Raw genomic sequence first — 50,943 nt, 5'->3', positions numbered from 1 at the left:
CTGTACCCCCGACCGGATTCGAACCGGCGCTACCGCCTTGAGAGGGCGGCGTGCTAGGCCGCTACACAACGGGGGCAAAGCACTGCGTTACTGCTGCACTGCGCTGGGCTACCAGGACTCGAACCTAGAATAAGGGAACCAGAAACCCTCGTGTTGCCAATTACACTATAGCCCATAGTGGTCTAGACCAAGCTAGACATAGTACCCCCGACCGGATTCGAACCGGCGCTACCGCCTTGAGAGGGCGGCGTGCTAGGCCGCTACACAACGGGGGCCCTAGCGATCCTGCATCAAGACGTCCGGGAGCTACCCGATGGAGGTCTTGCGGGAAGGATCTGTACCCCCGACCGGATTCGAACCGGCGCTACCGCCTTGAGAGGGCGGCGTGCTAGGCCGCTACACAACGGGGGCAAAGCACTGCGTTACTGCTGCACTGCGCTGGGCTACCAGGACTCGAACCTAGAATAAGGGAACCAGAAACCCTCGTGTTGCCAATTACACTATAGCCCACCAAAACGCAAGCCCCTGGGGGACTTTCATTTGGTTAGCGCCTCCGTCCGGCCTTTCGGCCCGCTCGGGCGGCGCAGAAAGAACATTACCGGATGCCTGACCGTGCTCCAAAACGGGTATCTGCGGCCACCAGCGCGGGGAGCTGGGCAAGACCGGAGATCCGGTGCACTCCCTCGGGCGTCGGTCCGGGCGCGCCGTACCGGTCGAGCCACACGGCCGTGAGGCCCGCGTCCCGGGCCCCGCGGGCGTCGATCTCCGGCTGGTCGCCGACGTAGGCCACCGCCTCCGGCGGTAGCCCGAGCGCGTCGCAGGCCCGCAGGAAGGCGGCCGGGTCCGGCTTGCTGACGCCCAGTTCGGCGGCGCAGAGCAGCACCTCGAAGCGGTCGCGCAGGCCGAGTCGACGCAGCTTGACGTCCTGGTTGGCCATGGAGGAGTTGGAGAGCACCCCGTGCCGGTAGTCGGCGGCCAGGGCGTCCAGTACCGGCACCACGTCCGGGAAGAGCGCCCAGGCCGCTTCGTAGTGCACGACGTACCGGTCGAACCAGGTGTCGGCCTCGGTATCGGTCATCCCGGGGGCGGCGAGGAAGTCCCGCACCCGGTCGCGGCGCTGCGCGCGGTAGGTCGTCTCACCGGCGGCGAAGCGCGCCCAGTGGCGTTCGGTCGCGGCGCGCCACAGGGCGAGGGCGGACGCCGGGGTCCCGTACCGCTCGGCCAGTCCGTCGTCGGCCAGATGCCGCCCGAGCCCGGCGGTGTCGGCCCCGGTGTAGTCGAACAGGGTGTCGTCGACGTCCCACAAAAACGCACGGATCGGCATGCCGCCGAGGCTACTGGTCTCCCTCCCCCGGCGGGGGCCCGTCGAGGAAGTCCGTCGCGAAACGGGTGGGGCCGCCGTGACCGGGGACGCCGAAGGGGCGGCCGCCGGGAAGGCGGCCGCCCCTTCGGGGGTGCGTACGGGTCAGGCGGTGAGCTTCGCCAGGGCCGCGTCGATGCGGGCCAGGGAGCGCTCCTTGCCCAGGATCTGGAGGGACTCGAAGAGCGGCAGACCGACGGTGCGCCCGGTGACGGCGACACGGACCGGGGCCTGGGCCTTGCCCAGCTTGAGGCCGTGGGCCTCGCCGGCCGTCAGGACGGCCTGCTTGAGGGCCTCCGGGTCGTTCCAGTCGGCCGTCTCCAGGTGGGCGCGGACGGTGGTGAGCAACGCCGCGGGCTCGCCCTTCATCGCCTTGTCCCAGGACGCCTGGTCCTCGACGGGCTCCTTGCGGAAGAGGAAGTCGACGTTCGCGGTGATGTCCGACAGGACGGTCACCCGCGTCTGGGCGTACGGCGCGATGGCCTCCCACGCCCGCTCGTCGAAGTCCTCCGGCGCCCAGTTGGCGTGCGGCGCGCGCAGCCAAGGCCGGCACGCGTCGGCGAACGCCTTGGGGTCCATCCGGCGGATGTGGTCGGCGTTGATCGCCTCGGCCTTCTTCAGGTCGAAGCGGGCCGGGTTGGCGTTCACGTCCGGGATGTCGAACTTCGCCACCATCTCCTCGACGGTGAAGATGTCCTGGTCCTTGGAGAACGACCAGCCGAGGAGGGAGAGGTAGTTCAGCAGGCCCTCGGGGAGGAAGCCGCGCTCGCGGTACAGGTTGAGCGAGGCCTCCGGGTCGCGCTTGGAGAGCTTCTTGTTCCCCTCGCCCATGACGTACGGCAGGTGGCCGAACTCCGGGATGCCGGTGGCGATGCCGAGTTCCATCAGCGCCCTGTACAGGGCGATCTGGCGGGGCGTGGAGGACAGCAGGTCCTCGCCGCGCAGCACGTGCGTGATCTGCATCAGCGCGTCGTCGACCGGGTTTACGAGCGTGTACAGCGGAGCGCCGTTGGCCCGCAGGATGCCGAAGTCCGGGACGTTCTCCGGGGTGAAGGTCAGCTCGCCGCGGACCAGGTCGGTGAAGGTGATCGGCTCGTCGGGCATCCGGAAGCGGACGATGGAGAGACGGCCCTCGGCCCGGTAGGCGGCCACCTGCTCGGCGGTCAGGTCGCGGCAGTGGCCGTCGTAGCCGGAGGGCCTGCCGGCCGCGCGGGCGGCGTTGCGGCGCTCTTCGAGCTCCTCGGTCGTGCAGTAGCAGTCGTAGGCGTAGCCGCCGTCCCGCAGGCGCTGGGCGACGTCCGCGTAGACGTCCATCCGCTGGGACTGGCGGTACGGGGCGTGCGGGCCGCCGACCTCCGGGCCCTCGTCCCAGGTGAAGCCCAGCCAGCGCAGCGAGTCGAGCAACTGGTGGTAGGACTCCTCGGAGTCGCGGGCCGCGTCGGTGTCCTCGATGCGGAAGACGAACGTACCGCCGTGGTGGCGGGCGAACGCCCAGTTGAAAAGAGCGGTCCGGACCAGGCCCACGTGGGGGTTGCCGGTCGGGGAGGGACAGAAACGTACGCGGACGGGTCCGTTAGCCACGCTTGATCACCTTGTTGGTGAGAGTGCCGATGCCTTCGATGGTGACGGCGACCTCGTCGCCGACGTTGAGGGGGCCGACTCCGGCCGGGGTCCCCGTGAGGATGACGTCGCCCGGGAGCAGCGTCATGGCCTCGGTGATGTGCACGATCAGGTCCTCGATCGAACGGACCATGTCACTGGTGCGGCCGAGCTGGCGCTGTTCGCCGTTGACGGTGCACTGGATGGTCAGGTCGCGCGGGTCGAGATCGGTCTCGATCCAGGGGCCCAGGGGGCAGGAGCTGTCGAAGCCCTTGGCGCGGGCCCACTGCTTCTCGCGCTGCTGGACGTCGCGCGCGGTGACGTCGTTGGCGCAGGTGTAGCCGAGGATCACGTCCTTGACGCGCTCCCTGGGGACCTCGCGGCACATCCGGCCGATGACCACGGCCAGCTCCGCCTCGTGGTGGAGGTCTTGGGAGAAGGAGGGGTACGTGATGGGGTCGCCCGGGCCGACCACCGAGGTGGAGGGCTTGAAGAAGGTGATGGGCGTCTCCGGGACCGCGTTGCCGAGCTCCGCCGCGTGCTCCGCGTAGTTGCGGCCGATGGCCACGACCTTGTTCGGGAGCACGGGCGGCAGCAGTCGGACCTTGTCCAGGGGGACCTTGGTGCCCGAGAGCTCGAAGTCCGCGAACGGGATGCCCTTGATGATGTCGAGGACGAGCTCACCTTCGGCGCCGGGGGCAGTGCTGCCCTCGACCGCGCCGAACGCGACGTTGCCGTCGATCGAGAACCTGGCGATGCGCACCGGTTGCGTCTGCCCCTCTGTATTTCCGCTGGCTGGAGTCTGCGGACTCCAGGCTAACGCGGTGGGAGGGGACGCTTCGCGCCTTGTCCGGCGGGTCTACTGCGCGGCGGCGGCGACCGGCGCGTCCATCAGCACGGTGCGGCGGGGGTTCGCCGTCTGCGTGGGCAGCTCGACGGAGTGCTCCGGGGCCAGGGGGGACTGCAGTTCCTCGGCGTCCTTGAGGTGCGCCAGGGTGGTGCGGCGGGGGTTGGCTATGTTGCGGAACATCAGCGTCGTCTTCTGGGGGTTCTGCGGATTCATCGGAGTTCGGGCCCCTGGCTCGCTCGTCGTGTCGTGGTGGTCGGATGCGCCAACCCTGCAAAGGGAAAGGCTAAACATCCGAATCCCCCACCGAACCGGGAAGTAATGGCCACGGCTGTGTGAGTTTCCTCACCAGTGACCCGGCATTGCGGGCATAACGGACAGTCAAATGAGGGCCCCGAAACGGACATTGCGCCACTGAACGCGTTATTCCGCTCCTGATCATCTCGACTGGGACACCTTGACAGCCACGGTATTTGGTCGGCGTAAGTCCGGTTCATCCCGAAAGGGCTTCCACGTCGCGTAGCCCTCCTGTCACAAGCCGTGACGGGTGCGCCGGGGAGAGTCGCGCACCTTGTTGGAGATCCCCCACTGTGCTGGAATTCGCGGGACCGCCGCGGGAATCAGCCGGCGCGCAAGTGGCGCGACTCAGCGCCGAGCGCGGTGGCAAGGAGAGGGAGACGCGCCGGTCACCGACGACCACCATGGGGCCGTCAGTGCCCCACGACTCGACACCGTCCCACCGCTCCACCGGCGGGACGCCTGGTCCAGAGGTTGCGACGCTAGTGCAGGGACGATTCAAGAGGGATGGCAAGGGTTCTCCCCAGGCCCACGAGGGCCGAGGGGAAGCTGCGTCGGAGCAGGAGCCGCGCGGCGGGACCGACCGTGGCTCCTCGCCCCAGCACGCCCAGAACCGAGGGCCGGCTGTCGAAGGAGCGGGACCCGATGCCGCCAACCCCGTGAAGGGGAAGGCCAAGGGCCGCGCCAAGCCGAAGGGCGCGGCGCGGGCCAAGGGCAAGGGCGAACCTGCTCCCGAGCAGGACGTGGCGATACCGAAGGCCCCCAGCGGGCCCGGTTCACGCATGGCCATGCAGAACTGGCGCATCAGCACGCGCCTGGTGTCGCTGCTGACCCTGCCGGTCGTCGCCGCCACCACGCTCGGTGGTTTCCGCATCAACGACTCGCTCAACGACATCGCGCAGCTGGAGCACATGCAGCTGCTGACGACGATGACCCGGCAGGCCACCAACCTGGCCGCCGCGCTCCAGGAGGAGCGCGACAAGTCCGCGGGTCCTCTGTCGGTCGACAAGTCCGGCAAGCCGAACTCCCTCGTCCAGGGTGTCCGCGACCAGACCAACACCGCCATCGAGGCGTTCGGTGTCGCGACCGACAAGGTCGACAGCACGCAGGACAAGGACGACACCCTCAAGTCGATCCGCAACAACATCCTGCAGATCGGCCGCCAGCTCACCGGCATCGAGGACATCCGCAAGAAGGCGTACCAGAGCGGCGCCCAGCAGACGGTCACCGAGTACAACGCGCTCATCGTCTCGCTGCTCTCCCTCTCGCAGGACATGGCCCAGGCCACCTCCAACCCCGAGATGATCAAGCGCACGCGCGCCCTGGCGGCCTTCTCCTCCGCCAAGGAGTACGCGTCCATCCAGCGCGCGATCATCGCCGCCTCGCTCCCCGAGAGCGGCGACAAGCCGGGCAACCTGAGCGAGAACGACCGCCTGTACGCGCTGTCCGCGCTGCGCGGCGAGAGCCAGGCGAAGAAGACCTTCGAACTCGTCTACCAGGGCAAGTCCGAGGAGCTCCTCGCCAGTCTCGGCGACGGCAACGCGGAGATCAGCAAGGCCGACCACTACACCCGTCGCGTCCTGTCCACGCAGGGCCAGTTCGGCAAGGAGCAGGCGTACCACTCCTGGATGGACTGGTACGACGCCGACGGCACCAAGCTCACGGCGATGAAGGTCATCGAGCTCACCCTCCTGGAGGACATGGAGCAGAAGGCCCGCGAGCTGAAGAGCGAGTCGCAGCAGGACGCCATCATCAACGGTGCCCTGATCCTGCTCGTCCTCGGTGTCTCCCTCGTCGGCGCCTTCGTCATGGCCCGCTCCATGATCCGCTCGCTGCGCCGCCTCCAGGACACGGCGACCCGCGTCGCCCAGGACCGCCTGCCCGAGCTCGTCAAGCAGCTGTCCGAGACCGACCCGCAGGACGTCGACACCACGGTGGAGTCGGTCGGTCTGCACACCCGCGACGAGATCGGCCAGGTGGCCGCGGCCTTCGACGACGTGCACCGCGAGGCCGTCCGCCTCGCCGCCGAGCAGGCCCTGCTGCGGGGCAACGTCAACGCGATGTTCACCAACCTCTCGCGTCGCTCGCAGGGTCTGATCCAGCGCCAGCTCTCGCTCATCTCCGAGCTGGAGTCGCGCGAGGCCGACCCGGACCAGCTGTCCTCGCTCTTCAAGCTCGACCACCTCGCGACCCGTATGCGCCGTAACGGCGAAAACCTCCTCGTCCTCGCGGGCGAGGAGCCGGGCCGCCGGTGGACCCGCCCCGTCCCGCTCGTCGACGTGCTCCGCGCCGCGGCGTCCGAGGTGGAGCAGTACGAGCGCATCGAACTCGCTTCGGTGCCCGGCACCGACGTCGCCGGCCGCGTCGTCAACGACCTCGTGCACCTGCTGGCCGAGCTGCTGGAGAACGCCACCTCGTTCTCCTCCCCGCAGACGAAGGTCAAGGTCACCGGCCACGCCCTGCCGGACGGCCGCGTCCTCGTCGAGATCCACGACACCGGCATCGGCCTCTCCCCGGAGGACCTCGCCGCGATCAACGAGCGACTCGCGTCGCCGCCGACGGTGGACGTCTCAGTCTCCCGTCGCATGGGTCTGTTCGTGGTCGGCCGCCTGTCCCTGCGACACGGCATCCGCATCCAGCTGCGCCCCTCCGACTCGGGCGGCACCACCGCGCTCGTCATGCTGCCGGTCGATGTCGCCCAGGGCGGCAAGAAGCCCGCGCCGATGCCCGGCCAGGGCGGACCGGGCGGTCCCGGTTCCGGTGCCCCGCAGGTCGGCACGGGCGGTCCGGGCGGTTCCGCGGGACAGGGCCCCGGCGGCGGTGGGGGCCCGCGTCCCCCCGTGGGCGTCGGTCCGCAGCGCGGTCAGGTCTCCGCCGCCGGGCAGCGTGCCGCGCTCCCCGGGCGGGACGGTTCGGCGGGCGCGCAGCAGCGGCCCCAGGGCCAGGGCCCCGGCCCGCAGGGCGGTCCGGGTGGCCGGCCCCAGCAGCAGGGCGGCCCGATGGCCCGTCCGCAGGCGGGTCCGGGTGCCCCCACGGGTCCGGGCGCGGGCGGTTTCACGGCCCCGCTCCCGGCCCGGGGTCCGGTCGGTGGTCCGGCCGGCGGCGCTCTCGGCGGTCCCGTCGGCGGTGCGCAGTCCCGGCCCGGTACCGGTCCCTCCGCCTTCCCGCAGGGCAACGGCTTCGAGCGTCCGCAGCAGCAGCCCGCCCAGGCCGGTGCCCAGGCCGGCCAGGGTCAGCCCCCGGCCCCCGTCCAGCGCAAGCGGCCGCAGCTGCCGCCGCGCGGCGGCGCCCCGCGTCCGGAGCTCCCGGGTGCGGGCACCGCTGCCCCGCAGAGCACCAGCTGGGGCGCCGGGCAGGGCGGTCACGAGGTTCCGCGCGGGCACGACGAGCTGTCGGGCCCCGGTGCGACGGCCGAGTTCCCCCGCCCCGACTTCAACGCACCGGCCCCGTACGCCGGCGGCGGCACCACCGGACAGTTCGAGCGCCCCGACGTACGCGGTCCCCTGGACCCGTCCGCCACCGGGCAGTTCGAGCGCCCGGGGGACCTCCAGGCACCCCGCGGCGGCGGTCCCGGCGTGGGCGGCTACAACGCCGGCCGGCCCCAGGCCCCGCAGTCCGGCGGCTACACCCCGGCGCCGCGTCAGCAGACGCAGCCCGAGGCACTGCCGCCTTCCCCGGGTCCCGGTGAGGCGCGCAGCCCGATCTTCGATACGCTCGAGTCGAACTGGGTCCGCCAAGACAGCGGTCCCTCGGTACCCCAGCAGCCGCAGCAGTACCAGCAGACTCCCGCCGCGCCGGCTCACCAGCAGCCGCTCCCCCAGCGCGGACAGGAGCTCTCGGCCGACCAGACGGCGACCGGCGCGGTGCCGACCGTCAGTTGGCGGTCCTCGCCGAACGACGAGCTGATGCGGCAGGCCGAGCGCGTGCGCCAGCCCGCCGCCGGCGGCATCACGACCTCGGGCCTGCCCAAGCGGGTACCGCGGGCGAACCTCGTGGCCGGTACCGCACAGCAGCAGGCCGATACCCCGGCGGGTCCGCAGGTCTCACGCGCCCCGGACGACGTCCGCGGCCGCCTCACCAACCTCCGACGCGGTATCCAGCAGGGGCGCCAAGCCGGCACCGCCGGCCCCGCGACCGGCAGCTACCAGATCGACCCCACTTACCAGCAGGAGCGATAGTTGAGTTCGATGAGCCAGGCGGCACAGAACCTGAACTGGTTGATCACCAACTTCGTGGACAACACCCCCGGGGTGTCCCACACCGTGGTGGTCTCCGCCGACGGACTCCTTCTGGCGATGTCGGAAGGCTTCCCCCGTGACCGGGCCGATCAGCTGGCGGCCGTGGCCTCCGGCCTGACCTCGCTGACCGCCGGGGCCTCCCGCATCTTCGAGGGTGGCGCCGTCAACCAGACCGTGGTGGAGATGGACCGGGGATTCCTGTTCCTCATGTCCGTCTCCGACGGTTCCTCGCTGGCCGTACTGGCGCACCCGGAGTGCGACATCGGCCTCGTGGGCTACGAGATGGCCCTCCTCGTGGACCGGGCCGGCAGCGTCCTCACCCCGGAACTGCGCTCGGAACTCCAGGGCAGCCTCCTCGGCTGACCGCGAACCTCCCGGCCGGACGGTACTTCCGGCCGGGGGGCCGGGGCACCCGCCCCGCACCCAAGTACCACCGCCAGGCCGTCATACCGTCCCCCCCACCGGCCGCCCCGTGAGACGGCACGCTGACCACTGCTGTCCAGCCCGGAGGATCAATGACCCCGCCCCCCGCCTACCCGGACTCGTACGGAGACTCGTACTCGGAAGGCGACCAGCCGCTGGTGCGTCCCTACGCGATGACCGGCGGCCGGACCCGGCCCCGCTACCAGCTCGCCATAGAGGCGCTGGTCAGCACCACGGCCGATCCGATGCACCTGTCCGGCCTGCTGCCGGAGCACCAGCGCATCTGCACCCTGTGCCGTGAGGTGAAGTCGGTCGCGGAGGTCTCCGCACTGCTGTCGATGCCGCTCGGTGTCGCCCGGATCCTCGTCGCCGACCTGGCCGAGGCCGGAATGGTGGCCATCCACCAGCCGGGCAATGGAGAGGCCGGCGGAACGCCGGATGTAACGCTGCTCGAGAGGGTTCTCAGTGGACTTCGCAAGATCTGACGGCGGAGCGGCTCCTCGCTCCACCACCTCCGCGAAGATCGTGGTGGCGGGCGGCTTCGGCGTGGGCAAGACCACGTTCGTCGGCGCGGTCTCCGAGATCAATCCGCTGCGTACCGAGGCCGTGATGACGTCCGCGAGCGCGGGCATCGACGACCTCACCCACACCGGGGACAAGACGACCACCACGGTCGCCATGGACTTCGGCCGCATCACCTTGGACCAGGACCTGATCCTGTACCTCTTCGGTACCCCGGGTCAGGACCGCTTCTGGTTCATGTGGGACGACCTGGTCCGCGGCGCCATCGGCGCGATCGTCCTGGTCGACACCCGCCGTCTCGCCGACTGCTTCCCCGCCGTCGACTACTTCGAGAACAGCGGCCTGCCCTTCGTGGTGGCGCTCAACGGGTTCGAGGGGCACCAGCCCTACACCCCGGAGGAAGTCCGCGAGGCCCTTCAGATCGGCCCGGACGCCCCCATCATCACCACCGACGCCCGCCACCGGGCGGACGCCAAGAGCGCGCTCATCACGCTCGTGGAGCACGCACTGATGGCGCGACTCAAGTAGCCGGGTCCCATGTCGTGTTCGATAGAGGGCGGGCTGTGTCATAGAACACGGCCCGCCCTCCTCGTTCATAACGTTTCGACAGAGAATTACCGCCAGTCGGGCACAGGCTGCGTTCGCTCGGTACCGCTGCGCTCACACCGGGCCCGGCATTTGCAGCAGGTCGCTCTTTATGTCCGATTTATGTGGGACATAAGGCAGTTGGAATGGCTGATTCCGAGTGTTTGGAACAGGGCCGTCAACCGTGCTGGAATTCAACGAACTAGCTAGTAGCACCGCCGAGAGGTTGTTGGTCGAGTGAGGCGAAGCAACGCGAGCCCCGGGGTCGAACCCGCGCGGGGCAACTTCACCCCGCCGCCGCGAGCGGCCGCGTCGCCCGTCGACGTGCCCGTGGAACCACCGGCCGCGAAGGGCAGTGCCAGCAAGTTCGCCCCGCGCAACTGGCGTGTGCCGACCAAGCTGAACGCCATCCTCCTCGTACCCGTCCTCGTCGGACTGGTCATGGGCGGCTTCCAGGTGAAGGGCTCGGTCGACAGCTGGAACGAGGCCAAGGACGCCGAGAAGACGGCGCGCATCGTCCAGGCGGCGGCCGAATACGGCCAGGCCCTCCTGAACGAGCGTGACCTCACCGCCGAACCCCTCCTCAAGGGCGAGCGCAACAGCCCGGTCGTGGCGAAGGCCTACGCGGCCACGGACGCGGCCAAGCAGAAGTTCGCCGACGCCGCCAAGGACCTCCCGGACAACCAGAGCCTGGAACACCGTCTGGCGCTCTTCCGCCAGGAGGAGCCCAAGCTGGAGCAGGTCCGCAAGACGGCCTACGTGGCGCCGGAGACACCGAAGAAGTCGCTGCCCAACTCGGCGGGTCCCATCCCGACCGAAGAGGGCTACGTGCTGGTCCAGCACTACCTCATGACGTTCTCCAACGAACTGGGCCTCGGCACCGGCAACGTGACCAGCTACGGCCGCATGGTCTACGCGGTCGAGCTGGCCAAGGCCGCCAACTCGCTCCAGCGGTCGGTGGGTACGCACCTCCTGGTCCGCCCGAACGAGAACGAGGAGGTCCGCAGGGGCCAGCTCGTCGCGTTCTCCTCCTACGCCTACCTCGAAGAGATCGCCATCGGCGAGTACGTCGCGGCCGGCACCGACGCGGACACCAACCGCCTCAAGGAGGTCATGGCCGACAAGGCCAAGGACGGCGCCGCCAAGCTCACCGCCGCCAAGCTGGCGGCCGACCAGGCCGGCACCCCCTTCAAGGCGCCGCCGGTCGTCAACGGCTCCGCCCTCACCGGCATGACCGAGGCGATAGCCAGTGGCGCGAGCAAGGAGAAGCTCGCCGCCGCCGGTACCACCGCCCCCGCCTGGCAGGCGGCGGCCACCGCCAAGTTCGACGGCTACGCCCAGATCGAGAACGAACTCCTCGACAAGGCCGTCAAGGACTCCGTCGCGGTCTCCGACGCGGCCCGCAACGACGCCATCATCACCGGTGCCGCCGTGGTCGTGGCCCTGCTGGCCGCCTTCATCCTGGCCGGCATGATGGCCCGCCAGATGAGCCGCTCCATGCGCCGTCTGCGCGCCGCCGCCTTCGACGTCGCCGAACAGCGTCTGCCGATGCTCGTCGACCAGCTCTCGCGCACCGACCCCGGCAAGGTCGACACCCGCGTGACGCCGATCCCGATCGACTCCCAGGACGAGATCGGCGAGGTCGCCCGCGCCTTCGACCAGGTCCACCGGGAAGCGGTCCGGCTCGCCGCCGAGCAGGCGCTCCTGCGAGGGAACGTCAACGCGATCTTCACCAACCTCTCCATGCGCAACCAGTCGCTGATCGAGGGCCAGCTGACCCTCATCACCGACCTGGAGAACAACGAGGCCGACCCCGACCAGCTGGAGAACCTCTTCCGGCTGGACCACCTGGCCACCCGTATGCGCCGCAACGGCGAGAACCTGCTCATCCTCGCGGGTGAGGAGCCGGGCCGCCGCTGGGACCAGCCGGTGCCCCTCGTCGACGTGCTGCGCGCCGCCTCCTCCGAGGTGGAGCAGTACGAGCGCATCGAGCTCTCGGGCGTCTCCGAGGCGGAGATCCACGGCCAGGCCGTGACCGACCTCGTGCACCTGCTCGCCGAGCTGCTGGAGAACGCGACCACGTTCTCCTCCCCCCAGACCAAGGTCCGTGTCAACGCCACGCGTCTGCCCGACGGTCGCGTCATGGTGGAGATCCACGACAAGGGCATCGGCCTCACCGCCGAGGACTTCGCGGACATCAACCACAAGCTGGCCAACCCGCCGACCGTGGACGCCGCGATCTCGCAGCGCATGGGTCTGTTCGTGGTCGGCCGACTGGCGGACCGCCACGGCATCCGCGTCCAGCTGCGCCCCTCCGGCGAGGCGGCCGGCACCACCTCGCTGGTCATGCTCCCCGACGCCATCACCCACGGTGGCGGTGGCGAGGGCATACCGGACGACGACTTCACGGTTTCCTCGATCATCCCGGAGCAGCAGGCCCAGGTGGCCCCGCCGCTGCGCACGGCCGCCGAGCTCGGGTTCGACGACTCCCGCTACGACGCCCAGGGCGGTGAGGAGCGCTCGCTGGACCCGGTCGTGCGGTCCCTGACCCAGCAGGAGCGCCGGGCCGCGCTGGCGGCCCAGGTCGGCTTCCCGCAGGAGCAGGACCAGCGGCAGGAGCAGGAATCCGGGTACTCCGCGCAGGAGTATCCGGAACCCCAGCCCGAGCACGGGTACCAGGAGTACCAGGGCTTCGAGCAGCAGTCCGGGCAGGGATACGAGGCCTCGTACGAGACTCCGGCCCCCGAGCAGGCGTACGAGGCGTACCCGGACCAGAACTACGCTTATCCGGAAGCCGAATACCAGGACCAGGGGCACAACGCCCAGTCCTACGAGGACGGCTACGCAGCTCAGTCCCAGCAAGGCGAGTGGCCCGAACAGAACACCTACTCGGGCGCCTACCAGCAGGACTACGGGACCGAATCGGAATCCGGGGCCGCTCCCGAAGCGGCTCAGGACCGCGTAGGCTTCGACCGTCCGGGTGCCGCTGCCGACACCGGTCACCAGATGACCGGGGCGGGCCTGCCGCGTCGCGGCAGCCAGCAGCAGTGGCAGTCGGGACAGCAGAAAGCGGAGTCCACCGGATCTCTCTTCGAGCAGCGGCCGCAGCGTCAGCAGCAGCCGGCTGAGGCGCAGAGTGCCCCGGAGGAGACGGAAGGCAGCGCGGCGTGGCGTTCGAACAACGACGAGCGCTGGCAGCAGGCCGCCAAGCTCCGTGAGCCGAAGGCGGGCGGGGTCACCCCGTCCGGTCTTCCTCGGCGGGTGCCCAAGGCCAACCTGGTCGAGGGCGCTGCGGAGACGACCCCGCAGGGCGGCCCCCAGGTCTCCCGCGCCCCGGAGGACGTCCGCGGCAGGTTGAGCAACCTGCGGCGCGGTGTCCAGCAGGGACGCAGCGCGGGTTCCGAGCAGTCAAGTAACAGCTATGACCAGGAGCGTTAGTGTGAGCCCGATGAGCCAGGCGGCACAGAACCTGAACTGGTTGATCACCAACTTCGTGGACAACACCCCCGGGGTGTCCCACACGGTGGTGGTCTCCGCCGACGGCCTTCTTCTGGCGATGTCCGACGGATTCCCGCGCGACCGCGCCGATCAGCTGGCGGCCGTGGCCTCCGGTCTGACCTCGCTGACCGCCGGGGCCTCCCGCATCTTCGAGGGTGGCGCCGTCAACCAGACCGTGGTGGAGATGGACCGGGGGTTCCTGTTCCTCATGTCCGTCTCCGACGGTTCCTCGCTCGCGGTGCTCGCGCACCCCGAGTGCGACATCGGCCTCGTGGGCTACGAGATGGCCCTCCTCGTGGACCGAGCCGGCAGTGTCCTCACCCCGGAACTGCGTTCGGAGCTGCAGGGAAGTCTTCTCAACTAGCAAACAGGCAGTGCGTTTCGCGTCATCGCACCATAAGGTGCGGTGGCGCGGTTCTACAGGGAGTACTGCGTTCTTGGAGCAGGAGGAGGAAGCGTGACAACACCCGGAGGACATCCTTATGGCGGCGCGCAGCAGCCGCAGGGTGGGCACGACCAGAACCGCTTCAACTTCCCCTCCGCCCCCAGCCGGCCCGTGTCGGAGCACGACCCCTACCAGCAGCAGTACGGTCAGCCCCAGCAGCCCCAGTACGGTCAGCCGCAGCAGCCGCAGGCTCCCCACCGGCTGCCGCAGCAGCCGCCCCGGGCCTCGCGTCCGCCGGCGCCCAAGGCGCACAACCCGCTGGTGCGTCCGTACGCCATGACCGGCGGCCGTACCCGGCCGCGCTACCAGCTCGCCATCGAGGCGCTGGTCAGTACCACGGCCGATCCCGCTCGGTTGCAAGGGCAGTTGCCCGAGCACCAGCGCATCTGCCGTCTGTGCCAGGAGATCAAATCCGTCGCGGAGATCTCGGCACTCCTCTCCATTCCTCTTGGTGTCGCCCGCATCCTCGTCGCCGACCTGGCGGAGGCGGGCCTTGTCGCCATTCATCAGCCCGGCGGCGACGAGTCTGCCGGCGGCCAGCCAGATGTGACACTGCTCGAAAGGGTGCTCAGTGGACTTCGCAAGCTCTAACGGCGGAGCGGCTCCTCGCTCCACCACCTCCGCGAAGATCGTGGTGGCGGGCGGCTTCGGCGTGGGCAAGACCACGTTCGTCGGCGCGGTCTCCGAGATCAATCCGCTGCGTACCGAAGCCGTCATGACCAGCGCTTCCGCCGGTATCGACGACCTCACCCACACCGGGGACAAGACGACCACCACGGTCGCCATGGACTTCGGCCGCATCACCTTGGACCAGGACCTGATCCTGTACCTCTTCGGTACCCCGGGTCAGGACCGCTTCTGGTTCATGTGGGACGACCTCGTGCGCGGCGCCATCGGCGCCGTGGTGCTGGTCGACACCCGCCGTCTCGCCGACTGCTTCCCCGCCGTCGACTACTTCGAGAACAGCGGCCTGCCCTTCGTCATCGCCCTCAACGGCTTCGACGGACACCAGCCCTACACCCCGGAGGAAGTCCGCGAGGCCCTTCAGATCGGCCCGGACGCCCCCATCATCACCACCGACGCCCGCCACCGCGGGGACGCCAAGAGCGCGCTCATCACCCTGGTCGAGCACGCCCTGATGGCCCGCCTGCGGTAACCGGCCGGCCCGGCCCACGCGAAAGGCCCCCCGCACTCCGAGGAGTGCGGGGGGCCTTTCGTCGTTCGGGCCGCCGCGGGGGCCGTGCCCTGCGGGCTCTAGCCGCGCCAGCTGTGGGCGGAGCGGAAGCCGGGGCTGCGCTCCAGGCGGCGCCAGCGGGCCTGGGAGCCGATGCGGTGCACCGGGGCGGCCGCGGGGGCCGCGGCGGCGCGGGCGAGCAGGATCGCGGTGATCGCGGCCAGCTCCTCGGGCTCGGCGTTGCCCTTCTCGACCTTGAGCAGCGTGTCTGCGGTGACGCTCATGGGTGGCAGGTCTCCTTCGCTCTTACTGCGGCGGGTTGCCGTGCTTGCGGGACGGCAGATCGGCGTGCTTGGTGCGGAGCATCGCCAGCGCGCTGACGAGCACCTCGCGGGTCTCGGCGGGGTCGATGACGTCGTCGACGAGGCCGCGCTCGGCCGCGTAGTACGGGTGCATCAGTTCGGCCTTGTACTCCTTGACCATGCGGGCGCGCATGGCCTCGGGGTCCTCGGCGTCCGCGATCTGCTTGCGGAAGATGACGTTGGCCGCGCCCTCGGCGCCCATCACGGCGATCTCGTTGGTGGGCCAGGCGTAGGTGAGGTCGGCGCCGATGGACTGGGAGTCCATGACGATGTACGCGCCGCCGTACGCCTTGCGCAGGATCAGCGAGATCCGCGGGACGGTCGCGTTGCAGTAGGCGTACAGCAGCTTGGCACCGTGACGGATGATGCCGCCGTGCTCCTGGTCGACGCCCGGCAGGAAGCCGGGGACGTCGAGCAGGGTGATGATCGGGATGTTGAAGGCGTCGCACATCTGGACGAAGCGGGCCGCCTTCTCGGAGGCCTCGATGTCCAGGACGCCGGCCAGGTGACCGGGCTGGTTGGCGACGATGCCGACGACCTGACCGTCCATGCGGGCAAGGGCGCAGATGATGTTGCGGGCCCAGCGCTCGTGGACCTCCAGGACGTCGCCGTCGTCGACGAGCTCCTCGATGACCTTGAGCATGTCGTAGGGGCGGTTGCCGTCCGCGGGCACCAGGTCCAGCAGGACGTCGGAGCGGCGGTCCGCCGGGTCCGAGGTCGGGTGGAGCGGCGGGTTCTCCCGGTTGTTGGAGGGCAGCATCGAGATGAGGTAGCGGACCTCGGCGATGCAGGTCTCCTCGTCGTCGTACGCGAAGTGCGCGACGCCCGAGGTCTCGGCGTGCACGTCGGCGCCGCCGAGCCCGTTCTGGGTGATCTCCTCGCCGGTCACCGCGCGGACCACGTCCGGGCCGGTGATGAACATCTGCGAGGTCTCGCGGACCATGAAGACGAAGTCCGTGAGGGCCGGGGAGTACGCGGCGCCGCCGGCGCAGGGGCCCAGCATGACGGAGATCTGCGGGATGACGCCCGATGCCTTGGTGTTGCGCTGGAAGATGCCGCCGTACCCGGCGAGGGCGGAGACGCCCTCCTGGATGCGGGCGCCCGCGCCGTCGTTCAGGGAGACCAGGGGGGCACCGGCCGCGATGGCCATGTCCATGATCTTGTGGATCTTCGTGGCGTGGGCCTCGCCCAGCGCGCCGCCGAAGATCCGGAAGTCGTGGGCGTAGACGAAGACCGTACGGCCCTCGACGGTGCCCCAGCCGGTGATGACGCCGTCCGTGTAGGGCTTCTTGCCCTCCAGGCCGAAGCCGCTCGCCCGGTGCCGGCGCAGCTGCTCGACCTCCTTGAAGGAACCCTCGTCGAGCAACAGCGCGATGCGCTCGCGCGCGGTCAGCTTGCCCTTGGCGTGCTGCGCCTCGGTCGCCCGGTCACTGGGGCCGCGCCGCGCCTGCTCGCGCAGGGAGTGCAGTTCGGCCACGCGCCCGCGGGCGTCCGTCGGCTCGCTCTGGGTCTGGTCCACAACGGTCATGTACCGACCTTACGAAGTGACGGGCCGAAAACCCTCCGTTGGTTCCGCACAGTCTCCGGAGCGATCCGCTGTGCGGCCCGGACAGAACCGCCGGGTGAGGCGCGAACTCCACCAGCCCCGGGCGTCACCCGTTATGGAGATCCTACAAATCACGCCCCGACTGACGAAGAGGTTGAAATTTGAACGGAATGGGTTTAGCGTCATTGTCGTTGAAACTTAAACAAAGTTTCGCACCGTCGACCGAGGAGTCATCATGGGCATCTTCACCCGCCGCACCACCAACCAGGACAACGCCACCACCGCCGCATCCGTCGCCACCCTGGACGTGGACCCCGCGCTCGCGGCCCTCACCGGCGACTACGCCATCGACGCGGCCCACAGCAGCATCGGCTTCACCGTCCGGCACGCCATGGTCACCAACGTCCGGGGCGCCTTCACCGAGCACGAGGGCCTCCTCCACCTCGACGGCGCCGACCCGTCCCGCTCGACGGCCACCATCGAGGTGAAGACCGCCTCCGTGGACACCGGCATCGCCGATCGCGACGCCCACCTGCGCGGCGCCGACTTCTTCGACGCCGAGACCTTCCCGCTGATGAGCTTCCGCTCCACCGGTGCGGCCGCCCTCGGCGGTGACACCTACCGCGTCACGGGCGACCTGACGATCAAGGACGTCACCCGCCCGCTCTCCATCGACCTGGAGTTCAACGGCTCCGCCACCGACGTCTACGGCAACCAGCGCGTCGGCTTCGAGGGCTCCACGCAGATCCTGCGCTCCGACTGGGGCCTGACCTGGAACGCCGCGCTGGAGGCCGGCGGCGTGATGGTCAGCGACAAGGTCAAGCTGACCTTCGACGTCTCGGCCGTCAAGCAGGCCTGAGCCGGCCGTCGGCGATACCGGGGGGCGGCCGGGCCCGGGCCCCGAGCCCTAGAAGCCGCCCCCGCCGTCGAACCCGCCGCCACCCCCGTCGAAGCCCCCACCGCCGCCGAAGTCCCCGCCGCCGAAGTCGGCCGGGTCGAAGTCGGCCCCCGACACGTCACCGCCGTCGAACCCGCCGCCCACTCCGCCGAAGTCGGAGGCGTACGCCGGACCGGACATCAGCGAACCGAGCATCGTGCCCACGAGCAGACCGGGCAGGATGCCTCCGCCGAAGTACCCGCCGGCCCAGGGGCCGTAGGCCGGGCCCGCGTCGTAGTAGGGGCGCGGCCCGTGGTCGGTGTCCACGGTGCGCACGGCCGGGTCCAGACCGTCGCGCAGCCGCACGGCGTCCGCCGTGCAGACGGGGACGGTACGGGCCACCCCGCCCGCCGGGGCCCAGGTGGCGTCCTCCGTGCTCGGACCGTGGCGCGGGTCGAAGAAACAGGGCGCACGGCGCTCCGGTACCGGCCGGCCCTGGCGGCGCGCGTCGAGGCGGGCCAAGGCGTAGCGCCCGTCCTCCAGTGCCTGCGTGACGCCCTGCACCTCCTCCGGGTACCGGACCTGGGCCATGATCTGCTTGGCCCGCTCGTAGGAGTCCAGGGCCCGGCCGTAGTCCGCGCGCATGGCGTCGTCGGCGCCGGGCTCACCGGGCCGGAAGTCCAGCCGGTCGAGTTCCTCGCCGAAGGCGGTGATGTCCTCGTCCACGACCACGCCGAGACGGGCGATCGCCTCGCGGCGGGCCTCTTCCTTCTTCTTGCGGTTGCGCCGGACCAGCGCGTAGGCGCCGCCGCCGCCGAGCACGACGACCGCGCCGAGCGCGACCAGGCCGCCGACCGGGGTGCCGTGGTCGGCGGCGGTGCCGCCCCAGGAGGCCGGGGCCCTGCCCTTGGCCTGGGTGAGGGCCTGGTCCACGAAGTTGTTCAGCTCGGTGACCGCGTCGACCGGCCCGCCCGCCTTCACGGCGTCGGTGAGGTTGCGTACGGCGACCCGGGGCATGACGGAGGAGTCGGCCCCGGCGTCGAAGCCGGTACCGAGGCGGATCGCGTACAGCCCCGTGATGCCCGTCTGGGCGCGGACGGCGCTCAGCAGCCCCTTGGGCGGGAACTCGTCCGTGGCCGGGAGGACCGCGACGAAGACCGGCTTCCCGGCCTTCTCGATCTTCCGGGCCAGCGCGTCCGCCTGCGCCTTCGGCAACTGCGCCTCGGCGCGCGGGTCGACATAGACGGGGCCCTGCTTGAGGGCCCGCGCGACGGCCGCGGTCCCGGTGTCCGCGGACGCCTGCGGTGCGCCCACGAGAGCGAAGGCGAGAAGCCCCAGCAATAGACCGGACAATACGGACATAAGCCTGGTCTTCATGTCTACGACGCTACCCGAATCGCCCCTCGCACGGGTGAACGGCACACGAGGCCACCGGCCCGCCCGGGCCGCGCGCCTACTCGGCCGGTTCCACCCCGGCGCGCAGCAGACCGTAGGTGAAGGCGTCCTCCAGGGCCTGCCAGGAGGCCGCGATCACGTTCGGGGCCACGCCGACCGTGGACCATTCGCGGGCGCCGTCCGTCGTGGAGATCAGCACCCGGGTGGTGGACTCCGTACCGTGCTTGCCCTCCAGGATGCGGACCTTGTAGTCCACCAGCTCGAACTTGGCCAACTGCGGGTAGAACCGCTCCAGCGCCACCCGCAGCGCCCGGTCGAGGGCGTTGACGGGGCCGTTGCCCTCGGCCGTCGCCACGATCCGCTCGCCCTTGGCCCACAGCTTGACCGTGGCCTCGTTGGCGTGGGTGCCGTCCGGACGGTCCTCGACGATCGCGCGCCAGGACTCGACCCGGAAGTACTTGCGGGCCCGCCCCTCGGCCTCGGCGCGCAGCAGCAACTCGAACGAGGCGTCGGCGGCCTCGTACGTGTAGCCCTGGAGCTCGCGCTCCTTGACCCGCTCCACGACCCGGGAGATCAGCGCGCGGTCGTCCCCGAGATCGACGCCGAGTTCCTTGCCCTTGAGCTCGATGGAGGCGCGGCCGGCCATGTCGGAGACCAGCATCCGCATGGTGTTGCCGACGCGCTCGGGGTCGATGTGCTGGTACAGGTCGGGGTCGACCTTGATGGCGGAGGCGTGGAGGCCCGCCTTGTGCGCGAAGGCGGAGACACCCACGTACGGCTGGTGCGTGGACGGCGTCAGGTTGACGACCTCGGCGATGGCGTGCGAGATCCGGGTCATCTCGGCGAGCGCGCCCTCGGGCAGCACCCGGCGCCCGTACTTGATCTCCAGCGCGGCGACGACGGGGAACAGGTTGGCGTTGCCCACGCGCTCGCCGTAGCCGTTCGCGGTGCACTGGACGTGCGTGGCGCCCGCGTCCACGGCGGCCAGCGTGTTGGCCACCGCGCAGCCGGTGTCGTCCTGCGCGTGGATGCCCAGCCGCGCGCCGGTGTCCGCGAGGACGGTGGCGACGGTGGCGGAGATCTGGGCGGGGAGCATGCCGCCGTTGGTGTCGCACAGGATGACGACGTCGGCGCCGGCCTCGTACGCGGTGCGCACCACGGACTTCGCGTACTCGGCGTTGGCCCGGTAGCCGTCGAAGAAGTGCTCGCAGTCGACGAAGACCCGGCGGCCCTGCGCGACCAGGTGGGAGACGGTGTCGCGGACCATCTCCAGGTTCTCGTCCAAGGTGGTGCGCAGGGCGAGTTCGACGTGCCGGTCGTGGGACTTCGCGACCAGGGTGATCACGGGCGCGCCGGACTCCAACAGGGCGCGGACCTGGGGGTCCGCGGCGGCCGTGCCGCCCGCGCGGCGGGTGGCACCGAAGGCGACGAGCTTCGCGTGCTTGAAGTCGATCTCGGCGCGGGCGCGGGCGAAGAACTCGGTGTCGCGGGGGTTGGCGCCGGGCCAGCCGCCCTCGATGAAGCCGACCCCGAAGTCGTCCAGGTGCCGGGCGATCGTCAGCTTGTCCGCGACCGTGAGGTTGATGCCCTCGCGCTGGGCGCCGTCGCGCAGGGTGGTGTCGAAGACGTGGAAGCCGTCGGCAGGGCCTGCCTGCGGCTCAGTCGGCTTCGTGGCCTCTGTCGTCGTCATGCTGGTCTGACTCCTGTCGGATGAGTGGTTCCGGAGACCGGGGATCCACTGCCCCCATCATCGCGCGCTGCCGGGCCCCGGCAGGAATGGGCCGGGAAACGAAAAAACCTCTCGCGGGTGCGAGAGGTCTGCGCGCGGGTCTGGGGCACGGCGGCCGCTTACCCGTGGTTGTTCCACGGCTCAGCGGCCACTGCGGACCGGCGCGCTGCTGTCGATAATCATGAGCTGAGCAGGCACGCCCGCAGTGTGCCACAGGGGTCCACGCGCGCGGACCGACGTCTCACTATGCGAGCGGGGCGGTGCGGGCGGGTCTCGGCGGATCGGGGGTCGGTGGATAGCGGGCCGGCGGATCGGGGTCTCGGGGCGGTCGGGCGCGGGGTCGATCGGGCCCGGGGTCGCTCGGGCGCCCGCGGGATCAGACCGGCGGAGCCGCCAGCGTCTGGTCCACGAATTCCCTCACGTGGTCGAGGATGTCGCCCCGCCCTATCCCGGGCAGGCCGACGGCGACCTGGATGCTGAACCCGTCGAGCAGGGCGCGCATCCGGGCCGCGAAGCGGTCGGCGTCCACCGGCCGGAACTCCCCGCGCGAGATGCCCTCGGCGAGCAGCGCCACGAGGTCCCGGTGCCAGGCGCCCTCGATGGCAGCCTGCCGCTCGCGTTCCGCCGGCCCGGCGTTCTGCGACCGGTTCCAGACCTCCAGCCACAGGGTCCAGTGGGGGTCGCGGGCGCCGTCGGGGACGTAGAGGTCCACGTAGGCCGCGAGCCGTTCGCGCGCGGTGCCGCCGCGCGAGAGCAGGGCCCGTCGTTCGGTGCCGAGCGCGGCCTCGCTCCACTCCAGGGTGCGCAGCAGCAGTTCGTCCTTGCTGCCGAAGTAGTACAGGAGGTGGCCGCTGCTCATGCCGACCTCGCGGCCCAGACCGGCCATGGTCAGACCGTCCAGGCCGCGCTCGGCGATCGTGGCCATGGCGGCGACGAGTACGTCCTCGCGCGGCGGTGCGTTCTTCCGCGCCGGCCGTACTCCACCCGCCGCCATGGGCGTCTCCTCACATCGGGTCCGTCCGTCCGGGTCAGACCTTCGGCTGCTGCTGGGTGATGCAGTGGATACCGCCACCCCCGGCGAAAATCGTACGTGCGTCAACGAGGGTCACGGTCCGCTCGGGGAACAGAGCGCGGAAGATTTCCGCCGCCTCCTCGTCCCGCGGGTCGTCGAAGGAGCAGAGCACGACCCCGTCGTTGCACAGGTAGTGGTTGATGTACGAGTAGTCGACCCACTCGCCGTCCTCCTCCAGCACGGTCGGCGCCGGGATCTCGACGACCTCCAGGAGGCGGCCCCGGGCGTCGGTGGAGGCGCGCAGGAGGGCGGCTATGGCCTTGCAGCGCTCGTGGTCCGGGTGGGCCGGGTCGGGCTGGCTGTGGACCATGACCACACCGGGGCGGGCGAAGGCCGCGACGATGTCCACGTGGCCCTGGGTGCCGTAGGTGCCGTAGTCCCCGGCCAGGCCGTAGGGCAGCCAGATGGCCTTGGTGGTGCCTAGGTGGGCGTGGATCTCCTCCTCGACCTGCCGACGGGTCCAGTCGGGGTTGCGGCCCTCGCCGAGCTGCACGGTGTCGGTGAGGAGCACGGTGCCCTCGCCGTCGACGTGGATGGCGCCGCCCTCGTTGACCAACGGGGTGCTGTACGTCCGGGTGCCGACGAGATCCGAGACGTGGCGGGCGATCTTCGCGTCGTGGTCCCAGCGGGCCCACTCCTGGGCGCCCCAGCCGTTGAAGGTCCAGTCGACCGCGGCCAGGCCGCCCGCACCGTCGGTGACGAAGGTGGGTCCGATGTCGCGCATCCACGCGTCGTCGAGCTCCCGCTCCACGATGACCAGTTCATGGCCTTCGGACGCGCCCGCGATGGCGCGGGCGCCCTCCGCGTCACCGGGCGAGACGACGAGCGTCACGGGCTCGTGGGCGCGCACGGCGCGGGCGACGGCGCCCCAGGCCTCGCGCGCCTCGGCGAGCTCCCGCTCGTTGGTGAAGGTGGGGTTGGGGCTGGGCCAGGCCATCCAGGTGCGCTCGTGGGGCGTCCACTCGGCGGGCATGCGGAATCCGTCGGCAGCGGGCTTGGTCATGGAGGGGTCCTTAGAGGCTGTCTGCTACGGGAAGCTGGTGGCTGTCAGAGGAAGTACAGGCGGTTGAGCGAGACCGAATCGGCCGCTTCGGAGCGCAGCGGGTCGCCGTCGAGAGTGACGAGGCCGCTGCGCGCGTCGACGTCGACCGCGCCCACCCGGGAGTTGAGGAGGAGGTCCGCCGGGCCGATGCCACGGGTGCCGCGCACGGCGACCCGGCGCCTGCGCGTGGGCATCTGGTCGGAGCCCAGCGCGGCCGCCGCGGCGGAGACGAAGGCGACGGAGATGTCGGCCGCGGTGGCCCCGTAGGCGCCGAACTGCGGCCCGAGCACGAGCGGTTCGCAGGTGTCGGTGGCGGCGTTGGGGTCGCCGGTGACCCCGTACGCCGGGAAGCCGGACTTCAGGACCAGCTGGGGCTTGGCGCCGAAGAACTGGGGGCGCCACAGCACGATGTCGGCGAGCTTGCCGACCTCGATGGAGCCGATCTCGTGGGCCAGGCCGTGGGCGATGGCGGGGTTGATGGTCAGCTTGGCCATGTAGCGCAGGACGCGGGCGTTGTCGTCGCCCTCGCCGTCCCCGGCCAGCGGTCCCAGCTCGCCCTTCATCTTGGCGGCCATGGCGAAGGTGCGCCGGACGGTCTCGCCGGCGCGGCCCATGCCCTGCGCGTCGGAGGAGGTGATGCCGATCGCGCCCAGGTCGTGCAGGACGTCTTCGGCGCCCATCGTCCCGGCGCGAATGCGGTCGCGTGCCATGGCCGCGTCGCCGGGCAGGTCCGGCTTGAGGTCGTGGACCGAGACGATCATGCCGTAGTGCTCGGCGACCGCGTCCCGGCCGAAGGGCAGGGTGGGGTTGGTGGAGGAGCCGATGACGTTCGGCACGCCCGCCATCTTGAGCACGTTGGGGACGTGACCGCCGCCGCAGCCCTCGATGTGGAAGGCGTGGATGGTGCGGCCGTCCAGGACGCGCAGGGTGTCCTCGACGGAGAGGCATTCGTTGAGGCCGTCGCTGTGCAGGGCGACCTGTACGTCGTGTTCCTCGGCCACCCGCAGGGCGGTGTCCAGGGCGCGGGTGTGCGCGCCCATGTCCTCGTGGACCTTGAACCCGCTCGCGCCGCCCTCGGCCAGGGCCTCCACCAGCGGCGCGGCGTCCGAGGAGGAACCGCGGGCCAGGAAACCGATGTTGACGGGCCAGGCGTCGAAGGCGTTGAAGGCGTGCTTCAGCGCCCAGGGGGAGTTGACTCCGACGCCCCAGACCGGGCCGAACTCCTGGCCGATGATCGTGGTGACACCCGCGGCGAGCGAGGCCTCCATGACCCGCGGGGAGAGCAGGTGGACGTGGGTGTCGACGGCGCCGGCGGTGGCGATGAGGCCCTCGCCGGAGACGATCGAGGTACCGGTGCCGACGACGACGTCCACGCCGTCGAGGGTGTCGGGGTTGCCGGCGCGGCCGATCGCGTGGATGCGGCCCTCGCGGATGCCGATGGACACCTTGCGGACGCCGAGGACGGCGTCGATGACCAGCACGTTGCTGATCACCACGTCACAGGTGTCGCGGACGGCGGCGGCCTTGAGGTGCAGGCCGTCGCGGGCGGTCTTGCCGAAGCCGGCCAGGAACTCGTCGCCCGGCTTCTGCGCGTCGTGCTCGACGCGGACGGTCAGGCCCGAGTCGCCGAGGCGGACCCGGTCGCCGGCGCGGGGGCCGAAGACGGAGGCGTACTCGTGCGGGTCGATGTGCCGGCTCGCGCCCGGCGCGCAGTGGTCGCTGTGCTTGGTCTGCCTGCTCACGCCTGGTCTCCGTCCGTCGAGTCGTCCGTCGTCGCGTCCCCGGGTTCGCCGGCGCCCAGGTAGCCGCAGGCGGCGGCGCGGCGCAGGGCCTCCGCTTTGGCGCCGGGGGCGTCCAGCGGCCCGTCGACCAGCCCCGCGAAGCCGATGGCCACGCGCTCGCCGCCGATCGGGACCAGTCCCACCTCGGCCTCGCCGTGCGGGTCGAACCGTACGGAGGAGCCCGCGAGCACGCACAGCCGCATGCCGTAGGCAGCGGCCCGGTCGAAGTCCAGGCGCGGGTTCGCCTCGAAGAAGTGGAAGTGGGAGGTGACGCTGACCGGCACGGCGGCCGTGTTGCGCACCCGCAGGTGCACCACGGGCTCCGGCTGGGGCGCCCCCGGGCCCGGCACGACCGCGCCGGGCGCGTCGGCGCCCAGGCCCACGGCGCCCCGGATCGGCGAGGAGACCACGGCGAGGCGCGATCCGTCGTCGAAGACGGCCTCGACGTGGACCTCGGTGACCACGTCGGACACGCCGGGCAGCACGTCCTCGGGGCCCAGCACGCTTCGGGCCTCCTCGATGGCCTCGGCGAGCCGCTTGCCGTCGCGGGCCGCCTCGCAGACCGTGTCCGCGATGAGCGCGGTGGCCTCGGGGACGTTGAGCTTCAGGCCGCGGGCCCGCCGGGCCCTGGCCAGTTCCGCCGCGCCGCGCAGCAGCAGCCGGTCACGCTCCGTAGGGGTCAGCCGCACGCCGATCCACCACCTTTTGAGTCAATGGGTTAGAGCATCACTCTAACTCTTCATTTCCCCGCAATGAAGCATTGACCTCCGGGCAGGGATGAGGGCACATTGAATGTCGCTCAAACAAAGTGCACTCATCCCCGCCCTGCCAAGGGAGCTCCCCCATGCCCATCGAACAGCGCGGAGTCGACACGATTCCCGAGGAGGAGCGGACGAGCGGTCCCCGTGACCTGATATCGATCCTGCTCGGCTCCAATCTCTGCCTCGGCGTGATCGTGTTCGGCTGGCTGCCCCCGTCCTTCGGACTGGGCCTGTGGCCCTCGCTCACGGCCATCGTGACCGGCACCCTCGTCGGCATCGTCTTCACCGCGCCGCTGGCGCTGGTCTCCCTGCGGACGGCCACCAACCTCTCCACCTCCAGCGGCGCCCAGTTCGGCGTCCGCGGACGGCTCGTCGGCTCGATCGTGGGCCTGCTCCTCGCGCTCGGCTACACCGCCCTGACCCTGTGGATCGGTGGCGACGTGATGGTCGGCACCCTGGCGCGGCTGGTGGGGCTCCCGGACACCGGCCTCACCCACGCGGTCATGTACGGCGTGCTGGCCGCCTTCACCGTCGTCGGGGCCGTCTTCGGCTACCGCCTGTTGCTGCGCATGAGCAAGGTGCTCTCCATCGGCATGGTGATCCTGCTGGCCATCGGCCTCTACGCCTACGCGCCCGACTTCACCACCGCCGCGCCGACCGGCACCTCGTACCTGCTCGGCTCGTTCTGGCCGACCTGGCTGCTGGCCGCCGTCGCCGCCGGTCTGAGCGGTCCCGTCGCCTTCATCACCCTGCTCGGCGACTACACCCGCTACATCTCCCCCACCCGGCACAGCTCCCGCAAGGTCTTCTGGGGCACGTGTCTGGGCCTGGCGATCGGTCTGCTGATCCCGCAGTTGTTCGGCACGTACACGGCGCTCGCCGCCAAGGCCGGCGCGGACTACGCCGGGCCGCTCGTCGACGCCGCGCCCTTCTGGTACCTGGTCCCGCTGCTCGCGGCGGCCGCGGCCGGTTCGGTGGGCAACGCCGGGCTGATGCTCTACTCCATGGGCCTCGACCTGGACGCGATCGTCCCCAAGGCCACCCGGACCAAGGCCACCGTGATCGCCGCCGCCGTCGCCACCGCCTTCGTCTTCATCGGTTCCTTCGAGTGGGACGTCCAGTCCGCGATGACCTCGTTCGTCCTGCTGCTGACCGCGATCGGCACGCCGTGGGCCGTCATCACCCTGATCGGATACGTCCGCTGCCGCGGGCAGTACGACGCCGACGCGCTCCAGGTCTTCAACCGCCGCTCGGTCGGCGGGATCTACTGGTACCGGGCGGGCTGGAACGTCCAGGCCACCGCCGCCTGGGCGATCGGCGCGGGCGTCGGCCTGCTCGCCGTGACCACCCCCTTCTACGAGGGCCCGCTGCTGGCCCTGACCGGTGGGGTGGACTGTTCCTTCGTCCTGTCCGGCCTGGTCGGCGGCCTGGTGTACCTGGCCCTGACATTCCGGACGGCGGCCGCCGCCGAGCCGGCCGGGCTCGACGGGACGGCCGTCTCGGCCGGCGTCGGGGTCTCGGTGGCCGTCGACTGACACCGGCCGAAGCCGACGTACGGCGCGGGCCCCGGGGGATTCCTCTCCCCGGGGCCCGCGCCGTCGGTCGTCGCCGCCGTCGGCGGCCCGTCCCGCCCTGCCCGTCAGCCGGTCCGGCAGTGGTGGTCGGTGGCCGCCTGGGTGGCCGCGGCGTCGAGCTGCTGGATCTGCGGCTGGAGCTGGGTCAGGGCCTCCTTGCCCGTGGTGTCGCCGGGCAGCCCCTCGTAGGCCTTCTTGAGGTTCTCCGCAGCCGACTGGACGGCGTCCCGCTCGGCCGACTTCATGGTCTGGGTGTTCTCCTTGACGTTCTTCCAGTCCGTCTGCACCGCGTCGTAGGCCTTCTGCATCTGGTCCTTCGTGGCCGTGGCCGGGTTCAACGCCTTGAGCGCGGCATTGTCCGACTTCAGCTGGGTCAGGTTGGTACAGAGCTCGGCGCCGGCCTTCGAGGCCTTTTCCTCCGGGGTCTCGTCGTTGCTGGAGCATGCCGAGGCGCCCAGCACCACGGCCGCGCAGATCAGGCCGGAGGCAACGAACCGCTTCATGGGATCCGCCTTTCCGCCGGCACGAGCCGCCGGCGCACGAGGGGTCCACCCCCGATGGGAGGGGCGTACCGGGCCGCCGGGGCCGGTGTCCGGCGCCGAATCGGCGGCGCGACCAAATTCGCACGCCGGTCCGCACCCCGCATCCGCGTACGGGCAGGTCCCCCACCCGCACGGGGCGACGTCCGGACTCGAACGGCCCGGCGGCCGAGGGCCCCCAGGTATCGCGGCGTCCCCGGAGCGCCTCCCCGAGAGCGGCGCCGGGATGAGCCGTTCGGGTGGGACTGCCCGCTGCCGCGCACCGCCCGCGCCGACGGCGCGGGCGGCCCCCGGACGCACGACGAGGCCCCGGCCTCCCGGCCGGGACCTCGTCGAGGGGGGCTCGCCCCGGGCCCTGTCGTCCTAGCCGAGCGGGTGCATCCAGCCGTGGGTGTCGGCGGTGTGGCCGGTCTGGAGGTCCAGCAGCGCCTTGCGGAGTCGCATGGTGACCACGCCGGGCTCGCCGGTGCCCTGCGTCCAGCCGGCGCGCTCCGACTTGACCGAGCCGACCGGGGTGATCACGGCGGCCGTACCGCAGGCGAACACCTCGGTCAGGGTGCCGTTCTCGTTGTCGCGCTTCCAGTCCTCGGTGCTGATCCGGCCCTCCTCGGCGGTGTAGCCGAGGTCGCGGGCGATGGTGAGGAGCGAGTCGCGGGTGATGCCCGGAAGGAGCGAACCGGTGAGCTCGGGGGTGACGATGCGGTCGCCGTACACGAAGTACAGGTTCATGCCGCCCATCTCCTCGATCCAGCGGTGCTCGACGGCGTCGAGCCACACGACCTGGTCGCAGCCGTGGGAGGCCGCCTGGGCCTGGGCGACCAGGGAGGCCGCGTAGTTTCCGCCGGTCTTCGCCGCGCCCGTACCGCCCTTGACGGCGCGGACGTACTCCTCCGAGAGCCAGACGGAGACGGGCTTGACGCCACCGGGGAAGTACGCGCCGGCCGGCGAGGCGATGACCATGAACAGGAACTCGTTGGCCGGACGGACACCCAGGCCGACCTCGGAGGCGAACATGAACGGACGCAGGTACAGCGAGGCCTCGCCGGAGTCCGGCACCCAGGCGCGGTCCTGCGCGATGAGGGCGTCGCAGGCGGCGATGAACAGGTCGGCGGGGAGCTCGGGCATCGCCATGCGGCGCGCGGAGGCCTGGAAGCGCTCGGCGTTGGCCTCGGGGCGGAACGTGGCGACGGTACCGTCGGGCTGCTTGTAGGCCTTGAGGCCCTCGAAGATGGTCTGCGCGTAGTGCAGGGTCATGTTCGCCGGGTCGATCGACAGCGGCGCGTACGGGACCAGCTCGGCGTCGTGCCAGCCGCGGCCCTCGGTCCACTTGATCGTCACCATGTGATCGGTGAAGTGGCGACCGAACCCGGGGCTGGCCAAGATCGCCTCGCGCTCCGCGTCGGACAGGGGGTTCGAGGAGGGCTTCAGCTCGATCGTGGGCGTCGTCATGAGTGCTTGTCCTTCACCGTTTGTGTATGGCGGACCGCGCTCACGCGTACTAGGACGTCCGAGCTTCCCCGTATTCCGCGGCCTCGCGTTCGATTATCGCGCGCGAGGTGCCCTCGGAGAAACGGGGTGATGCGGCCCAGGGGAGATGGTGGCACCCGGGGCCGCGCAGGAGAAGCCGCCGGGTGCGGGATCGCGACCCGGCGGCTTCCTGGGTGTGGAGCTCTGCCGGGTCAGCCGGCTACTCGCGCGGCGAGGGCGTCGCCGATCGCGTCGGTGGAGCGGAAGGTTCCGTCCCGCTCCGCCAGGTCGGCGGAGACCGCTTCCTCGATGCGGACGGCCTGAGCCTCGTAGCCCAGGTGGCGCAGCAGGAGGGCGACGGACAGGATCGTCGCGGTCGGGTCGGCCTTGCCGGTGCCGGCGATGTCCGGGGCCGAGCCGTGGACGGGCTCGAACATGGACGGGAAGGCGCCGGTCGGGTTGATGTTCCCGGAGGCGGCGAGGCCGATTCCGCCGGTCACGGCCGCGGCCAGGTCGGTGAGGATGTCACCGAAGAGGTTGTCCGTGACGATGACGTCGAAGCGCTCGGGCTGCGTGACGAAGAAGATCGTCGCGGCGTCGACGTGCAGGTAGTCGGTGGTGACCTGGGGGTACTCCCGGCCGACCTTGTCGAAGATGTTCTTCCACATGTGGCCCGCGTACACGAGGACGTTGTTCTTGTGGACCAGCGTCAGCTTCTTGCGGGGGCGGGCGTTGGCCCGCTCGTACGCGTCGCGGACGACGCGCTCCACACCGTACGCGGTGTTGATGCTGACCTCGGTGGCCACCTCGGCCGGGGTCCCCGTGCGCAGGCTGCCGCCGTTGCCGGTGTAGGGACCCTCGGTGCCCTCGCGCACCACCACGAAGTCGATCTCCGGACGACCGGCCAACGGCGTGGCGGTGTTGGGGAAGAGCTTCGAGGGGCGCAGGTTGATGAAGTGGTCGAAGGCGAAGCGCAGCTTCAGCAGCAGACCGCGTTCCAGGACCCCCGAGGGGACCGAGGGGTCGCCGATGGCGCCCAGCAGGATCGCGTCGTGGTGCTTGAGCTCTTCGAGCTCCGCGTCCGGGAGGGTCTCACCGGTGCGGTGCCAGCGCCGGGCGCCGAGGTCGTACTCCTTGGTCTCCAGCTTCACATCCTGGGGCAGGACCGCGGTAAGGACCTTGAGGCCCTGAGCCACGACTTCCTGGCCGATGCCATCACCGGGGATCACTGCGAGTTTGATGCTGGTCGACATGTCGGAACCGTACTCCCTGTCCCAGCCCTCAGACATCTTCCGTCCACCATGTGGACCTATGCGGGCCCGCGCGACCCGTGCGGATGGCGGGACGGCCGGTGCCGCGTCCGGGGTTGCGGCCCGGACGGGGCGGGGACGTCAACGGGACCGGGACGTCACGAGGTGGCCACGGGCCGCGGGGCGGCTCAGTGGCCCGTCGAGCCGCCGTTGTCGCGGCGGTCCAGCGCGCGCTGGAGAGCCGCGGCGGCGTTCTTGCGGTCGGCGTCGGCGGTGGAGGAGTGACGGATGCGGCGAACCGCGGCGGTCGTGGGGGTCATGGTGATCGACTCCTTGAGATCACGGCGTGGCGGAGCCACGGATGAGGGGTTCCTTCAAGGCGCCGGAAGAGGCGGGGGGCGGTGCGCCGCAGGGGTTGCCTGCCAGGGGGCGCACGCTCTCGACCGCCATTCGCCGGATGAGCGAAACGTTCGGCTCCTACAAAGCTAGGGCAGGTGCCGCTGTCTGTCTCCGCAATTACTCGGACTTCCTAGTATCTGAGACGAGAATGACTCGAACGGAGCGCCCGATCGACCCCGAAGCGCTTCCCTTTCAGCCGTTGTACGACCGAAGTTCCCTGATCAGAGCCCTCACGGCGAGAGTGGACGCCGATTCCGGCATGGTGACGTATCCCACCTGCCTCACCGGCCTGCCCGGCCCCAGGTCGGCGATCTCCACGCTTCCCCCCGCCTCGCGCAGCGACAGCTCGGGCAGGATCGCCATTCCCAGCCCCCGGCCCACCATGGTCAACACCATGCCGTCGTCCTCCGCCTTCACGGTGGCCCGCGGGATCCAGTCCTGGGCCGCCCACCAGGACCGGGTGTGGGAGCCGCAGTTCTCGTCCCAGTCCAGGAGCGGCAGCGTCCTGGGGTCCGGGTGACCCACCGGGTGGACCAGGGCGTACGCCTCCTCGGCGATGACCCCGCTCAGCAGACCGGGCGGCAGCCCCGTCGGGCCGCCGAGGGTGGCGATGCCCAGGTCGGCCCGGCCCGCGAGGACCTCCCCGGCGGTACCGGCGCCCAGCTCGCGCACGACCCGGACCTCGGGCCGCACACCCGGATGGCGGGCGGTGAGCCGCTCCAGCGCGGGCGGCAGCAGGTGGAGGGCGGCGCTGCGGAACGCCGCGACGCGCAGCACGCCTTCCACCGCCTCGGCCGGGGGCCGCCCGGCCGCCCGGACCTCGGCGCCCATGACCTCGTGGAGGCGCAGGATGCGTCGGGCCAGGGCGACGGCCCGCTCCCCGGCCGGGGTGGGCGTCGCCCCGGCGCGCCCGCGCTCGAAGAGCACCGCGCCGACCTTGGCCTCGCTGCCGCGTACCGAGTGCGAGATCGCCGACTGGCCGATGCCGAGCGCGGCGCCGGCGGCGGAGAAGCCGCCGGTTTCGGCGACGGCGACCAGGATGCGCAGTTCCTGCGGAGCGAGCTCGGCCACGCGGGCCCTCACCTCGTTCTCTGAGCGGGATTCATGGATGTGGGGCTTCCATGAGCCCAACCCCCTGCCCGGGCCGGTGATTCCTCCCTACGGTCACTGGCATGACCACGCAGACCGGCTACGCCGTCCACCAGATAGCCCGCCCCACCGGCTTCCCCACCGCCGACGACTTCGCCTACGTACGGACCCCGGTCCCCACGCCCGCCCCCGGGACCGCCCTGGTCCACAACCTCCTGCTGTCCGTGGACCCGTACCACCGAGGGCTGATGGACGGCGGCGAGGGCGGCTTCGAGCTGGGCACCCCCCTGGAGGGGCGCGCGGTCGGCCGGGTGGTCGCCTCCCGGGACCCCGGCCTGGCCGAAGGGGACCTCGTCTTCCACCGGCGGGGTTGGCGTACCCACGCGCTGGTCACCCTGGGCGTGGACGGCACCCGCAGGCTGAGGAACCACGACGGGGTCCCGCTGGAGGCGTACCTCTCCATCCTCGGCGGCACCGGCCTGACCGCCTACGCCGCGCTGACCCGGACGGCCGCCCTGCGCGAGGGCGAGGACCTCTTCGTCTCCGCCGCCGCGGGCGGGGTGGGCACGGCCACCGGACACATCGCCCGGTTGCTCGGCGCCCGCCGGATCATCGGCAGCGCGGGCTCGGCGGCCAAGGTCGCCCACCTGACGGGCGAGTTGGGTTTCGACGCCGCCTTCGACTACCACGACGGCCCGGTCGGCGAGCAGCTCGCGCAGGCCGCGGCGGCCGGTGGGGGCGGTATCGACGTGTACGTCGACAACGTCGGCGGCGACCATTTGGAGGGCGCGATCGACGTGCTGCGCGAGTTCGGGCGGATCGCCTGGGTGGGGGCCATCTCGATGTACAACGGCGACCGCTCCCCCGCCGCGCCGCGCAACCTGTTCGAGGTCGTGCACAAGTCCTTGCGGCTGGAGGGGGTATTGGTTCGCCATCACACCAATCTGCAGGACGAGCTGGAGGAGTTCCTGGTCCCGCACCTGCGCAGTGGGCGGATCGGTACCGACACCACCGTTGCGCAGGGGTTCGATCACACGGTGGAGGCGTTCCTGGGCATGCTCCACGGGGACAATCTGGGCAAGATGCTCGTTCGCGTCGAGGGTTGATTCCGGCCACCCGGAAGTTCACCGACTTCTTACCGCACGGATGTAGACCTTTGGCCCGGCGCCCGCCACTCTTTCGCTCAATGTGCCGCCGGGGCACGTGGGTTGGAGGCGAGTAGCCAGTGACACCGATCAGCCGCAGAGGTTTCGTGGGTATCGGCGCGGGGCTGGTGGCGGGGGCCACCCTGCCCGCGGTCACGTCGACGACGGCGGCCGCGGCCGCCGCGACCGGCACGATCACCGATGTGAAGCACGTGGTCATCCTCATGCAGGAGAACCGCAGCTTCGACCACTACTTCGGCCGACTGAGGGGCGTCCGCGGCTTCGGTGACCGCGCGGCCGGCAACATCCCGGGCGGCTGGGGCACGTTCAACCAGCCCAACTGGGGCGGCCGCCAGTACCCCTGGAAGCTGAGCGCGACCCCCGCCGCCGGCGGTGTCGACGGCGAGACCCTGGCCCAGTGCGACGGGGACCTCCCGCACAGTTGGTCCTCGCAGCACGCCGCCTGGGACAAGGGCCGGATGGACAACTGGGTCACCGGCGTCGGCAACACCCGCACCCTCGGCTACCTCGACCGCGGCGACATACCGTTCCACTACGGGCTCGCCGACGCCTACACCGTCTGCGACGCCTACTTCTGCTCCACCCTCAGCGCGACGGGCCCCAACCGGACGTTCCTGTGGAGCGGAAAGGTCGACGCGGGCAGCAAGGACGGCGGCGACGAGTCCGGGCTCACCTGGGAGACGTACGCCGAGGCCCTCCAGCGGGCCGGGATGAGCTGGAAGGTCTACCAGAACGCCCAGGACAACTACGGCGACAACGGCCTGGCCTACTTCAAGAAGTTCACGGACGCGGCCCCCGGCGACCCGCTGTGGGACCGGGGCATGGGCTCCGTCCCCAAGGTCACCGGCTCCACCCCGGACGACATCGCGGCGGCGATCCGCGCCGACGTGGTCGCCGGCACTCTGCCCCAGGTGTCGTGGGTCGTGGCGAGCGAGGCCTTCTCCGAACACCCCTACGCGCCTCCCGGCGACGGCGCGCACTTCGTCGACCTGGTCTACCGGGCCCTCGCCGCGAACCCGGAGGTCTTCGACTCCACCGTCCTCTTCCTGAACTACGACGAGAACGACGGCTTCTTCGACCACGTCGCCCCGCCGGTCGCCCCGCCCGGCACTCCCGGCGAGTACATCGACGGCACCCCGATCGGCCTCGGCTTCCGCGTGCCGATGATCGTGATGTCCCCGTGGACGCGGGGCGGCTGGGTCAGTTCCGAGGTCTTCGACCACACCTCGGTGCTCCGCTTCATGGAGACGTGGACCTCGGCCCTGGGCACCCCCGCGACCTGCCCCGACATCAGCGCGTGGCGCCGCGGGGTGACGGGCGACCTGACGGGCGTATTCGACTTCGCGCACCCCGTCTACGGCGTCCCCGCCGGACTGCCCCCGACCGCGAAGGTCATCGGCCAGTCGACCTGCGGCCCGCTGCCCAACCCGGCGCCGCAGGACAACGCCCTCCCCGCGCAGGAGGCGGGCAACCGTCCGGCGCGGGCCCTGCCGTACCAGCCGAACGGAAACCTCGACCGCTTCGAGTACGGTGCGGCGGGCAAGATCCTGGCCTGGTTCTCGATGACCAACCAGGGCGCGCCGGCGAAGCGGGCCGCGCACTTCTCGATCCACCCGCACCAGTACCGCGACACGGCGGCCTGGCAGTACACGGTCGACGCCGGTTCCACCGCGACGGACTACTTCAACATCGGGTTCGGCAGCGGCTCCGGCAAGTACGACATCTCGATGTACGGCCCCAACCGCTTCCTGCGGCGCTTCATCGGCGACGCGTCGAAGGCGGGGAAGTCGGTCGAGGTCGCCGCCCGCTACGCCGTGGAGCCGGGCACGGGCAAGACGGCGCTGTACCTCAAGATGACCAACGCCTCGGCCGCGCCGGTCACCTTCACGGTCCGCTCGAACGCCTACCGCACGGACGGCCCGTGGACGTACACCGTCCCGGCGAACTCCTCCCGCGAGGACTACTTCAACGCGGTCGCGTACAACAACGGCTGGTACGACTTCACGATCCTGGCGGACTGCGACGGCACCTGGTCGCGCCGTTACACGGGCCACATCGAAACGGGCGCGCCGAGCGTCTCGGGCTCGTAGCGGGAGCCTGGTCCGGGGCGGCGGAAAAGGCCGGAAACGCGCGGCCGTTCCGGAATTCGGAGAGCCCCTCGCGCGGTCGGCGGTCCCCGGCGGGCACCTTTCGGGGGCCGGCCGATCGGGGGCGTGGTCCACAGCGGACCGCGCCACACCCGCGCAGGTCGGTCGCCGGGGCGGGCGCTCCGCGCCGGCAGTGGTCCGGCCGCGCGCGGTGGGCACGGCGGGCGGACCCTCCCGGCTGGGGCCGCCCCCCGCCTGCGGGCGCGCCTGTCGGGACATGCCCGTCCCGCCCCCGGAATCGACCGGCACACGTCGCCCCCAAACCTCCCCTGAACGCACAGATCGGACAGCGGGCGGCGGCGGGAATCTGGCGGCGACCCCTCCTCCGCGTGAAGATCTGCGCATGTCGCACGAGACCCAGCACTGGACCCCCACCCACGGTCAGCCCTACCGGCCCGTCGCCTACGGCCCGGCGCGCATGCCGAGCCACGAATCCCTGGCGCGCGCGGCCGAGTTGCGGGCGCGGATGGACGAACGGCGCAGCGTCCGCCGGTTCTCGACCGACCCGGTCCCGGAGCAGGTCGTCCGGGACGCCATCGCCTGCGCGGCGACCGCCCCGTCCGGCGCGCACCAGCAGCCGTGGACGTTCGTCCTCGTCAAGGACCCGGCCGTCCGACAGCAGATCCGCGCCGCGGCGGAGCAGGAGGAACAGATCTCCTACGACGGCCGTCTCGGCGACGAGTGGCTCGCCGCGCTGCGCCCGATCGGCACGGACGCCGTCAAGACGCACCTGACCGACGCGCCCGCCCTGATCGTGGTCTTCCAGCAGCGCTACTGGCTCGGCCCGGACGGCACGAAGCGCAAGCACTACTACGTCGACGAGTCCGTCGGCATCGCGGTGGGCATGCTGCTGGCCGCGCTCCACCTCAGCGGCCTGTCCGCCCTCGTGCACACACCGAGCCCGATGCGCTTCCTGGCCCACGTCCTGAACCGCCCGGAGAACGAGAAGGCCTTCGCCGTCATCCCGGTCGGCTACCCCTCGGAGGACTGCGAGGTCCCTGACCTGCTCCGCAAGTCCCTGGACCAGGTTCTGGTCGAGGTCTGACCGCTCCCGGCCCCGGGCGCGGCCCGTCGCCTCTTGGGACGCCGCCCTACGAGGCGCCGTCCTACGGGGCATCGCTCCCGGCGGCGTCATCGTGGGCGGCGCCGTCCCGGGCCGCGCCGTGCATCCGGCCCAGCAGGGCCATGAGCGTGCGCCGCTCCTGCGGCGTCAGCGGCGCGAGGAACTCCGCGTTCGCCTCCTGCGCCAGGACCCCGCAGCGGGCCAGGGTGTCCGCGCCCGCCGGGGTGAGGCTGACGGAGTTCTTGCGGCGGTCGGCGGGGTCCGGGACCCGCAGGACGAGGCCCGCGTCCTGGAGGTGGTTGAGCAGGCCGACCAGGTCCTTGGGGTCGATGGCCAGCCGGCGGCCCAGGTCGGCCTGGGCGAGGGGGCCGTACTCGTCCGTCGCGGCGAGGACCGCGTGATGGGCGAGCTTGAGTCCCTCCGCGGCGAGCGCGTCGGCGACCAGGGCGCGCCCCCGGGCCGCCACGCGACCGACGAGCCAACTCGGCAGGGACTGGATGTGGGCGAGCGCTGAGGTCATGGACTCAACCTATCCGAAAATCGTTGGACATCCCCACGATTAACGTTATCGTTGGGTGTCCCAATGAATTGGATCGAGGAGGTCCTGTGCGGCGTGTTCGGTATGAGGTCAACGGCGGTCCCGAGGTGCTGTTCTGCGAGGAGGCGGAACTCCCCCGCCCCGCCGGCGGGGAACTCCTGGTGCGCGCCGAGGCGATCGGCGTCACGCTGCCCACCGTCCGCAAGGTGCGCGAGAGCGGCGAGCCGATGCCGCTCGGCGGCGAGGTCGCGGGCACCGTGGAGGCCCTCGGCGCCGGGGTGACCGGCTTCGCCGTCGGGGACCGCGTCACCGGCCTCTGCTTCGCGGACGCCTACGCCGAGGTCGCCGTCGTGCCCGCCGCCATGGCCTCCCGCGTGCCCGACGGCGCGAGCGCCGTCGAGGCGGTCGCGCTCGTGCGCAGCGGCCTGGTGGCACGCGGGGCGTACGAGGCCGCGCGCCCGGAGCCCGGGGAGTCGGTGCTGGTGACGGCGGCGGCCAGTGCCGTCGGAGGCCTCGCGCTCCAGTACGCCAAGGCCGGTGGCGCCGGGCGCGTGGTGGCCGCCGTCGGCGACCGGGCCAAGGCCGACTTCGTGCGCGGCCTCGGCGCCGACGAGGTCGTCGTGTACGGGGACGCGGACTGGGCAGGCCCGTACGACATCGTCCTCGACGGTGTCGGCGGCGATCTGCTCTCCCCCGCCGTGCGCGCCCTCGCGCCCGGCGGCCGGCTCGTGGCCTACGGCTCCGGCGGCGGGACGGTGGAGGCGTACGAACTGCTGGTGCGCGGCGCGTCGGTGATCGGCTTCCAGATGCGGTCCGTCGCCCTCGGCCAACCCGCGGTGTACGCGGCCTGGTCGCGCGAGGTGTGGGAGCTGTGGGACGCCGGCACCCTGCGCGCGTCCGTGCACGAGGAGGTCCCGTTGGCCGAGGCGGCCCGCGCGCACGCGCTCATCGAGGAGCGGCGCAACCTCGGCAAAGTGGTCTTGGTGCCGTGACGTGCCCGGCCGCGACGTGCTCGTGCCGTGGAATGGAGACCGCCCCCGCTCCGGGCTTGGGGGTACCGGAACGGGGGCGGGGTTCGGCGGGGCGGTCAGCCCATGTGCGGGTACGCGTAGTCCGTCGGCGGGACCAGCGTCTCCTTGATGGAGCGGGTCGAGGTCCAGCGCAGCAGGTTCGACGCCGCGCCGGCCTTGTCGTTCGTGCCCGAGGCGCGGCCGCCGCCGAAGGGCTGCTGGCCGACGACGGCGCCGGTCGACTTGTCGTTGATGTAGAAGTTGCCCGCCGCGAAGCGGAGCTTGTCCATCGCGTCGGCCACCGCGTAGCGGTCCTGGGCGATGACGGCGCCGGTCAGCGCGTACGCCGACACCGACTCCATCTGCTCCAGCATCGCGTCGAACCGCTCGTCCTCGTAGACGTGGACGGCCAGGATGGGGCCGAAGTACTCGGTCGTGAAGACCTCGTTCTCCGGGTCCGTGCACTCGATGACGGTCGGGCGGACGAAGTAGCCCTCCGAGTCGTCGTACGTGCCGCCCGCGACGATGGTGCAGGTCGGGTCGGCCTTGGCGCGGTCGATCGCGGCCTTGTTCTTGGCGAACGAGCGCTCGTCGATGACGGCGCCGATGAAGTTCGTCAGGTCGCGGACGTCACCCATGGCGATGCCGTCGACCTCGGCCGCGAAGGCCTCCTTGAAGCCGTCGTTCCAGATGGACGCCGGGATGTAGGCGCGGGAGGAGGCCGAGCACTTCTGGCCCTGGAACTCGAAGGAGCCGCGGGTCAGCGCCGTCTTGAGGATGTCGCGGTCCGCGGACGGGTGCGCGACGACGAAGTCCTTGCCGCCGGTCTCGCCGACCAGGCGCGGGTAGGACCGGTACTTCTCGATGTTGTTGCCGACCGTCTTCCACAGGTACTGGAAGGTCTTGGTCGAACCGGTGAAGTGGATGCCCGCCAGCTCGGGGTGGTTCAGGGCCACCTCGGAGACGGCGATGCCGTCGCCCGTCACCAGGTTGATGACGCCCTTGGGCAGACCGGCCGCCTCCAGGAGCTCCATCAGCAGGACCGCGGAGTGGGTCTGCGTCGGGGACGGCTTCCACACGACCACGTTGCCCATCAGGGCCGGGGCGGTCGGCAGGTTGCCGGCGATGGCCGTGAAGTTGAACGGGGTGATCGCGTAGACGAAGCCTTCGAGGGGGCGGTGGTCGCTGCGGTTCCACACGCCCGCGCTGTTCGCGGCCGGCTGCTCCGCCAGGATCTGGCGGGCGAAGTGGACGTTGAAGCGCCAGAAGTCGACCAGCTCGCACGGCGTGTCGATCTCCGCCTGCTGGGCGGTCTTCGACTGGCCGAGCATCGTGGACGCGGCCAGCTTCTCCCGCCAGGGGCCGGCCAGCAGGTCGGCGGCGCGCAGGATGATCGCGGCGCGGTCGTCGAAGGACATCGCGCGCCAGGCCGGAGCGGCGGCCAGGGCGGCGTCGACGGCCTCCCGGGCGTCGGCCTCGGTGGCGTTGGCGTATGTGCCCAGCACCGACTTGTGGTCGTGCGGCTGCACGACGTCGAAACGCTCGCCGCCGCCCATCCGCTTGACGCCGTTGATCGTCATCGGGAGGTCGATCGGGTTCTCGGACAGCTGCTTGAGCTGGATTTCGAGACGTGCGCGCTCCGGGCTGCCGGGGGCGTACGAGTGGACCGGCTCGTTGACCGGCGCGGGGACCTGGGTCACAGCATCCATGGGGCTGGTAACTCCTTGAGCTAGTTCTGGACCTAGTTCTTGGTGATCATCGAGCGGAGGAAGAAGAGCAGGTTGGCCGGCTTCTCCGCCAGGCGGCGCATGAAGTAGCCGTACCAGTCCGTCCCGTAGGCGGTGTAGACGCGCATCCGGTGACCCTCGGCGGCCAGCCGCAGGTGCTCTTCGCCGCGGATGCCGTACAGCATCTGGAACTCGTACTCGTCCAGTTTGCGCCCGGCAGCGCGCGCGAGCTCCTGTGCGATGGCGATGAGACGCGGGTCGTGCGACCCGATCATCGGATATCCCTCGCCCTCCATCAGGATCCTCATGATCCGGACGTACGCCTTGTCGATCTCGGCCTTGTCCTGGTAAGCGACCTCGGCGGGCTCCTTGTAGGCGCCCTTCACGATCCGCACGCGGCTGCCGGCCGCGGCCAGGCGGCGGGCGTCGGCCTCGGTGCGGAAGAGGTAGGCCTGGATGACGCATCCGGTCTGCGGGAAGTCCCGGCGCAGTTCCTCGTGGATGGCGAACATCGAGTCGAGGGTCGTGTGGTCCTCGGCGTCGAGGGTGACGGTGGTGCCGATCGCGGCGGCGGCCTCGACGACGGGGCGGACGTTGGCGAGCGCGAGCTCGTGACCGCCCTCCAGCGCCTGGCCGAACATGGACAGCTTGACCGACATCTCGGCCTTGTCGCCCAGGCCCAGGGCGGCGAGGCGCTCGATCAGCTCAAGGTAGGCGTCCCGCGCGGCGTGGGACTGCTCCACGGTGGTGATGTCCTCGCCCACGACGTCGAGGGTGACCTCCAGGCCCTTGCGGGTGAGGTCCCGGACGATCGGGATGACCTGGTCGACCGTCTCGCCGGGGATGAACCGGTTCACCACGGGCTTGGTCACGGGGGCGGCAGAGACGATTCGGCGCATCTTGTCGCTGCGCGACGCGGCGAGGATCGCGGGACCCAGCACGGGGCACCTCCAACGGGTGGCAGAAGCGGACATACGATCCGTCGCCGGATGGGCGGGGGACGTAAGAAAAACGCAAGTAAAACCACCGTGAAACCTAAGGATCTCCACGATCCTCTGCTATCGACAGCTGTCACGCATCCGTGGCGGCTATCTCATACATATGTCTGACTGCCGGTCGCGAGGGTGGGAGAATGGCCGGGTGAAGGGCGATTACCAGGACCTGGTGGACGAGATCTCGGCGCTGCTCGGCGCCCCGGCGACGCTGGAGAACCGGGACTTCCGCCTCATCGCCTTCGGCGCGCACGACAGCGACGGTGATTCCGGCGAACTCACTCTCGACCCGGTACGGACCCGGTCGATCCTCACCCGACAGTCCACGGCTGCCGTCCGCGCCTGGTTCGAGGCCTTCGGGATCGCCCGCGCCACGGGGCCGGTACGCATCCCCGCGGCTCCGGACGCGGGGGTCTTCCGGGGCCGGATCTGCCTCCCGGTGCGGTACCGGGGCATCGTGCAGGGCTACGTGTGGCTCCTGGACCCGGAGCCCGGAACGGGCGCGGGACCCGGGCCTGAGACGCTGGCCTCCGCCATGGAGGTCGCCGAGCGGATCGGGGTGCTCCTCGCGCAGGAGGCCAAGGCGGGGGCGGACCTCTCGCGGGAGTTCCGCACGGCGCTCACCGCCGGGCGGGGCTGGGAGCGGGACATGGCGGAGGCCACGCTGCGCTCCGCCCTGGGCCCGGACGGCGACGGCCTGCACGCGGTGGTCTGCGTGACCCCGTGGGCCGGGGATGCGCCCGGCTCGGTGCCCGGCGCGGCGGCGGTGTGCGTGGCGCCCTGCCCGGGGTCGCCCGGCGACGGTTCGGAGCGTGGCCTGGCCCTGCTGGTCAGGCTCCGCTCGGCCGACGCCCTGGCCCCGGCCGAGACGGTGGCGGCCCGGCTCCTGCCGCGGCGGACCACCCCGGCGACGGCCGCCCCCACCGCGACGACCGCGACCGCCGGGACCACGACGGCCCGGCCCGCGACGGCCGCCCCCGTGACGGCCGGGATCGCCGAACCCCGGCGCGGGCCGGCCGGGCTCGCCGATGCCTGGGCGCAGGCGTGGGCGGCGGCCCGGGCGGCGACCGCCCAGCCCCGGCTCGGCGCGGTGGCCCGATGGTCGGCGATCGGCCCCTACCGGATGCTGGCAGCGTTGGCGACGGCCCCCGTGGACGACCCGGCGACCCGGGTCCTGCTCGGCCCGGCCCACCGGGAACTGGCCCGCACCGCCGAGGTGTTCCTGGACTGCGCGGGACAGGCCGGCCGCGCGGCGGCGGCCCTCGGCATCCACCGCCAGACCCTGTACTACCGGCTGGGCAGGGTGGAGCAGCTGACGGGGCTCGACCTGGACGAGGGCGAGGACCGGCTGCTGCTCCACATGGCGCTCAAGACGGCCCGCCTGGTCTGACGGCCCGCCTCGCCTGACGGCCCGCCTCGCCTGACGATCCGTCCGGACCGGACGGGCCCGTCCGGTCCGACGGGCCCGTGTGGTCCGACGGTCCGCCCCGTCAGGCGCCCTTCGCCGCGAACGGGCCGCCTTCCCCGAAGACCCGCTCCGCGAACCTCTCCCCGATCCGGCGGTGACCGGCGGCGTCGGGGTGCAGCCCGTCCGGCAGCGGCGATCCGGCCAGGTCGGACTCCCCGTAGAGTTCACGGCCGTCCAGGTAGTGCAGGTTGGGGTCTTCGGCCGCGCGCGACGCGGTGATCCGAGCCAGCTCCTCCCTGATGACGGCCAACGTCAGCTTCCCCGCGGCCCGTTCCGCCGGGTCGCCCGTCGCGCGGAAGCGCAGCGTCCCGCCCTCGAACTCCGGCGCGAGGGGCCCCGGGGTGTCCTCCTGGATCGGGCACAGGATCGGGGAGACGACCAGCAACGGCGCGCTCGGATGGCCCTCGCGCAGGGTGTCGAGGAAGCCGTGGACCGCAGGTCCGAAGGCGCGCAGCCGCATCAGGTCGGTGTTGACCAGGTTGATGCCGATCTTGACGCTGATCAGGTCGGCGGGGACGTCCCGCATGGCCCGGGCGGTGAAGGGGTCGAGCAGCGCGTTGCCGCCGAACCCGAGGTTGATCAGCTCCACGCCGCCCGTGCGCGCGGCGACGGCGGGCCAGGTGCCCGTGGGGCCGGAATCCCTCGATCCGTGGCTGATCGAACTGCCGTGGTGCAGCCACACCCGGCGGGCGCCGTCGGCCACCGCCGCGACGGGGGCGTCGGTGCGCAGCGCCACCAGCTCGGTGACCTCCGCCTGCGGCAGCCAGATCTCGACGTCCTTCTCGCGGTCGGCCAGCCCGGTGAACCGGACGGTGGCGACCGGCCCGGGGTCGGTCACCGCCGCCCCGGTCGTCATGTCGACGGTGCGCACGTTGCCGCCGTGGGCGACCGCCCGGTCCGTCACGACTCCGTCGACGACCAGCTCGTAGAGTCCGTCCGGCGTAGCGGGGGCGTCCCGGTAGACCACCTTGGTGGGCAGGACGTCCAGTTCCACGGCGGTGGCGCGGGTGCGGAACGCGAGCCGGACGCCCGAGGGCTGGGACTCGACCATCGCGAGGTAGGGATCGGGGCACTGTCGCCGCGCCCGGGCGGGCAGCCGGTGCGGCAGCACGCCGTGGGCGGTGCGCTCCAGTTCGAGCGCGCCGCGCAGGACGTCGGGTCCGACAGCGGTGGTGGTCCATTCCGTCACGTTGACCTCCTTGGGGGGTGACCAGCGACGATAGGCACAGGGCGGCGCCCGGTACCGCATGCTTTCCGCCGGAACGCCGGCGGTCGCGGCGCCCCGGCCGCATCCGGCCTACGCGTCCCCGTCGCCCGTCGTCTCTCCTCCGGAGGCCTCGCACATGCGCTCGGCCGCCAGACGCATCCCCTCGCTGAACTCCTCGGCGGTGGCCGCCGATTCGGGGTCGAAGATCCACTGGATCATCAGACCGTTCAGCAGCGCCTGGTAGAAGGTGCCCAGGGTGCGCACTTCCCGCTCCGTCAGCTCCTCCTCGGGTCGCCCGGTGAACATCGCGATCAGGCCCTTGCGCCCCTCCACCTGGGAGTGGGCGAGCATGCTCCGCAGTTCCGGCAACCGGTCCCCGCTCAGCGCCACCTCCAGGCTGGCCGCCCAGATCGGCCCCCCGCCCGCCTGTTGGGACAGGACCCCCTCCCATACGGCGCGGAAGCGTTCCGGCGAGCCGCCCTCGCCGCCCAGCCCGCCCTGGAAACCTTCGCCCCACTCCTGGATGAGTTCGATGAACGCCTGGGTGAGCAGGGCGTCCTTCGAGCCGTAGTGGTAGCCGATCGACGCCAGGTTGGTGCCGGAAGCCTTCACGATGTCGCGCGCCGTGGTGCGCACGAATCCCTTGTCGACCAGGCACTGCTTGGCGCCTGCGAGCAGATCCTCACGATGTCCCATGCCGCCACGGTATCAATACAACCGTCCTAGACGGCAGTTCTATACAGTCGTACTAGACAGCCGTATAGATCCCTTGTACTGTCCTGCCCATGACGAACCCCGCCGCTCCGAACCGCCTGGCCGGCCGCCGTGAATGGATCGCCTTCACCGTCCTCGTGCTGCCCCTGCTCCTGGTCTCGATGGACGTCTCCGTCCTCTACTTCGCCATCCCCGCGATCACCCGACAGCTGGACCCGAGCGCCACCCAGCAGCTGTGGATCTTCGACAGTTACGCCTTCGCCCTCTCCGGACTCCTCATCACCATGGGTTCGCTGGGCGACCGGATCGGCCGCCGCAAGCTGCTGCTGATGGGCGCGACGGCCTTCGGCCTCGCCTCGGTCGGCGCCGCCTACGCCACCAGCCCCGAGATGCTGATCGCGGCCCGCGTCCTGCTCGGCATCGGCGGCGCGACCCTGATGCCGTCCACGCTGGCGCTCGTCCGCAACCTCTTCCGGGACGCCCGGCAGCGCGGTCAGGCGATCGCCATCTGGTCCGGCGCGATGACCGGCGGAATCGCCCTCGGTTCCGTCATGAGCGGTCTGCTGCTCGACCACTTCTGGTGGGGGTCGGTCTTCCTCGTCAACGTCCCCGCGATGCTGCTCCTGCTGCTCCTGGTCCCCCTGCTCGTCCCGGAGTTCAAGGACCCCGCCCCCGGCCGCTTCGACCTGTCGAGCGTCCCGCTGTCGATGGCCGCCGTCCTGCCGCTGGTCTACGGCCTCAAGGAGATCGCCGCCGAGGGCGTCGAGCCGCTCCACCTCGTCAGCGTCGCCGTCGGCCTGGCCTTCGGGTACGTCTTCCTGCGCCGCCAGCGCACCCGTACGGACGCCATGATCAGCCGGGACCTCTTCCGGGGCCGCGGCTTCGGGGCCGGCATCGGCCTGAACACCGTCGCCGCCTTCGCCATGATGGGTTCCGCCTACTTCACCACCCAGTACCTCCAGTCGGTCCTGGGCATGGGCACCCTCGAAGCAGCCCTGTGGAGCCTCGCCCCCTCGCTGGCGATCGGCGCCGCCGCCCCCGTCGGTGCGGCCATCGCCCAGAAGACCGACCGCGCCTACGTCATCGCCGGCGGGTTCGCCCTCGCCGCCGTCGGGTTCGCCCTGATGGGGCTGGTCGACACCGACTCGCTGTGGCTGCTGCTGGTCGCCGCGGGCGTCCTCGCCTCGGGCATCGTGACGGTGATGTCCCTGGTCTCCGACATGGCGCTCGGCTCGGCCCCCGCCGAGAAGGCCGGTTCGGCCGCCTCCCTGCTGGAGACGGGGCAGGAGTTCGGCGGGGCCCTCGGGATGGCGCTCCTCGGCAGCCTCGGAACCGCCGTCTACCGCGGCGACCTGGCCGACGCCGACCCCGCCGTGCGGGAGACCCTGGGCGGGGCGGTCGCGGTGGCCCAGCGGCTCGGCGGCGAAACCGGCGGCCAGGTCCTGACACTGGCCCGGGAGGCCTTCGTCCACGGGATGCGGTACGCGGCCTGGGGCGGTACGGCGCTGCTGCTCGCGGCGGCGGTGGCCGCGGTCGTCTCGATGCGGGGCATCGGAGCTCCCGCCCCGGTCGCGGCGGAGCCGGCGGAGGCTCCCGAAGCCCTCCTGAACCTGGCCTCGTAGGGAACGGGAAGGCGGAAGGGCCCGGGGTCGCCCCCGGGCCCTTCCGCCGTGTCATCGGACCGCTCGGGTCCTCGAACCACTTGTCTCCCCGGCCGCTCGGGGCCGTGGAACGATCAGGTGAGGCTGACCGTGCGCGCCGAGACGGCGCCGATCTCGGAGGCGATGTCCGCGAGGACGTTGACCGGGACCTCGGCGTCGACCGTGAGGACGCCGAGCGCCTCGCCGCCCTCCTCCGCGCGGGCGACCTGCATGCCCGCGATGTTCAGACCGGCCTCGCCGAGGATGCGGCCGACGGTGCCGACGACACCCGGGCGGTCGGAGTAGCGCAGGACGACCATCTGATCGGCGAGCGCCAGGTCGACGTCGTACTCACCGATGCCGACGATCTTCTGAAGGTGCTTGGGACCCGCGAGCGTGCCGGAGACCGAGACCTCCTGGCCGTCCGAGAGGGTGCCGCGTACGGTCACCACGTTGCGGTGGTCCGGGGACTCCGAGCTGGTGGTCAGCCGGACCTCGACACCGCGCTCCTGCGCGAACAGCGGGGCGTTGACGTAGGAGACCGTCTCGTCGACGACGTCCTCGAACACGCCCTTGAGGGCGGAGAGTTCCAGCACCTTGACGTCGTGCTGGGTGATCTCGCCGCACACCTCGACATCGAGGCGGACCGCGACCTCGCCCGCGAGGGCGGTGAAGATGCGGCCGAGCTTCTCGGCGAGCGGCAGGCCGGGGCGCACGTCCTCGGCGATCACACCGCCCTGGACGTTGACCGCGTCCGGCACGAGCTCACCTGCGAGCGCCAGTCGCACCGACTTGGCGACCGAGACGCCGGCCTTCTCCTGCGCCTCGTCCGTGGACGCGCCCAGGTGCGGGGTGCACACGACCTGGTCGAGCTCGAACAGCGGGGAGTCCGTGCAGGGTTCCTTCGCGTACACGTCGAGGCCGGCGCCGGCGACGCGGCCTTCCTTGATCGCCGAGTACAGCGCGGCCTCGTCCACGATCCCGCCGCGGGCGGCGTTGACGATACGGACGGACGGCTTCACCTTGTGCAGGGCCTCGTCACCGATGAGACCGAGGGTCTCGGGCGTCTTGGGCAGGTGCACGGTGATGAAGTCGGCGACCTCCAGCAGCTCGTCCAGCGTCAGCATCTTGACGCCCATCTGGGCGGCGCGCGCGGGCTGTACGTAGGGGTCGTACGCGACGACCTTCATGCCGAAGGCCGACATGCGCTGGGCGACGAGGACGCCGATGCGGCCGAGGCCCACGACACCGAGGGTCTTCTCGCTCAGCTCGACACCGGTGTACTTGTTCCGCTTCCACTCACCGTTCTTGAGCGCGGTGTTGGCCTGCGGGATGTTGCGGGCGGTGGCGACGAGCAGGCCGCAGGCGAGCTCGGCGGCGGTGACGATGTTGGAGGTCGGGGCGTTCACGACCATCACGCCGGCCTTGGTGGCGGCGGAGACGTCGACGTTGTCGAGGCCGACACCCGCGCGGGCGACGACCTTGAGCTTCTTGGCGGCGGCGATCGCCTCGGCGTCGACCTTGGTCGCGGAGCGGACCAGGATCGCGTCGACATCGACGATCGCGGGCAGCAGCTCCGCGCGGTCGGCTCCGTTGACGTGCCGGATCTCGAAGTCCGGGCCGAGCGCGTCCACGGTGGCGGGCGACAGCTCTTCGGCGATGAGTACGACGGGTTTCGAGCTCACGTGGGTCCTCACAAGTCCAGTGCGACGGCCGTCCCGACGGCCGCAGGCGGTGGAGGGGGTAGCCGCGTGGAAGACGCACGACACTGTGGGCCTGACGCGTTGTCTTATGCAGTGTAGTAGCGCTTCCGGGCCGGAACTCCGCCTGTACGGAGAGATCACCCGTCCGTGATTGGCCGGGGTGGACAATCGGCGGTGCCGGAGGGTGCCGATCCGGCCGGATCGGCACCGGCGGTGCTGTGCGACGGGGCCGGGAGCGCATCCCGGCCCCGTCGCCTCACGAGATCAGCTCTCGTCGTTGTCGACCCAGCTCATCAGCTTGCGCAGCTTCTTGCCGGTGGTCTCCAGCAGGTGCGCCTCGTCGGCCTTCTTGTACTCGTTGTACTTCGGCAGACCTGCCTTGTACTCGGCCATCCAGGTGTTGGCGAACTCGCCGCTCTGGATCTCCGCGAGGACCTTCTTCATCTCGGCCTTGGTGGCGTCGGTGATGATGCGGGGGCCGGTGATGTAGTCGCCCCACTCGGCGGTCTCGGAGACCGACCAGCGCATCTTCTCCAGGCCGCCCTCGTACATCAGGTCCACGATGAGCTTGAGCTCGTGCAGGCACTCGAAGTACGCGATCTCCGGCTGGTAGCCGGCCTCGGTCAGGGTCTCGAAACCGGCCTTGACGAGCGCGGACGCGCCACCGCAGAGGACGGCCTGCTCGCCGAAGAGGTCGGTCTCGGTCTCCTCGGTGAAGGTGGTCTTGATGACGCCGGCGCGGGTTCCGCCGATACCGGCCGCGTACGAGAGGGCGAGCGCGAAGGCGTTGCCGGTGTAGTCCTGCTCGACGGCGGCGATGCAGGGCACGCCGCGGCCTTCCTCGTACTGGCGGCGGACCAGGTGACCCGGGCCCTTCGGGGCGACGAGGGCGACGTCCACGTTGGCCGGGGGCTTGATGAAGCCGTAGCGGACGTTGAACCCGTGACCGAAGAAGAGCGCGTCGCCGTCCTTGAGGTGGTCCTTGACGGACTCCTCGTAGATCTCGGCCTGGAGCGGGTCCGGGGTCAGGATCATGATGACGTCGGCCCACTCGGCCGCCTCGGCCACGGGGAGGACCTTGAGGCCCTGCTCCTCGGCCTTGGCCTTGGACTTGGAGCCTTCCTTCAGACCGACCACGACCGGGACGCCGGAGTCGCGCAGCGACAGCGCGTGGGCGTGGCCCTGGCTGCCGTAGCCGATGACCGCGACCTTGCGGCCGGCGATGATGGACAGGTCGGCGTCGTTCTCGTAGAACAGCTCGGCCACTGGGATATCTCCTTGGTGCGCTGGTGTTGCTCCCACCGTACGGCGGGGAACGGAATGTGAGTTTGTCGGTCTCGCCATACGAGCGGCTCGCGTGTCGTCCCCGGATCACCGGCGGGTCGTCGCGGAAGCCGCCGCGCGGGGCGGTCGGTCAGGCGCTGCGGTCGAGCGCGCGCAGGCTGCGGTCCGTGATGGACCGGCCGCCACGCCCTATGGCGATCGTGCCGGACTGCACGAGCTCCTTGATGCCGAAGGGCTCCAGCATCTTGAGCATGGCGCCGAGCTTGTCGCTGCCGCCGGTGGCCTCGATGGTGACGGCCTCCGGGGAGACGTCGACCGTCTTGGCGCGGAACAGCTGGACGATCTCGACGATCTGGGAGCGGGTCTCGTTGTCGGCGCGGACCTTCACCAGGACGAGTTCGCGCTCGATCGCGCTGTGCGGCTCCAGCTCGACGATCTTGAGCACGTTGACCAGCTTGTTCAGCTGCTTGGTCACCTGCTCCAGCGGGAGGTCCTCGACGTTCACGACGATGGTGATGCGGGAGATGTCGGGGTGCTCGGTGACGCCGACCGCGAGGGAGTCGATGTTGAACCCGCGGCGGGAGAACAGCGCGGCGATCCGGGCGAGGATGCCGGGCGTGTTCTCGACCAGGACGGAGAGCGTGTGCTTGGACATGTGAGGCGTTCTCTCTCTCAGGCTCTCTCGGCTCAGTCGTCTTCGTTGTCGCCGAAGTCGGGACGGACGCCCCGGGCTGCCATGACCTCGTCGTTGGAGGTGCCGGCGGCGACCATCGGCCACACCATGGCGTCCTCGTGGACGATGAAGTCGACGACCACCGTACGGTCGTTGATCGCGTTGGCCTCGGCGATGACGCGGTCCAGGTCGGCCGGGTCCTCGCAGCGCAGGGCGACACAGCCCATGGCCTCGGACAGCTTGACGAAGTCCGGGACGCGGGTGCCCTGGCGGGGGGCGACGGACTCGCCGAGCTGGGAGCCGACGGTGTCGTGGCCGGTCTCGTCCGCGTGCAGGACGGTGTTGGAGTACCGCTGGTTGTAGAACAGGGTCTGCCACTGGCGGACCATGCCCAGCGCGCCGTTGTTGATGATCGCGACCTTGATCGGGATGTTGTTCAGGGCGCAGGTGACCAGTTCCTGGTTGGTCATCTGGAAGCAGCCGTCGCCGTCGATCGCCCAGACGGTGCGTTCGGGCATGCCGACCTTGGCGCCCATCGCGGCGGGGACCGCGTAGCCCATGGTCCCGGCGCCGCCGGAGTTCAGCCAGGTCCGGGGCTCTTCGTAGTTGACGAAGTGCGAGGCCCACATCTGGTGCTGGCCGACGCCCGCCGCGTAGATGGTGTGCTCGGGGGCGAGCTCACCGATGCGCTGGATGACCTGCTGCGGGGAGAGCATGCCGTCCGCCGGCAGGTCGTAGCCCAGCGGGTACGTCTCGCGCCAGCGGTTGAGGTCCTTCCACCAGGCGCTGTAGTCGCCGGCGTTGCCCTCGGTGTGCTCGGCCTGGACGGCCTGGATCAGGTCGGCGATGACCTCGCGGGCGTCGCCGACGATCGGGACGTCCACCTCGCGGTTCTTGCCGATCTCCGCGGGGTCGATGTCCGCGTGGATGACCTTCGCGAAGGGCGCGAAGCTGTCCAGCTTGCCGGTGACGCGGTCGTCGAAGCGGGTGCCGAGGGCGATCAGCAGGTCCGACTTCTGCAGCGCCGTGACGCCGGTGACCGAGCCGTGCATGCCGGGCATGCCGACGTGCAGGGGGTGGCTGTCCGGGAAGGAGCCCAGCGCCATCAGGGTCGTACAGACGGGAACGCCCGTCAGCTCGGCGAGGACCTTGAGCTCGGCGGTCGCGCCGGACTTCATGACGCCGCCGCCGACGTACAGGACCGGGCGCTTGGCCTGGCAGATGAGCTTGGCGGCCTCGCGGATCTGCTTGGCGTGCGGCTTGGTGACCGGCCGGTAGCCGGGCAGGTCGTGGGTGGGCGGCCAGGAGAAGGTGGTCTTCGCCTGGAGCGCGTCCTTGGCGATGTCGACCAGGACCGGGCCGGGCCGGCCGCTGGAGGCGATGTGGAAGGCCTCGGAGATCGTCCGCGGGATGTCCTCGGCCTTGGTGACCAGGAAGTTGTGCTTCGTGATCGGCATGGTGATGCCGACGATGTCCGCCTCCTGGAAGGCGTCCGTGCCGATCGCCTTGGAGGAGACCTGGCCGGTGATCGCGACCAGCGGGACGGAGTCCATGTGGGCGTCGGCGATCGGCGTGACCAGGTTGGTGGCGCCGGGGCCGGAGGTGGCCATGCAGACGCCGACCTTGCCGGTGGCCTGGGCGTAGCCGGTGGCGGCGTGCCCGGCCCCCTGCTCGTGGCGGACCAGGATGTGACGGACCTTCTTGCTGTCCATCATCGGGTCGTAAGCGGGGAGGATCGCG

At 71.0% G+C, this 50,943-nt stretch carries 42 protein-coding genes and 5 tRNA genes (1 of these 47 cut by a window edge); 16 read left to right on the top strand and 31 right to left on the bottom strand.

Going from position 1 to position 50,943, the window contains the following annotated elements; genetic code table 11:
- Nucleotides 1–3 precede the first annotated feature (3 nt).
- The 9 genes from E6R62_RS18670 to E6R62_RS18630 all read right to left on the bottom strand — a co-directional run bounded on the left by E6R62_RS18670 (nt 4) and on the right by E6R62_RS18630 (nt 4,022).
- A tRNA-Glu gene (locus E6R62_RS18670) sits at nt 4–76 on the bottom strand.
- A gap of 27 nt (nt 77–103) precedes the next feature.
- Nucleotides 104–175, bottom strand: a tRNA-Gln gene (locus E6R62_RS18665).
- 27 nt (nt 176–202) lie between these two features.
- Nucleotides 203–275: transfer RNA gene (locus E6R62_RS18660), tRNA-Glu, on the bottom strand.
- 63 nt (nt 276–338) lie between these two features.
- Nucleotides 339–411: transfer RNA gene (locus tag E6R62_RS18655), tRNA-Glu, on the bottom strand.
- Nucleotides 412–438: 27 nt separating this feature from the next.
- Nucleotides 439–510, bottom strand: a tRNA-Gln gene (locus E6R62_RS18650).
- 85 nt (nt 511–595) lie between these two features.
- On the bottom strand, nt 596–1,324 hold the full coding sequence (locus E6R62_RS18645) for an HAD family hydrolase (protein ID WP_136214593.1): 729 nt from the start codon (nt 1,322–1,324) through the stop codon (nt 596–598).
- A 141-nt stretch (nt 1,325–1,465) separates the two neighbouring features.
- A complete protein-coding gene (gene gltX / locus E6R62_RS18640) occupies nt 1,466–2,941 on the bottom strand; it encodes a glutamate--tRNA ligase (RefSeq protein ID WP_136214592.1) in 1,476 nt (491 codons plus the stop codon).
- Nucleotides 2,934–3,722, bottom strand: coding sequence for a fumarylacetoacetate hydrolase family protein (locus E6R62_RS18635; protein WP_136214591.1), 789 nt, complete (start codon nt 3,720–3,722; stop codon nt 2,934–2,936). Before E6R62_RS18635 ends, gltX begins: the two co-directional genes overlap by 8 nt.
- Before the next feature lie 96 nt (nt 3,723–3,818).
- A complete protein-coding gene (locus E6R62_RS18630; protein WP_136214590.1) occupies nt 3,819–4,022 on the bottom strand; it encodes a hypothetical protein in 204 nt (67 codons plus the stop codon).
- Nucleotides 4,023–4,588: 566 nt separating this feature from the next.
- On the opposite strand from E6R62_RS18630, the gene E6R62_RS18625 reads away from it, so the two are divergent.
- From E6R62_RS18625 to E6R62_RS18590, 8 genes are all read left to right on the top strand, one after another.
- A complete protein-coding gene (locus E6R62_RS18625; RefSeq protein WP_240801745.1) occupies nt 4,589–8,281 on the top strand; it encodes a nitrate- and nitrite sensing domain-containing protein in 3,693 nt (1,230 codons plus the stop codon).
- 9 nt (nt 8,282–8,290) lie between these two features.
- On the top strand, nt 8,291–8,704 hold the full coding sequence (locus tag E6R62_RS18620; protein WP_306432442.1) for a roadblock/LC7 domain-containing protein: 414 nt from the start codon (nt 8,291–8,293) through the stop codon (nt 8,702–8,704).
- A 152-nt stretch (nt 8,705–8,856) separates the two neighbouring features.
- Nucleotides 8,857–9,249, top strand: coding sequence for a DUF742 domain-containing protein (locus E6R62_RS18615; RefSeq protein ID WP_136214587.1), 393 nt, complete (start codon nt 8,857–8,859; stop codon nt 9,247–9,249).
- A complete protein-coding gene (locus E6R62_RS18610; protein ID WP_136214586.1) occupies nt 9,230–9,814 on the top strand; it encodes an ATP/GTP-binding protein in 585 nt (194 codons plus the stop codon). Before E6R62_RS18615 ends, E6R62_RS18610 begins: the two co-directional genes overlap by 20 nt.
- A 294-nt stretch (nt 9,815–10,108) precedes the next feature.
- Nucleotides 10,109–13,309: a nitrate- and nitrite sensing domain-containing protein gene (locus tag E6R62_RS18605; protein ID WP_136214585.1), complete on the top strand. Its 3,201-nt coding sequence runs from the start codon at nt 10,109–10,111 to the stop codon at nt 13,307–13,309.
- Between the two features lie 10 nt (nt 13,310–13,319).
- The gene (locus E6R62_RS18600; protein ID WP_008739857.1) at nt 13,320–13,733 is read left to right on the top strand and encodes a roadblock/LC7 domain-containing protein; all 414 of its coding nucleotides are present in this window, start codon (nt 13,320–13,322) and stop codon (nt 13,731–13,733) included.
- A 93-nt stretch (nt 13,734–13,826) separates the two neighbouring features.
- A complete protein-coding gene (locus tag E6R62_RS18595) occupies nt 13,827–14,405 on the top strand; it encodes a DUF742 domain-containing protein (protein WP_136214584.1) in 579 nt (192 codons plus the stop codon).
- Nucleotides 14,386–14,970: an ATP/GTP-binding protein gene (locus tag E6R62_RS18590; protein WP_136214583.1), complete on the top strand. Its 585-nt coding sequence runs from the start codon at nt 14,386–14,388 to the stop codon at nt 14,968–14,970. The genes E6R62_RS18595 and E6R62_RS18590 overlap by 20 nt, the downstream gene beginning before the upstream one ends.
- A 98-nt stretch (nt 14,971–15,068) precedes the next feature.
- Here E6R62_RS18590 and E6R62_RS18585 read toward each other — a convergent pair whose 3' ends face one another.
- Nucleotides 15,069–15,272 (bottom strand): acyl-CoA carboxylase subunit epsilon, encoded by a 204-nt coding sequence (locus tag E6R62_RS18585; protein ID WP_136214582.1) that lies wholly within the window; start codon nt 15,270–15,272, stop codon nt 15,069–15,071.
- A gap of 22 nt (nt 15,273–15,294) precedes the next feature.
- Entirely contained in the window at nt 15,295–16,878 is a 1,584-nt protein-coding gene (locus E6R62_RS18580; RefSeq protein ID WP_136214581.1) for an acyl-CoA carboxylase subunit beta, read from the bottom strand.
- Between the two features lie 253 nt (nt 16,879–17,131).
- On the opposite strand from E6R62_RS18580, the gene E6R62_RS18575 reads away from it, so the two are divergent.
- Entirely contained in the window at nt 17,132–17,755 is a 624-nt protein-coding gene (locus tag E6R62_RS18575; RefSeq protein ID WP_136214580.1) for a YceI family protein, read from the top strand.
- Between the two features lie 48 nt (nt 17,756–17,803).
- On the opposite strand, the gene E6R62_RS18570 is transcribed toward E6R62_RS18575, so the two are convergent.
- The 6 genes from E6R62_RS18570 to ureA form a co-directional block, all read right to left on the bottom strand.
- Nucleotides 17,804–19,150, bottom strand: coding sequence for a hypothetical protein (locus E6R62_RS18570; RefSeq protein ID WP_136214579.1), 1,347 nt, complete (start codon nt 19,148–19,150; stop codon nt 17,804–17,806).
- 76 nt (nt 19,151–19,226) lie between these two features.
- The gene (gene cimA, locus E6R62_RS18565; RefSeq protein WP_136214578.1) at nt 19,227–20,858 is read right to left on the bottom strand and encodes a citramalate synthase; all 1,632 of its coding nucleotides are present in this window, start codon (nt 20,856–20,858) and stop codon (nt 19,227–19,229) included.
- A gap of 415 nt (nt 20,859–21,273) precedes the next feature.
- Nucleotides 21,274–21,891 carry a TetR/AcrR family transcriptional regulator gene (locus tag E6R62_RS18560; protein ID WP_136214577.1) on the bottom strand — a complete coding sequence of 206 codons (618 nt, stop codon included), beginning with the start codon at nt 21,889–21,891 and terminating at the stop codon, nt 21,274–21,276.
- Nucleotides 21,892–21,925: 34 nt separating this feature from the next.
- Nucleotides 21,926–22,972: an agmatine/peptidylarginine deiminase gene (locus tag E6R62_RS18555; RefSeq protein WP_136214576.1), complete on the bottom strand. Its 1,047-nt coding sequence runs from the start codon at nt 22,970–22,972 to the stop codon at nt 21,926–21,928.
- A gap of 44 nt (nt 22,973–23,016) precedes the next feature.
- Nucleotides 23,017–24,753: an urease subunit alpha gene (locus E6R62_RS18550; protein WP_240801744.1), complete on the bottom strand. Its 1,737-nt coding sequence runs from the start codon at nt 24,751–24,753 to the stop codon at nt 23,017–23,019.
- Complete coding sequence (gene ureA, locus E6R62_RS18545) at nt 24,750–25,481, bottom strand: urease subunit gamma (RefSeq protein ID WP_136214575.1); 732 nt, start codon at nt 25,479–25,481, stop codon at nt 24,750–24,752. The genes E6R62_RS18550 and ureA overlap by 4 nt, the downstream gene beginning before the upstream one ends.
- Before the next feature lie 155 nt (nt 25,482–25,636).
- Between ureA and E6R62_RS18540 the strand changes: the two genes are divergently transcribed.
- Nucleotides 25,637–27,088, top strand: a complete 1,452-nt coding sequence (locus E6R62_RS18540; protein ID WP_136214574.1) for a cytosine permease — start codon at nt 25,637–25,639, stop codon at nt 27,086–27,088.
- A gap of 104 nt (nt 27,089–27,192) precedes the next feature.
- On the opposite strand, the gene E6R62_RS18535 is transcribed toward E6R62_RS18540, so the two are convergent.
- The 5 genes from E6R62_RS18535 to E6R62_RS18520 all read right to left on the bottom strand — a co-directional run bounded on the left by E6R62_RS18535 (nt 27,193) and on the right by E6R62_RS18520 (nt 31,853).
- Nucleotides 27,193–27,630 carry a hypothetical protein gene (locus E6R62_RS18535; protein ID WP_136214573.1) on the bottom strand — a complete coding sequence of 146 codons (438 nt, stop codon included), beginning with the start codon at nt 27,628–27,630 and terminating at the stop codon, nt 27,193–27,195.
- A gap of 399 nt (nt 27,631–28,029) precedes the next feature.
- Nucleotides 28,030–29,115, bottom strand: coding sequence for a branched-chain amino acid aminotransferase (locus E6R62_RS18530; RefSeq protein ID WP_136214572.1), 1,086 nt, complete (start codon nt 29,113–29,115; stop codon nt 28,030–28,032).
- Between the two features lie 230 nt (nt 29,116–29,345).
- Nucleotides 29,346–30,386, bottom strand: a complete 1,041-nt coding sequence (locus E6R62_RS18525) for a 3-isopropylmalate dehydrogenase (protein WP_136214571.1) — start codon at nt 30,384–30,386, stop codon at nt 29,346–29,348.
- A 185-nt stretch (nt 30,387–30,571) separates the two neighbouring features.
- Complete coding sequence (locus E6R62_RS41770; protein WP_267886449.1) at nt 30,572–30,703, bottom strand: hypothetical protein; 132 nt, start codon at nt 30,701–30,703, stop codon at nt 30,572–30,574.
- Nucleotides 30,704–30,974: 271 nt separating this feature from the next.
- Entirely contained in the window at nt 30,975–31,853 is an 879-nt protein-coding gene (locus E6R62_RS18520; RefSeq protein ID WP_136214570.1) for a LysR family transcriptional regulator, read from the bottom strand.
- A 101-nt stretch (nt 31,854–31,954) separates the two neighbouring features.
- Between E6R62_RS18520 and E6R62_RS18515 the strand changes: the two genes are divergently transcribed.
- The 3 genes from E6R62_RS18515 to E6R62_RS18505 all read left to right on the top strand — a co-directional run bounded on the left by E6R62_RS18515 (nt 31,955) and on the right by E6R62_RS18505 (nt 36,229).
- Nucleotides 31,955–32,977: an NADP-dependent oxidoreductase gene (locus tag E6R62_RS18515; RefSeq protein ID WP_136214569.1), complete on the top strand. Its 1,023-nt coding sequence runs from the start codon at nt 31,955–31,957 to the stop codon at nt 32,975–32,977.
- A 119-nt stretch (nt 32,978–33,096) separates the two neighbouring features.
- Nucleotides 33,097–35,127 (top strand): phosphocholine-specific phospholipase C, encoded by a 2,031-nt coding sequence (locus E6R62_RS18510; protein ID WP_136214568.1) that lies wholly within the window; start codon nt 33,097–33,099, stop codon nt 35,125–35,127.
- A 400-nt stretch (nt 35,128–35,527) separates the two neighbouring features.
- Complete coding sequence (locus E6R62_RS18505; RefSeq protein ID WP_136214567.1) at nt 35,528–36,229, top strand: nitroreductase family protein; 702 nt, start codon at nt 35,528–35,530, stop codon at nt 36,227–36,229.
- A gap of 61 nt (nt 36,230–36,290) precedes the next feature.
- On the opposite strand, the gene E6R62_RS18500 is transcribed toward E6R62_RS18505, so the two are convergent.
- Entirely contained in the window at nt 36,291–36,767 is a 477-nt protein-coding gene (locus E6R62_RS18500; RefSeq protein ID WP_136214566.1) for a MarR family winged helix-turn-helix transcriptional regulator, read from the bottom strand.
- A gap of 86 nt (nt 36,768–36,853) precedes the next feature.
- Here E6R62_RS18500 and E6R62_RS18495 point away from each other — a divergent pair, with 86 nt between their 5' ends.
- Complete coding sequence (locus E6R62_RS18495; protein ID WP_136214565.1) at nt 36,854–37,777, top strand: zinc-binding dehydrogenase; 924 nt, start codon at nt 36,854–36,856, stop codon at nt 37,775–37,777.
- 95 nt (nt 37,778–37,872) lie between these two features.
- Here E6R62_RS18495 and pruA read toward each other — a convergent pair whose 3' ends face one another.
- Nucleotides 37,873–39,504: an L-glutamate gamma-semialdehyde dehydrogenase gene (gene pruA / locus E6R62_RS18490; RefSeq protein ID WP_136214564.1), complete on the bottom strand. Its 1,632-nt coding sequence runs from the start codon at nt 39,502–39,504 to the stop codon at nt 37,873–37,875.
- A gap of 32 nt (nt 39,505–39,536) precedes the next feature.
- Complete coding sequence (locus E6R62_RS18485) at nt 39,537–40,463, bottom strand: proline dehydrogenase family protein (RefSeq protein ID WP_136214563.1); 927 nt, start codon at nt 40,461–40,463, stop codon at nt 39,537–39,539.
- A gap of 199 nt (nt 40,464–40,662) precedes the next feature.
- Here E6R62_RS18485 and E6R62_RS18480 point away from each other — a divergent pair, with 199 nt between their 5' ends.
- Nucleotides 40,663–41,904: a CdaR family transcriptional regulator gene (locus tag E6R62_RS18480; RefSeq protein WP_136214562.1), complete on the top strand. Its 1,242-nt coding sequence runs from the start codon at nt 40,663–40,665 to the stop codon at nt 41,902–41,904.
- Between the two features lie 100 nt (nt 41,905–42,004).
- Here E6R62_RS18480 and E6R62_RS18475 read toward each other — a convergent pair whose 3' ends face one another.
- Nucleotides 42,005–43,171, bottom strand: a complete 1,167-nt coding sequence (locus E6R62_RS18475) for a GDSL-type esterase/lipase family protein (protein WP_240801743.1) — start codon at nt 43,169–43,171, stop codon at nt 42,005–42,007.
- A 108-nt stretch (nt 43,172–43,279) separates the two neighbouring features.
- A complete protein-coding gene (locus E6R62_RS18470; protein WP_136214560.1) occupies nt 43,280–43,885 on the bottom strand; it encodes a TetR/AcrR family transcriptional regulator in 606 nt (201 codons plus the stop codon).
- Between the two features lie 89 nt (nt 43,886–43,974).
- Here E6R62_RS18470 and E6R62_RS18465 point away from each other — a divergent pair, with 89 nt between their 5' ends.
- Nucleotides 43,975–45,525, top strand: coding sequence for an MFS transporter (locus tag E6R62_RS18465; protein ID WP_136214559.1), 1,551 nt, complete (start codon nt 43,975–43,977; stop codon nt 45,523–45,525).
- Nucleotides 45,526–45,638: 113 nt separating this feature from the next.
- Here E6R62_RS18465 and serA read toward each other — a convergent pair whose 3' ends face one another.
- From serA to E6R62_RS18445, 4 genes are all read right to left on the bottom strand, one after another.
- Nucleotides 45,639–47,228, bottom strand: coding sequence for a phosphoglycerate dehydrogenase (serA, locus tag E6R62_RS18460; protein WP_136214558.1), 1,590 nt, complete (start codon nt 47,226–47,228; stop codon nt 45,639–45,641).
- A 282-nt stretch (nt 47,229–47,510) separates the two neighbouring features.
- Nucleotides 47,511–48,512: a ketol-acid reductoisomerase gene (gene ilvC / locus E6R62_RS18455; protein ID WP_136214557.1), complete on the bottom strand. Its 1,002-nt coding sequence runs from the start codon at nt 48,510–48,512 to the stop codon at nt 47,511–47,513.
- A 148-nt stretch (nt 48,513–48,660) separates the two neighbouring features.
- Entirely contained in the window at nt 48,661–49,185 is a 525-nt protein-coding gene (gene ilvN, locus E6R62_RS18450) for an acetolactate synthase small subunit (protein WP_136214556.1), read from the bottom strand.
- A 32-nt stretch (nt 49,186–49,217) separates the two neighbouring features.
- Nucleotides 49,218–50,943 carry the 3' portion of an acetolactate synthase large subunit gene (locus E6R62_RS18445; RefSeq protein WP_136214555.1) on the bottom strand. The gene runs 161 nt beyond the window's last position, so the window shows 1,726 of its 1,887 coding nt (coding positions 162–1,887); its start codon lies off the right edge, out of view — the gene reads right to left on this strand; it ends in the stop codon at nt 49,218–49,220.

Source organism: Streptomyces sp. A1136 (genome assembly GCF_004795055.1).
Classification (GTDB): domain Bacteria; phylum Actinomycetota; class Actinomycetes; order Streptomycetales; family Streptomycetaceae; genus Streptomyces.
This window is presented reverse-complemented; position numbering and strand designations above follow the sequence as displayed.

What these genes read in the sequence shown, in the direction of transcription:
- E6R62_RS18645 (WP_136214593.1), bottom strand. Translation starts at nt 1,324, where the DNA reads ATGCCGATCCGTGCGTTTTTGTGGGACGTCGACGACACCCTGTTCGAC.
- E6R62_RS18630 (WP_136214590.1), bottom strand. Translation starts at nt 4,022, where the DNA reads ATGAATCCGCAGAACCCCCAGAAGACGACGCTGATGTTCCGCAACATA.
- E6R62_RS18620 (WP_306432442.1), top strand. Translation starts at nt 8,291, where the DNA reads ATGAGCCAGGCGGCACAGAACCTGAACTGGTTGATCACCAACTTCGTG.
- E6R62_RS18615 (WP_136214587.1), top strand. Translation starts at nt 8,857, where the DNA reads ATGACCCCGCCCCCCGCCTACCCGGACTCGTACGGAGACTCGTACTCG.
- E6R62_RS18600 (WP_008739857.1), top strand. Translation starts at nt 13,320, where the DNA reads ATGAGCCAGGCGGCACAGAACCTGAACTGGTTGATCACCAACTTCGTG.
- E6R62_RS18585 (WP_136214582.1), bottom strand. Translation starts at nt 15,272, where the DNA reads ATGAGCGTCACCGCAGACACGCTGCTCAAGGTCGAGAAGGGCAACGCC.
- E6R62_RS18580 (WP_136214581.1), bottom strand. Translation starts at nt 16,878, where the DNA reads ATGACCGTTGTGGACCAGACCCAGAGCGAGCCGACGGACGCCCGCGGG.
- E6R62_RS18575 (WP_136214580.1), top strand. Translation starts at nt 17,132, where the DNA reads ATGGGCATCTTCACCCGCCGCACCACCAACCAGGACAACGCCACCACC.
- E6R62_RS18570 (WP_136214579.1), bottom strand. Translation starts at nt 19,150, where the DNA reads ATGAAGACCAGGCTTATGTCCGTATTGTCCGGTCTATTGCTGGGGCTT.
- cimA (WP_136214578.1), bottom strand. Translation starts at nt 20,858, where the DNA reads ATGACGACGACAGAGGCCACGAAGCCGACTGAGCCGCAGGCAGGCCCT.
- E6R62_RS18560 (WP_136214577.1), bottom strand. Translation starts at nt 21,891, where the DNA reads ATGGCGGCGGGTGGAGTACGGCCGGCGCGGAAGAACGCACCGCCGCGC.
- E6R62_RS18555 (WP_136214576.1), bottom strand. Translation starts at nt 22,972, where the DNA reads ATGACCAAGCCCGCTGCCGACGGATTCCGCATGCCCGCCGAGTGGACG.
- E6R62_RS18540 (WP_136214574.1), top strand. Translation starts at nt 25,637, where the DNA reads ATGCCCATCGAACAGCGCGGAGTCGACACGATTCCCGAGGAGGAGCGG.
- E6R62_RS18535 (WP_136214573.1), bottom strand. Translation starts at nt 27,630, where the DNA reads ATGAAGCGGTTCGTTGCCTCCGGCCTGATCTGCGCGGCCGTGGTGCTG.
- E6R62_RS18530 (WP_136214572.1), bottom strand. Translation starts at nt 29,115, where the DNA reads ATGACGACGCCCACGATCGAGCTGAAGCCCTCCTCGAACCCCCTGTCC.
- E6R62_RS18525 (WP_136214571.1), bottom strand. Translation starts at nt 30,386, where the DNA reads ATGTCGACCAGCATCAAACTCGCAGTGATCCCCGGTGATGGCATCGGC.
- E6R62_RS41770 (WP_267886449.1), bottom strand. Translation starts at nt 30,703, where the DNA reads ATGACCCCCACGACCGCCGCGGTTCGCCGCATCCGTCACTCCTCCACC.
- E6R62_RS18515 (WP_136214569.1), top strand. Translation starts at nt 31,955, where the DNA reads ATGACCACGCAGACCGGCTACGCCGTCCACCAGATAGCCCGCCCCACC.
- E6R62_RS18505 (WP_136214567.1), top strand. Translation starts at nt 35,528, where the DNA reads ATGTCGCACGAGACCCAGCACTGGACCCCCACCCACGGTCAGCCCTAC.
- E6R62_RS18500 (WP_136214566.1), bottom strand. Translation starts at nt 36,767, where the DNA reads ATGACCTCAGCGCTCGCCCACATCCAGTCCCTGCCGAGTTGGCTCGTC.
- pruA (WP_136214564.1), bottom strand. Translation starts at nt 39,504, where the DNA reads ATGGATGCTGTGACCCAGGTCCCCGCGCCGGTCAACGAGCCGGTCCAC.
- E6R62_RS18470 (WP_136214560.1), bottom strand. Translation starts at nt 43,885, where the DNA reads ATGGGACATCGTGAGGATCTGCTCGCAGGCGCCAAGCAGTGCCTGGTC.
- E6R62_RS18465 (WP_136214559.1), top strand. Translation starts at nt 43,975, where the DNA reads ATGACGAACCCCGCCGCTCCGAACCGCCTGGCCGGCCGCCGTGAATGG.
- ilvN (WP_136214556.1), bottom strand. Translation starts at nt 49,185, where the DNA reads ATGTCCAAGCACACGCTCTCCGTCCTGGTCGAGAACACGCCCGGCATC.